The sequence below is a fragment of the Streptomyces sp. NPDC051172 genome, assembly GCF_040682555.1.
Classification (GTDB): Bacteria; Actinomycetota; Actinomycetes; order Streptomycetales; family Streptomycetaceae; genus Streptomyces.
Window position 1 is genome coordinate 59,221 of the sequence record NZ_JBFBBE010000010.1, and the last position, 52,486, is coordinate 111,706.

61 protein-coding genes and 1 pseudogene are annotated in these 52,486 nt (G+C 69.8%); 18 read left to right on the top strand and 44 right to left on the bottom strand.

Features of this window, described 5'->3' with window-relative positions; translation table 11 throughout:
* The 6 genes and pseudogenes from AB0N07_RS08250 to AB0N07_RS08275 form a co-directional block, all read right to left on the bottom strand.
* Positions 1–96: pseudogene (locus AB0N07_RS08250) on the bottom strand (TrmH family RNA methyltransferase); the annotation flags it as partial.
* A gap of 92 nt (positions 97–188) precedes the next feature.
* Positions 189–1,130, bottom strand: a complete 942-nt coding sequence (gene rlmB, locus AB0N07_RS08255) for a 23S rRNA (guanosine(2251)-2'-O)-methyltransferase RlmB (RefSeq protein ID WP_365833359.1) — start codon at positions 1,128–1,130, stop codon at positions 189–191.
* Positions 1,131–1,237: 107 nt separating this feature from the next.
* On the bottom strand, positions 1,238–2,635 hold the full coding sequence (gene cysS, locus AB0N07_RS08260; RefSeq protein WP_365833361.1) for a cysteine--tRNA ligase: 1,398 nt from the start codon (positions 2,633–2,635) through the stop codon (positions 1,238–1,240).
* A 70-nt stretch (positions 2,636–2,705) separates the two neighbouring features.
* Positions 2,706–3,212, bottom strand: coding sequence for a 2-C-methyl-D-erythritol 2,4-cyclodiphosphate synthase (gene ispF / locus AB0N07_RS08265; RefSeq protein ID WP_365833363.1), 507 nt, complete (start codon positions 3,210–3,212; stop codon positions 2,706–2,708).
* Entirely contained in the window at positions 3,202–3,954 is a 753-nt protein-coding gene (ispD, locus tag AB0N07_RS08270; protein ID WP_365833365.1) for a 2-C-methyl-D-erythritol 4-phosphate cytidylyltransferase, read from the bottom strand. Before ispD ends, ispF begins: the two co-directional genes overlap by 11 nt.
* A 276-nt stretch (positions 3,955–4,230) precedes the next feature.
* Entirely contained in the window at positions 4,231–4,713 is a 483-nt protein-coding gene (locus tag AB0N07_RS08275; protein WP_003953493.1) for a CarD family transcriptional regulator, read from the bottom strand.
* A 612-nt stretch (positions 4,714–5,325) separates the two neighbouring features.
* On the opposite strand from AB0N07_RS08275, the gene AB0N07_RS08280 reads away from it, so the two are divergent.
* Positions 5,326–5,997, top strand: coding sequence for a DUF461 domain-containing protein (locus tag AB0N07_RS08280; protein WP_365833367.1), 672 nt, complete (start codon positions 5,326–5,328; stop codon positions 5,995–5,997).
* A gap of 241 nt (positions 5,998–6,238) precedes the next feature.
* Here the strand turns inward: AB0N07_RS08280 and AB0N07_RS08285 are convergent, their stop codons facing one another.
* Both AB0N07_RS08285 and AB0N07_RS08290 read right to left on the bottom strand, forming a co-directional pair.
* Positions 6,239–6,919 (bottom strand): response regulator transcription factor, encoded by a 681-nt coding sequence (locus AB0N07_RS08285; RefSeq protein ID WP_015659563.1) that lies wholly within the window; start codon positions 6,917–6,919, stop codon positions 6,239–6,241.
* Positions 6,916–8,184, bottom strand: a complete 1,269-nt coding sequence (locus tag AB0N07_RS08290; RefSeq protein ID WP_365833369.1) for an ATP-binding protein — start codon at positions 8,182–8,184, stop codon at positions 6,916–6,918. The genes AB0N07_RS08285 and AB0N07_RS08290 overlap by 4 nt, the downstream gene beginning before the upstream one ends.
* A 248-nt stretch (positions 8,185–8,432) precedes the next feature.
* Here AB0N07_RS08290 and phoU point away from each other — a divergent pair, with 248 nt between their 5' ends.
* Entirely contained in the window at positions 8,433–9,134 is a 702-nt protein-coding gene (gene phoU / locus AB0N07_RS08295) for a phosphate signaling complex protein PhoU (RefSeq protein ID WP_365833371.1), read from the top strand.
* A gap of 547 nt (positions 9,135–9,681) precedes the next feature.
* Here phoU and AB0N07_RS08300 read toward each other — a convergent pair.
* Positions 9,682–10,809, bottom strand: coding sequence for an NAD(P)/FAD-dependent oxidoreductase (locus AB0N07_RS08300; protein ID WP_365833373.1), 1,128 nt, complete (start codon positions 10,807–10,809; stop codon positions 9,682–9,684).
* Between the two features lie 179 nt (positions 10,810–10,988).
* Here AB0N07_RS08300 and AB0N07_RS08305 point away from each other — a divergent pair, with 179 nt between their 5' ends.
* Positions 10,989–11,222 carry a hypothetical protein gene (locus AB0N07_RS08305; RefSeq protein ID WP_365833375.1) on the top strand — a complete coding sequence of 78 codons (234 nt, stop codon included), beginning with the start codon at positions 10,989–10,991 and terminating at the stop codon, positions 11,220–11,222.
* A gap of 44 nt (positions 11,223–11,266) precedes the next feature.
* Entirely contained in the window at positions 11,267–11,485 is a 219-nt protein-coding gene (locus AB0N07_RS08310) for a hypothetical protein (RefSeq protein WP_365833377.1), read from the top strand.
* A gap of 49 nt (positions 11,486–11,534) precedes the next feature.
* Here the strand turns inward: AB0N07_RS08310 and AB0N07_RS08315 are convergent, their stop codons facing one another.
* Positions 11,535–12,239, bottom strand: a complete 705-nt coding sequence (locus AB0N07_RS08315; protein ID WP_365833379.1) for a DUF4232 domain-containing protein — start codon at positions 12,237–12,239, stop codon at positions 11,535–11,537.
* Between the two features lie 213 nt (positions 12,240–12,452).
* Positions 12,453–13,214 (bottom strand): phosphoglyceromutase, encoded by a 762-nt coding sequence (locus AB0N07_RS08320; protein ID WP_365833381.1) that lies wholly within the window; start codon positions 13,212–13,214, stop codon positions 12,453–12,455.
* A 151-nt stretch (positions 13,215–13,365) separates the two neighbouring features.
* Between AB0N07_RS08320 and AB0N07_RS08325 the strand changes: the two genes are divergently transcribed.
* Positions 13,366–14,622 (top strand): MFS transporter, encoded by a 1,257-nt coding sequence (locus AB0N07_RS08325; protein WP_365833383.1) that lies wholly within the window; start codon positions 13,366–13,368, stop codon positions 14,620–14,622.
* A gap of 22 nt (positions 14,623–14,644) precedes the next feature.
* Here the strand turns inward: AB0N07_RS08325 and AB0N07_RS08330 are convergent, their stop codons facing one another.
* Together AB0N07_RS08330 and AB0N07_RS08335 are read right to left on the bottom strand one after the other, a co-directional pair.
* Positions 14,645–14,851 (bottom strand): DUF397 domain-containing protein, encoded by a 207-nt coding sequence (locus AB0N07_RS08330; RefSeq protein ID WP_365833385.1) that lies wholly within the window; start codon positions 14,849–14,851, stop codon positions 14,645–14,647.
* Positions 14,848–15,723 carry a helix-turn-helix transcriptional regulator gene (locus AB0N07_RS08335; protein ID WP_365833387.1) on the bottom strand — a complete coding sequence of 292 codons (876 nt, stop codon included), beginning with the start codon at positions 15,721–15,723 and terminating at the stop codon, positions 14,848–14,850. Before AB0N07_RS08335 ends, AB0N07_RS08330 begins: the two co-directional genes overlap by 4 nt.
* A 154-nt stretch (positions 15,724–15,877) precedes the next feature.
* Here AB0N07_RS08335 and AB0N07_RS08340 point away from each other — a divergent pair, with 154 nt between their 5' ends.
* Both AB0N07_RS08340 and AB0N07_RS08345 read left to right on the top strand, forming a co-directional pair.
* Entirely contained in the window at positions 15,878–16,390 is a 513-nt protein-coding gene (locus AB0N07_RS08340; RefSeq protein ID WP_365833389.1) for an ATP-binding protein, read from the top strand.
* Complete coding sequence (locus AB0N07_RS08345) at positions 16,381–16,791, top strand: hypothetical protein (RefSeq protein ID WP_365833391.1); 411 nt, start codon at positions 16,381–16,383, stop codon at positions 16,789–16,791. Before AB0N07_RS08340 ends, AB0N07_RS08345 begins: the two co-directional genes overlap by 10 nt.
* A gap of 102 nt (positions 16,792–16,893) precedes the next feature.
* Here AB0N07_RS08345 and AB0N07_RS08350 read toward each other — a convergent pair whose 3' ends face one another.
* The 3 genes from AB0N07_RS08350 to AB0N07_RS08360 all read right to left on the bottom strand — a co-directional run bounded on the left by AB0N07_RS08350 (position 16,894) and on the right by AB0N07_RS08360 (position 18,230).
* The gene (locus AB0N07_RS08350; protein WP_365833393.1) at positions 16,894–17,058 is read right to left on the bottom strand and encodes a hypothetical protein; all 165 of its coding nucleotides are present in this window, start codon (positions 17,056–17,058) and stop codon (positions 16,894–16,896) included.
* Positions 17,059–17,259: 201 nt separating this feature from the next.
* Positions 17,260–17,484 (bottom strand): hypothetical protein, encoded by a 225-nt coding sequence (locus AB0N07_RS08355; RefSeq protein WP_365833395.1) that lies wholly within the window; start codon positions 17,482–17,484, stop codon positions 17,260–17,262.
* A 320-nt stretch (positions 17,485–17,804) separates the two neighbouring features.
* The gene (locus tag AB0N07_RS08360) at positions 17,805–18,230 is read right to left on the bottom strand and encodes a DUF2000 domain-containing protein (RefSeq protein ID WP_365833397.1); all 426 of its coding nucleotides are present in this window, start codon (positions 18,228–18,230) and stop codon (positions 17,805–17,807) included.
* A gap of 49 nt (positions 18,231–18,279) precedes the next feature.
* On the opposite strand from AB0N07_RS08360, the gene AB0N07_RS08365 reads away from it, so the two are divergent.
* Both AB0N07_RS08365 and AB0N07_RS08370 read left to right on the top strand, forming a co-directional pair.
* A complete protein-coding gene (locus AB0N07_RS08365; protein WP_365833399.1) occupies positions 18,280–19,083 on the top strand; it encodes an AraC family transcriptional regulator in 804 nt (267 codons plus the stop codon).
* A 42-nt stretch (positions 19,084–19,125) separates the two neighbouring features.
* Entirely contained in the window at positions 19,126–19,866 is a 741-nt protein-coding gene (locus tag AB0N07_RS08370; RefSeq protein ID WP_365833401.1) for a class I SAM-dependent methyltransferase, read from the top strand.
* Here the strand turns inward: AB0N07_RS08370 and AB0N07_RS08375 are convergent.
* The 3 genes from AB0N07_RS08375 to mshA form a co-directional block, all read right to left on the bottom strand.
* Entirely contained in the window at positions 19,775–21,439 is a 1,665-nt protein-coding gene (locus AB0N07_RS08375; RefSeq protein ID WP_365833403.1) for a glycosyl hydrolase family 28-related protein, read from the bottom strand. The two genes, AB0N07_RS08370 and AB0N07_RS08375, sit on opposite strands and share 92 nt — an antisense overlap.
* A gap of 110 nt (positions 21,440–21,549) precedes the next feature.
* Positions 21,550–22,050, bottom strand: coding sequence for a YbjN domain-containing protein (locus AB0N07_RS08380; protein ID WP_365833405.1), 501 nt, complete (start codon positions 22,048–22,050; stop codon positions 21,550–21,552).
* Complete coding sequence (mshA, locus tag AB0N07_RS08385; RefSeq protein ID WP_365833407.1) at positions 22,043–23,380, bottom strand: D-inositol-3-phosphate glycosyltransferase; 1,338 nt, start codon at positions 23,378–23,380, stop codon at positions 22,043–22,045. Before mshA ends, AB0N07_RS08380 begins: the two co-directional genes overlap by 8 nt.
* Positions 23,381–23,566: 186 nt before the next feature.
* Here mshA and AB0N07_RS08390 point away from each other — a divergent pair, with 186 nt between their 5' ends.
* From AB0N07_RS08390 to AB0N07_RS08400, 3 genes are all read left to right on the top strand, one after another.
* Positions 23,567–24,379 (top strand): class I SAM-dependent methyltransferase, encoded by an 813-nt coding sequence (locus tag AB0N07_RS08390; RefSeq protein WP_365833409.1) that lies wholly within the window; start codon positions 23,567–23,569, stop codon positions 24,377–24,379.
* Positions 24,380–24,570: 191 nt separating this feature from the next.
* The gene (locus tag AB0N07_RS08395) at positions 24,571–25,668 is read left to right on the top strand and encodes an NlpC/P60 family protein (RefSeq protein WP_365833411.1); all 1,098 of its coding nucleotides are present in this window, start codon (positions 24,571–24,573) and stop codon (positions 25,666–25,668) included.
* Positions 25,669–26,044: 376 nt separating this feature from the next.
* Complete coding sequence (locus tag AB0N07_RS08400) at positions 26,045–27,355, top strand: SpoIIE family protein phosphatase (RefSeq protein ID WP_365833413.1); 1,311 nt, start codon at positions 26,045–26,047, stop codon at positions 27,353–27,355.
* 117 nt (positions 27,356–27,472) lie between these two features.
* Here the strand turns inward: AB0N07_RS08400 and AB0N07_RS08405 are convergent, their stop codons facing one another.
* The 5 genes from AB0N07_RS08405 to AB0N07_RS08425 all read right to left on the bottom strand — a co-directional run bounded on the left by AB0N07_RS08405 (position 27,473) and on the right by AB0N07_RS08425 (position 30,518).
* Entirely contained in the window at positions 27,473–27,805 is a 333-nt protein-coding gene (locus AB0N07_RS08405) for a DUF2516 family protein (protein ID WP_365833415.1), read from the bottom strand.
* 131 nt (positions 27,806–27,936) lie between these two features.
* Positions 27,937–28,587, bottom strand: a complete 651-nt coding sequence (locus AB0N07_RS08410; RefSeq protein ID WP_365833417.1) for a hypothetical protein — start codon at positions 28,585–28,587, stop codon at positions 27,937–27,939.
* 68 nt (positions 28,588–28,655) lie between these two features.
* Positions 28,656–29,282 (bottom strand): helix-turn-helix transcriptional regulator, encoded by a 627-nt coding sequence (locus AB0N07_RS08415; RefSeq protein WP_365833419.1) that lies wholly within the window; start codon positions 29,280–29,282, stop codon positions 28,656–28,658.
* A gap of 115 nt (positions 29,283–29,397) precedes the next feature.
* Complete coding sequence (locus AB0N07_RS08420) at positions 29,398–29,895, bottom strand: HAD domain-containing protein (RefSeq protein WP_365833421.1); 498 nt, start codon at positions 29,893–29,895, stop codon at positions 29,398–29,400.
* Positions 29,895–30,518 carry an RraA family protein gene (locus AB0N07_RS08425; RefSeq protein WP_365833423.1) on the bottom strand — a complete coding sequence of 208 codons (624 nt, stop codon included), beginning with the start codon at positions 30,516–30,518 and terminating at the stop codon, positions 29,895–29,897. The genes AB0N07_RS08420 and AB0N07_RS08425 overlap by 1 nt, the downstream gene beginning before the upstream one ends.
* A gap of 165 nt (positions 30,519–30,683) precedes the next feature.
* Between AB0N07_RS08425 and AB0N07_RS08430 the strand changes: the two genes are divergently transcribed.
* Positions 30,684–31,541: a nitroreductase/quinone reductase family protein gene (locus AB0N07_RS08430; RefSeq protein ID WP_365833425.1), complete on the top strand. Its 858-nt coding sequence runs from the start codon at positions 30,684–30,686 to the stop codon at positions 31,539–31,541.
* A 36-nt stretch (positions 31,542–31,577) separates the two neighbouring features.
* Here AB0N07_RS08430 and AB0N07_RS08435 read toward each other — a convergent pair whose 3' ends face one another.
* From AB0N07_RS08435 to AB0N07_RS08455, 5 genes are all read right to left on the bottom strand, one after another.
* A complete protein-coding gene (locus AB0N07_RS08435; protein WP_365833427.1) occupies positions 31,578–33,599 on the bottom strand; it encodes an AAA family ATPase in 2,022 nt (673 codons plus the stop codon).
* Between the two features lie 55 nt (positions 33,600–33,654).
* Entirely contained in the window at positions 33,655–34,260 is a 606-nt protein-coding gene (locus AB0N07_RS08440) for a TetR/AcrR family transcriptional regulator (RefSeq protein ID WP_365833429.1), read from the bottom strand.
* A 93-nt stretch (positions 34,261–34,353) separates the two neighbouring features.
* Entirely contained in the window at positions 34,354–35,034 is a 681-nt protein-coding gene (locus AB0N07_RS08445; protein ID WP_365833431.1) for a hypothetical protein, read from the bottom strand.
* A gap of 200 nt (positions 35,035–35,234) precedes the next feature.
* A complete protein-coding gene (locus tag AB0N07_RS08450) occupies positions 35,235–37,358 on the bottom strand; it encodes an aminoglycoside phosphotransferase family protein (protein ID WP_365833525.1) in 2,124 nt (707 codons plus the stop codon).
* Between the two features lie 287 nt (positions 37,359–37,645).
* Positions 37,646–38,617: a GntR family transcriptional regulator gene (locus AB0N07_RS08455; protein WP_365833433.1), complete on the bottom strand. Its 972-nt coding sequence runs from the start codon at positions 38,615–38,617 to the stop codon at positions 37,646–37,648.
* A gap of 110 nt (positions 38,618–38,727) precedes the next feature.
* Between AB0N07_RS08455 and AB0N07_RS08460 the strand changes: the two genes are divergently transcribed.
* Positions 38,728–38,961 carry a hypothetical protein gene (locus AB0N07_RS08460; RefSeq protein ID WP_365833435.1) on the top strand — a complete coding sequence of 78 codons (234 nt, stop codon included), beginning with the start codon at positions 38,728–38,730 and terminating at the stop codon, positions 38,959–38,961.
* Here AB0N07_RS08460 and AB0N07_RS08465 read toward each other — a convergent pair.
* Together AB0N07_RS08465 and AB0N07_RS08470 are read right to left on the bottom strand one after the other, a co-directional pair.
* Positions 38,952–39,689, bottom strand: coding sequence for an HAD family hydrolase (locus tag AB0N07_RS08465; protein WP_365833437.1), 738 nt, complete (start codon positions 39,687–39,689; stop codon positions 38,952–38,954). The genes AB0N07_RS08460 and AB0N07_RS08465 overlap by 10 nt on opposite strands.
* Positions 39,689–40,570: a winged helix-turn-helix domain-containing protein gene (locus AB0N07_RS08470; RefSeq protein ID WP_365833439.1), complete on the bottom strand. Its 882-nt coding sequence runs from the start codon at positions 40,568–40,570 to the stop codon at positions 39,689–39,691. Before AB0N07_RS08470 ends, AB0N07_RS08465 begins: the two co-directional genes overlap by 1 nt.
* A gap of 184 nt (positions 40,571–40,754) precedes the next feature.
* Here AB0N07_RS08470 and AB0N07_RS08475 point away from each other — a divergent pair, with 184 nt between their 5' ends.
* Complete coding sequence (locus AB0N07_RS08475) at positions 40,755–40,943, top strand: hypothetical protein (protein ID WP_030941504.1); 189 nt, start codon at positions 40,755–40,757, stop codon at positions 40,941–40,943.
* Positions 40,944–40,997: 54 nt separating this feature from the next.
* Here AB0N07_RS08475 and AB0N07_RS08480 read toward each other — a convergent pair whose 3' ends face one another.
* A complete protein-coding gene (locus AB0N07_RS08480) occupies positions 40,998–41,903 on the bottom strand; it encodes a GntR family transcriptional regulator (RefSeq protein ID WP_365833442.1) in 906 nt (301 codons plus the stop codon).
* A gap of 171 nt (positions 41,904–42,074) precedes the next feature.
* Here AB0N07_RS08480 and AB0N07_RS08485 point away from each other — a divergent pair, with 171 nt between their 5' ends.
* Positions 42,075–42,260, top strand: coding sequence for a hypothetical protein (locus AB0N07_RS08485; protein WP_365833444.1), 186 nt, complete (start codon positions 42,075–42,077; stop codon positions 42,258–42,260).
* 228 nt (positions 42,261–42,488) lie between these two features.
* On the opposite strand, the gene AB0N07_RS08490 is transcribed toward AB0N07_RS08485, so the two are convergent.
* Both AB0N07_RS08490 and AB0N07_RS08495 read right to left on the bottom strand, forming a co-directional pair.
* Positions 42,489–43,745 carry a GNAT family N-acetyltransferase gene (locus AB0N07_RS08490; protein WP_365833446.1) on the bottom strand — a complete coding sequence of 419 codons (1,257 nt, stop codon included), beginning with the start codon at positions 43,743–43,745 and terminating at the stop codon, positions 42,489–42,491.
* Between the two features lie 139 nt (positions 43,746–43,884).
* On the bottom strand, positions 43,885–44,532 hold the full coding sequence (locus AB0N07_RS08495; RefSeq protein ID WP_365833448.1) for an aerial mycelium formation protein: 648 nt from the start codon (positions 44,530–44,532) through the stop codon (positions 43,885–43,887).
* Positions 44,533–44,700: 168 nt separating this feature from the next.
* Here AB0N07_RS08495 and dtd point away from each other — a divergent pair, with 168 nt between their 5' ends.
* Positions 44,701–45,126, top strand: coding sequence for a D-aminoacyl-tRNA deacylase (gene dtd / locus AB0N07_RS08500; protein WP_365833450.1), 426 nt, complete (start codon positions 44,701–44,703; stop codon positions 45,124–45,126).
* 15 nt (positions 45,127–45,141) lie between these two features.
* Here dtd and AB0N07_RS08505 read toward each other — a convergent pair whose 3' ends face one another.
* The 3 genes from AB0N07_RS08505 to AB0N07_RS08515 are packed head-to-tail and all read right to left on the bottom strand — an operon-like array spanning position 45,142 to position 47,166.
* Entirely contained in the window at positions 45,142–46,107 is a 966-nt protein-coding gene (locus tag AB0N07_RS08505) for a folate-binding protein (protein WP_365833452.1), read from the bottom strand.
* Positions 46,108–46,117: 10 nt separating this feature from the next.
* Positions 46,118–46,555 carry a transcriptional repressor gene (locus tag AB0N07_RS08510; RefSeq protein WP_099929821.1) on the bottom strand — a complete coding sequence of 146 codons (438 nt, stop codon included), beginning with the start codon at positions 46,553–46,555 and terminating at the stop codon, positions 46,118–46,120.
* A gap of 35 nt (positions 46,556–46,590) precedes the next feature.
* A complete protein-coding gene (locus AB0N07_RS08515; protein ID WP_365833454.1) occupies positions 46,591–47,166 on the bottom strand; it encodes an FABP family protein in 576 nt (191 codons plus the stop codon).
* A 749-nt stretch (positions 47,167–47,915) separates the two neighbouring features.
* Here AB0N07_RS08515 and AB0N07_RS08520 point away from each other — a divergent pair.
* Positions 47,916–48,278 (top strand): DsrE family protein, encoded by a 363-nt coding sequence (locus AB0N07_RS08520; protein ID WP_365833456.1) that lies wholly within the window; start codon positions 47,916–47,918, stop codon positions 48,276–48,278.
* 30 nt (positions 48,279–48,308) lie between these two features.
* Here the strand turns inward: AB0N07_RS08520 and AB0N07_RS08525 are convergent, their stop codons facing one another.
* From AB0N07_RS08525 to AB0N07_RS08555, 7 genes are all read right to left on the bottom strand, one after another.
* Positions 48,309–48,572: a DUF3099 domain-containing protein gene (locus AB0N07_RS08525; RefSeq protein ID WP_115907338.1), complete on the bottom strand. Its 264-nt coding sequence runs from the start codon at positions 48,570–48,572 to the stop codon at positions 48,309–48,311.
* A gap of 70 nt (positions 48,573–48,642) precedes the next feature.
* The gene (locus AB0N07_RS08530) at positions 48,643–48,930 is read right to left on the bottom strand and encodes a DUF1416 domain-containing protein (protein WP_003991226.1); all 288 of its coding nucleotides are present in this window, start codon (positions 48,928–48,930) and stop codon (positions 48,643–48,645) included.
* 59 nt (positions 48,931–48,989) lie between these two features.
* Positions 48,990–49,829 (bottom strand): sulfurtransferase, encoded by an 840-nt coding sequence (locus tag AB0N07_RS08535; RefSeq protein WP_365833459.1) that lies wholly within the window; start codon positions 49,827–49,829, stop codon positions 48,990–48,992.
* A 132-nt stretch (positions 49,830–49,961) separates the two neighbouring features.
* Positions 49,962–50,042: an Ms5788A family Cys-rich leader peptide gene (locus tag AB0N07_RS08540; RefSeq protein ID WP_365833526.1), complete on the bottom strand. Its 81-nt coding sequence runs from the start codon at positions 50,040–50,042 to the stop codon at positions 49,962–49,964.
* Positions 50,043–50,240: 198 nt separating this feature from the next.
* Positions 50,241–50,987 carry a DUF2993 domain-containing protein gene (locus AB0N07_RS08545; RefSeq protein WP_365833461.1) on the bottom strand — a complete coding sequence of 249 codons (747 nt, stop codon included), beginning with the start codon at positions 50,985–50,987 and terminating at the stop codon, positions 50,241–50,243.
* A gap of 171 nt (positions 50,988–51,158) precedes the next feature.
* Complete coding sequence (locus tag AB0N07_RS08550) at positions 51,159–52,223, bottom strand: hypothetical protein (protein ID WP_365833463.1); 1,065 nt, start codon at positions 52,221–52,223, stop codon at positions 51,159–51,161.
* A 2-nt stretch (positions 52,224–52,225) separates the two neighbouring features.
* A complete protein-coding gene (locus AB0N07_RS08555; protein ID WP_344399495.1) occupies positions 52,226–52,480 on the bottom strand; it encodes a MoaD/ThiS family protein in 255 nt (84 codons plus the stop codon).
* Positions 52,481–52,486 lie beyond the last annotated feature (6 nt).

A 52,486-nucleotide genomic window follows, 5' to 3' on the forward strand; every position in this document is an offset into this window, starting at 1 on the left:
CCGAGCCGCCTCATACAAGACGACCCCCGCAGCCACCCCGGCGTTCAGCGACTCCGCACCACCCGGCATCGGAATCCGCACCCGGAAGTCGCAGGACCCCTCTCGACCGCCACCCTCGCACGCTGCGCGGCTTCGAGCGGCCGCGCCGGCCTCCGACCGGCGAGCTCCGCCCACCACGCCGACCGCGGTCAGGCCCTCCGCCGAGCCGCCTCATACAAGACGACCCCCGCAGCCACCCCGGCGTTCAGCGACTCCGCACCACCCGGCATCGGAATCCGCACCCGGAAGTCGCAGGTCTCGCCGACGAGCCGGGACAGGCCCTTGCCCTCGCTGCCGACCACGATCACGAGGGGGCCCCCCAGGGCCGCCAGCTCACCGATCTCGTGCTCACCGTCGGCGGCGAGGCCGACGACCACGATGCCCTGCTTCTTGTACGCCTCCAGGGCGCGCGTCAGGTTGGTGGCGCGGGCGACGGGCGTACGGGCGGCGGTGCCGGCGGACGTCTTCCAGGCGCCGGCGGTCATGCCGGCCGCGCGCCGCTCGGGCACGACGACGCCGTGGCCGCCGAAGGCGGAGACGGAGCGTACGACGGCGCCGAGGTTGCGCGGGTCGGTCACGCCGTCGAGGGCGACGATCAGCGGGTCCTCGCCGTCGTCGTAGGCGGCGCTCGCCAGGTCCTCGGGGTGGGCGTACTCGTACGGCGGGACCTGGAGGACGAGCCCCTGGTGGTTGAGGCCGTTGGTCATGCGGTCGAGCTCGGGGCGGGGGGCCTCCATGAGGTTGATCCCGCCGCGCTCGGCGGCCAGTTGGAGGGCCTCGCGGACACGCTCGTCGTTGTCGATGAACTGCTGGACGTAGAGCGTGGAGGCGGGAACGCCCTCGCGCAGCGCCTCGACGACCGGGTTGCGGCCCACGACCAGTTCGGACGACGACCTGCCGCCGCGGCCGCGCGGCACGGGACGGCGCTGCGCCTGCTTGGCCTGGGCGGTCGCGATGCGGTTCTTCTTGTGCCCCTTGCGCATCTCGGCGGGCGGGGTCGGGCCCTTGCCCTCCAGGCCCTTGCGCCGCTGGCCGCCACTGCCGACCTGCGCGCCCTTCTTGCCGGACATGCGGCGGTTGTTGGCTGCCATGACCTACCTGTCTGCTCTCAAAAGGGTGAAGCGTGCGTTCGTACGTCTATGAAGTGTGCCGCCCGGACGGCCGGGCGGCACAATCGATCTTCTGATCAGCTGCGCGCTCAGCGCGGGCCGAGGCTCCAGCGGGGACCCTGCGGGCCGTCCTCGATGGCCAGACCCGACTGGTTGAGCTGGTCGCGGATGGCGTCCGCGGTGGCCCAGTCCTTGCGGCCGCGAGCCGCCTCGCGCTGGTCGAGGACCAGGCGTACGAGGCTGTCGACGACGCCGTGCAGATCGTCGCCGCGGTCGGTCTCACCGGCCCACTGCTCATCGAGCGGGTCGAGCCCCAGGACGCCGAGCATGGCGCGCACCTCGGCGAGGCGGGCCACGGCGGCTTCCTTGTCGTCGGCGGCGAGGGCGGAGTTCCCCTGCCGGACCGTGGTGTGCACGACGGCGAGGGCCTGCGGCACGCCCAGGTCGTCGTCCATCGCCTCGGCGAAGGCGGGCGGCACCTCGGCGGACGGCTCGACGGGACCGGCCTTCTCCACCACGCGCTGCACGAAGCCCTCGATCCGCGCGAACGCCGACTCGGCCTCGCGCAGCGACTCCTCGCTGTACTCGATCATCGAGCGGTAGTGCGGGGTGCCGAGGTAGTAGCGCAGCACGATCGGGCGCCAGGTCTTGACCATCTCGGAGACGAGGACGCTGTTGCCCAGCGACTTCGACATCTTGTCGCCCGCCATGGTCACCCAGGCGTTGTGCACCCAGTACTGCGCGAAGTCGTCGCCGTAGGCCTTGGCCTGGGCGATCTCGTTCTCGTGGTGCGGGAAGATCAGGTCGAGGCCGCCGCCGTGGATGTCGAAGGCGGTGCCCAGGTACTTGTGCGCCATGGCCGAGCACTCCAGGTGCCAGCCGGGACGGCCGCGGCCCCACGGCGTCGCCCAGGTCGGCTCTCCCGGCTTGGCCGACTTCCACATGGCGAAGTCGCGCGCGTCGCGCTTGCCGGTCTCGCCGGTGCCCGAGGGCTGCTGGAGGTTGTCGAGTTCCTGCCGCGACAGCTCCAGGTAGCCCGGGAAGGAGCGCACGTCGAAGTAGACGTTGCCGTCGGCCTCGTACGCGTGTCCGCGCTCGATGAGGCCCTGCATCATCTCGACCATCTCGGTGACATGGCCGGTCGCCCGCGGTTCGTACGTCGGCGGGAGGCAGCCGAGCGCGGTGTAACCGTCGTTGAACGCGCGCTCGTTCTCGTAACCGATCGACCACCAGGGGCGGTTCTGCTCGGCCGCCTTCGCGATGATCTTGTCGTCGATGTCCGTGACGTTCCTGATGAACGTCACGTCATAGCCGCGGTATTCGAACCAGCGGCGCATGATGTCGAAGTTGAGGCCCGACCGGATGTGCCCGATGTGCGGGGCCGCCTGCACGGTGGCACCACAGAGGTAGATCGAGACACAACCCGGTGTGAGCGGGGCGAAGTCACGGATCTGCCGGGCGTTGGTGTCGTACAGGCGAATGGTCACCACTCCAGGGTAGTGGGCGCAGGGCAGTGCCTTGCGCCCCTTCCGCTCAAGGGGGACGGTTTCGTGACGTTCACCCCCGGTCGGCCCGCACCACCAGTGCCGTCGCGATCGCCATCAGGCCCTCATCGCGGCCCGGGAAGCCGAGCCCGTCCGTCGTGGCGCCCGATACCGACACCGGTGCTCCGGCCGCCTCGGACAGCAGCTTCTGCGCCTCGTCGCGGCGCTTGCCGATCTTCGGGCGGGGGCCGACCACCTGTACGGCGATGTTGCCGATGCGGAAGCCCGCCTCGCGGACGATGCGCGCGGCCTCCGTGAGGAGGGTGGTGCCGGAGGCGCCCGACCACTCGGGGCGTCCGGTGCCGAAGTGCTGTCCCAGGTCACCGAGGCCGGCGGCGGAGAAGAGCGCGTTGCACGCGGCGTGCGCGACGACGTCCGCGTCGGAGTGGCCGGCCAGCCCGGGGCCCTCGCCCTCCCACTTCAGGCCCGCACACCACAGCTCGCGGCCCTCCTCGAAGGCGTGGATGTCGGTGCCGATGCCGACCTGGGGCAGCGGCCCTTCGAAGGAGTCAGAAGCCATCGTTCAGCCTCCGGCGGGCCAGGACCGCCTCTGCCAGCACCAGGTCCAGCGGACGCGTGACCTTGAAGGCCTCCTCGTGGCCGGGTACGGCCACTACCTGCAGGCCCAGCTGCTCGATCATGCCGGCGTCGTCGGTGACGTTGTCGGTCACGGTCTCGTGGGCGTGGACGAGCGCGGCCCGTTCGAAGCCCTGGGGGGTCTGCACGGCGCGGAGGCGGGAGCGCTCCGGGGTGGCCACCACCGGCTCCGGCTCACCCGGTGCCGCCGCCGGCTCGACCTCCTTGACGGTGTCGGCGAGGGGCAGCGCGGGCACGACGGCCGGCGCACCTTCCCGTACGGCCTCGATCACCGCGTCCACCGTGTCCACCGGAACCAGCGGCCGTGCCGCGTCGTGCACCAGCACGATGTCGTAGTCGGGCGGCAGGGCGTCGAGGCCGAGTTTCACGGACTCCTGGCGCGAGTCGCCGCCCGGGACGACGAGGAAGTCGGTCCGCTCCGGCAGCGCATGGGCGTCGAGAAGCGACTTGACCTCGGGCGCGCCGTCGGGCGGCGCCACGACGACGACCAGGGAGACCGCGCGGGATGCGGCCATGGCGCGCACGGCATGGATGAGCATGGGGGTGCCGCCCAGCGCACGGAGCGCCTTGGGGGCGCCCGGACCGAGGCGTACGCCCCGTCCGGCGGCCGGAATCACCGCAGCTGTACGGGTTCCGGCGGGCGAAGGACGCGAATCGTCAGACATCGGTTCCTGTCAGGTTTGTGTGCTGGCCTTGCGTGGGTATGGCCTGGGAAGTGCCGGGCGCGACACCTTGACCGGACCCTTCCGTGACACCGGTCGAGCCAGCTGCCCGGGCCCGGCACGCCAAGTATCGCGGGGGAACCTCCCCGGCAGTGACGAGGTACGCAAGGCGCCTGGATATGAACATGCCGCAGCGCCCGGCGACAGGAAATACGTCATCGGGCACCGCGGCATTTCAATGTACTGAGTGCTGAAGCGGGCTTGCGCCTGCTGTCAGGTTCAGGACGCGAGAACCTCGTCGAGCAGAGCCTCGGCCTTGTCCTCGTTCGTGTTCTCCGCGAGGGCGAGCTCGCTCACCAGGATCTGGCGGGCCTTGGCGAGCATCCGCTTCTCACCCGCGGACAGTCCGCGCTCGCGCTCACGACGCCACAGGTCACGCACCACTTCCGCGACCTTGATGACATCGCCGGAGGCGAGCTTCTCCAGGTTTGCCTTGTAACGACGGGACCAGTTCGTGGGCTCCTCGGCATACGGCGCGCGCAGCACCTCGAAGACCCGGTCCAGCCCGTCCTGACCGACCACATCACGTACGCCGACGAACTCCGCATTGTCCGCTGGCACACGCACCGTCAGGTCACCCTGGGCGACCTTCAGCACCAAGTAGGTCTTGTCCACGCCTTTGATCTGGCGAGTTTCGATGGCCTCGATCAGCGCGGCCCCGTGATGGGGATAGACCACGGTGTCGCCAACCTTGAACGTCATGTGACAGGTACCCCTTCCGTGGCTATCCAGAGTAACACGGAAACCGCGGGTTCTGAATGGCGTTTTCGCAGGTCAGGGCATATCTCGGGGCTTGACAACAGCAACAGGAACGTGCTGCGCGGGCCCGGCGGAAGAAGGTATTCGCAGGTCGGAGCGGCTCTCCGGGGGAGGTGAAACCCGTGCGTTACACACATCCGGAGGCCCCTCCAAGGGGATGAACGTCCGCATATGTCCGGTTCCAAGTGTGCGACTTCCGCTACTCCGTTCGGTGTCATGAGTCGCTTCCGCGTCGATTCCGGAATTGATCACGGGCACTCGACTACGTGGCCTGTTGTTCCGTGGCTTGTTCCGTGTCGTGATCAATTCCGGGGGCGGCCGCGCATTCCTTCACGGAAATTTTGCGCCCCGCCGGACGGGGTATGCCGGAGGGACTTATGTGAATGTCGGACGGGCGTGGCTACCCCCTGTGGACTACTCCCTGGTGAGCCATGCCGGGCCAGAGGGAGGGTCGGGTGCGGCGACTCGGGGACGGCTCGGTAACCTAAGGCCGCTGACAGACACTTAGGGCGGCTTTACCGGTCGCCACGCTCGAGTCAAGGAGTTGCCGCCGCCGTGAGCAGCAGCCTTCGACGCGGCGCCCTCGCCGCCGCCGCCATTGCGTTCTCGATCGCCTCGCTCGCCGCGTGCGGCGCGGGCGGCGACGCCCAGACGCTGCAGGTCAAGCCGGACAACGCGGCAGCCAAGGTCGGGTACCTCAAGGTCCAGAACGTCAACATCATCACCCAGCCCGACCTCCAGTCGACGGGCCCCGCCGTGATCACCGCGACCCTCTTCAACAACGGCAGCACCGCGCAGACGCTGGACTCGATCACGCTGCCCGGCACCGGCAAGACCGCCGAGCTCAAGCCCGCCAAGGGCAAGGGCCCGCTGACCGTCCCGGCCCACGGGTCCCTGGTGATCGGTGGCAAGGGCAACGCCGCTGCCTCCCTGCCCAGCAGCCGCGAGGCCGTGCAGGACGGCAACGCGCAGGAGGTCACCTTCACCTTCAGCCAGACCGGCGCGGTGAGCCTGCGGGCCTTCGTGGTGCCGTCCGAGAGCTACTTCACCAAGTGGGGTCCGAGCGAGGTCCCGACGGGCACCCCCGCCACCAGCCCCACCCCGTCCAAGAGCACGACGGCGTCGCCGAACCCGTCCGCCTCGGCGTCGAAGCCGGCCACCTCGGCCACTCCGACCGACGCGGCCTCCGCGAGCGTCTCGCCGTCGAAGCCGGCCGCCAGGCACTGAGCACCGGTACGACGAAGGGCGGGACCTCCTGGAGAGGTCCCGCCCTTCGTCGTAAGGCCCGGTGGACGGCCCACGGCTCGAACTTGCACTCGAGGCCACGAACCGTCACCAGGTACCGCGGCGCCCGGATCAGGCTCGATCTTGGATCCGGCTCACGCGGCAGCAGCATGTCGGACACGGCGAGATACCGCGCCGGACTCCGTCCGGCCCGCATGGAACCGCCCCTCGACGCACGCGCCTGTCAGGGCTCGAACTTGTAACCCAGGCCACGAACCGTCACCAGGTACCGCGGCGCGCCCGGATCCGGCTCGATCTTCGCGCGCAGGCGCTTGACGTGGACGTCGAGGGTCTTGGTGTCGCCGACGTAGTCGGCGCCCCAGACGCGGTCGATGAGCTGCATGCGGGTCAGGACGCGGCCGGCGTTGCGCAGGAGCATTTCCAGGAGGTCGAACTCCTTGAGGGGGAGGTCGACCTTGGAGCCGGAGACCGTGACCACATGGCGGTCCACGTCCATACGGACCGGGCCGGCCTCCAGGGCGGCCGGGGTGACCTCCTCGGGCTCGCCGCGGCGGCGCAGGACGGCCCGGATGCGGGCGACCAGCTCACGCGAGGAGAACGGCTTGGTGACATAGTCGTCGGCTCCTATCTCCAGGCCGACCACCTTGTCGATCTCGCTGTCCTTGGCGGTCACCATGATGACGGGGACATTGGAGCGGCCGCGCAGCTGACGGCACACCTCGGTGCCCGGCAGCCCGGGCAGCATCAGGTCGAGGAGGACGAGGTCGGCGCCGTTGCGCTCGAACTCGTCGAGTCCGTCGGGGCCCGTGGTCGCCACTGCGACCTCGAAGCCCTCCTTGCGGAGCATGTACGACAGGGCGTCGGAGAAGGACTCCTCGTCCTCGACGACAAGCACTCGGGTCACGGAAGGACCTCCGGGGCGGGAAGCGGTTCGTACGGGGATGACTGGGGGGTGTTTCGGTCGGCCTCGTCGTCGAGATCGTCCGGGTCGGGGTGGTGGTGCGCGCGGTCGCGGGCAACCCCCGCCTCCGGCAGCCTCAGGGTGAACGTGGAGCCCTGACCCTCGGAGCTCCACACCGTGACCTCCCCGCCGTGCGAGGCGGCCACGTGCTTGACGATCGCGAGTCCCAGACCCGTGCCGCCGGTGGCACGGGAGCGGGCGGGGTCCACGCGGTAGAAGCGCTCGAAGATGCGCTCCTTGTCCTTGTCGGAGATGCCGATGCCCTGATCGGTCACGGCGACCTCGATGTGGTCACCGCCGGGTGCGGTCACCCGACGGGCGGCTATGCCCACGCGGGTGCGGGCGGGCGAGTAGTTGACGGCGTTCTCGACAAGGTTGCCCAGGGCGGCGGCCAGTTGACCCCTGTTGCCCCAGACGTGCAGGTCGGCGGTGCCGCCGGCGGCCATGGTGATCTGCTTGGTGCCGGCCTGGTGGCGGCAGCGGTCGATGGCCTCGGCGACCAGTTCGTCCACCCGGACGGGTTCGGCGTCCTCAAGAGGGTCGTCGTTCTGCACCCGGGAGAGGTCGATGAGTTCCTGCACCAGGCTGGTGAGCCGGGTGGCCTCGATCTGCATCCGGCCGGCGAAGCGCTCCACCGCCTCCGGGTCGTCCGAGGCGTCCATGACGGCCTCGGAGAGCAGGGAGAGAGCGCCGACCGGGGTCTTCAGCTCGTGGCTCACGTTGGCGACGAAGTCGCGTCGGACCGCCTCGATGCGGCGGGCCTCGGTGAGGTCCTCGACCAGCAGGAGCACCAGCCGGGAGCCGAGCGGGGCCACGCGCGCGGAGACGGCGAGCGCCTCGCCGCCCCGCCCTGTGCCCCGCCGCGGCAGGTCCAGTTCGACCTGGCGTATCTCCCCGTCCCGCCGGGTGTCCCGGGCCATCTGCAGCATCGGTTCCACGGAGAGCCTGCCGCCGCGGACCAGGCCCAGGGCGTACGCCGCGGAGCTGGCCTTGACGACCGCGTCGGCCTCGTCGAGGACGACGGCCGAGGAGCGGAGCACGGACAGGACGGTGTCCACGCCCGGCGGAAGCACCGGGTCCGTGTGCAGGGATGTGCGGGTGGGGCGGTTCTGCTCCCGCTCGCTCCAGCGGAACGCCAGCACGGCGATCACGCCGGTGAGCACCCCGGCGATCGCTGCCGCTGCGGCGACCGCCGCGTTCACGTCCATGCAAACAGGTTAGGCATGGGGTACGACATCCCCACAGCCGTCGAGGTGCGAGCTCGAACACTCGTCGCCCAGAGTTCACCTTGGAGCCAGTGATGGTTCATTTGGGATGACGGAAACGGACGCGTGCGGGCCGGAACGTGGGAGCGTGGGGTGCGAAGCGCCGTTTTTGAACGGTCGGTTTTCGGCCGTCGGACGCACGAGCCCCTGCCCCCGGCAGCCCCGAAGGACACGTAAGAGAGGGATCCCTGATGCGGGACGCGTACCACGAGGAACTGGATTCGATCGGCGACGGTCTGGTGGAGATGGCCCGGCTGGTCGGGTCGGCGATCGGGCGCGCCACGACCGCCATCCTCGACTCCGACCTCAAGCTGGCCGAGAACGTCATCGAGGCCGACAAGAAGGTCGACGAGCTCCAGCACGACCTCGAGGCCCGGGCCATAGCCCTGCTGGCCCGCCAGCAGCCGGTGGCCACGGATCTCCGTATCGTCGTCACCTCGCTCCGTATGTCGGCCGACCTGGAGCGTTCGGGCGACCTGGCGCAGCATGTCGCGAAGCTCGCCCGCCTCCGCTTCCCGGAGCGAGCGATCCCGCACGACCTGCACGCGACCATCCTGGAGATGGGCCAGCTCGCGCAGCGCCTGATGGCGAAGGCGGCCGAGGTGATCATCACCAAGGACGTCGACCTGGCGCTCCAGCTGGAGCAGGACGACGACGAGATGGACCTGCTGCACCGCACCCTCTTCCAGCACCTGCTGGACGACCGCTGGCAGCACGGCATCGAGACGGCGGTGGACGTCACCCTCCTCGGCCGCTACTACGAGCGGTACGCCGACCACGCGGTGGCCGTCGCCAAGCGCGTGGTGTTCCTGGTGACGGGTGAGCACGCGGACGAGCTGCAGGCCGACGTCCAGCCGGAGATCAAGCCGGTGGGCGGGGGCGACGGGGCGTAAAGCCAAGGGATCCCGGGGGGCGTGAACCCCGGCGGCGGGGCGTATGGACGCCACAGTGCGCCGTTGATGCGCCCAGCACAGCGGGCATGCAATGGGCACAGGCACCAGCCTCTAGGCCTCCAGGAGGACCCATGGCCGAAGCCCCGACCACGCCCGACCCGACGCAGGAGCGCGAGACGGACCAGCCCGCCGAGATCAAGAGCCTCCCGCTCTTCGGCGCGTGCGGCTGCGGCTCGGGCTGCGGCTGCGGGTGCCAGTCGGGTAATCCCTGTCAGTGCGGCTGACCGCTCCGGTTGATTTCCTACGACTCGTACGACGGTGAAGGGCCCCGGTGACTGTGCCGGGGCCCTTCGTCATGGGCGCCGAGGTCGCCCCGGGCTTCCTGCGAGCGCAGCGGGAGCAGACGGGTCACACGGCGGACGAGGTGCATGCGGTGCCGCTGTCGGTCTGACGACACGCACGCGGTCTGCGAACGGCCCCCTGCCTGCGCCGAGTACGCGGGCAGGGGGCCGGGACCGCAGGGGGCGCACCCGGTGGAAGGAGCGGCTCATTCGCCCTTCTGGGTGAACAGGGCGACCAGGTCGGCGATGTCGGCCTCGGAATCGATTCCGGGTATCTCGCCGCCTTCGAAGGTGGCGGCCTCGGCGCTGCGGGGGAACATGGCCTGCTCGTACTCGGCGAGCGCGACCTCGGTGTCGTCCGGGTGCGCGGCCAGGGCCTTGCCGAGTTCGGCGCCGTCGAGCATGGCGAGGTTGGCGCCCTCGCCGTTGGGGGTCGCGAGATGCGCTGCGTCGCCGAGAAGGGTCACGCCCGGCACCCGGTCCCAGCGGTGCCCGGTCGGCAGGGCGTACAGAGAACGCAGGACCGGCGCGGTGTCGCTGTCGGTGATCAGCCCGGTGAGCTCCGGTGCCCAGCCCTCGAACTCCGCCGCGATCCGTGCCGTCGCCGCGGCGGCGTCGGTGAAGTCGATCGCGGCGAACCAGTCCAGCGGCTTCGACAGCGCCACGTATATGTGCAGGGTGCCGCCGCTCTCCCGGTGGGCGAAGATGTCCCTGCCCGGCGAGGGCGCGATCATCATCCCGCCGCCGACCGCCTTCGCGGCGGCGGGATGCCGGGTGTCGGCCTCGTGCAGACAGGTCTCGACGAACGACGTGCCGGTGTACGTGGGCGTGGCGTCGGAGAGCAACGGCCGGACCCGCGACCATGCGCCGTCCGCGCCGACCAACAGGCCGGTGACGAGGGTGGTGCCGTCGGCGAAGGTCACCTCGTGGCGCCCCTCGCCGAGGACACGCGTGCTGCTGACCTTGTGGCCCCACCGGATGGTGCCCGCCGGGAGCGAGTCGATCAGCATCTGCCGCAGCTCGCCACGCATCGCCTCGGGGCGTCCGCCGTTGCCGTCGTCGTCCTTGTCGAGCAGGACGGTCCCGTCCGGGTCGAGGATCCGTATCGCCTCGCGGCCCTCCAGGACGATGGCGCGGAACTCGTCCATCAGACCGGCGGCCTGGAGGGCGAGCTGCCCGTTGTGGTCGTGGATGTCGAGCATCCCGCCCTGTGCGCGGGCCGACGGGGAGGCCTCCGCCTCGTGGACGGTGGCCGGGATGCCGTGGACGTGCAGAACGCGGGCGAGCGTGAGTCCGCCGAGTCCGGCGCCGATGATCGTGACAGGTGTGTGCATGGTGGCTCCTCAGGGATTCGGGCCGCCCGGCGAACTCCGGCCGGCCCCCGTCCCTGGAAGGTGTCAGTCCCCGCCGACGAGCCGCCTACATCGACCCGACAGCCACCGGCGACTCGCCTACATCCACCCGACAGCGACCGGACTGGCCCAGAAAATCGAACACGTGCTTGAATTCGGCCATGCGACCGTTCCCCGACGACCTCGCCCAGGCGCAGCAGGACTGGAGCGCCACCTACCGCCGGCTCGCGGAGCACCCCGGCCGCACCGAGCTGCGCCGACGCCTGCACCAGCTGTCGGCCCAGCTGTACTTCCATCCCTACTGGCAGCGCCGGCGCCCGAGCCCCGCAGCCTGGTGGGAACTGCGTGACCTGGGACGGTCACACGGAAACCCCAGTGAGCGGCTTCCTCGATGACACGCTGGAATGCAGGCCCGGACGTCCCGGATGATCCTGAAGGCATGGCCGGACCGATTCGCGTCATCGTGCATCCCCCGTCGCCCACGGGAGGCCGCCGCGTGCGCGTGGACGGCGAGATCCTCGGGCTGGCGTACAACGTGAGGGATGTCGCGGAGTTCCTCCGCCGGGCCGGTCTGGAGATCGATCCGGCGGACGTGGCTCAGACGCCGTGGATCGACTGGCGAGGGGTGGGGCCGGAGCGCTGGGGTCCGGAGACGTGACGGAAGCGCGACGGGATCTTGTGCACCGCCCTTGTCCCGCCGACGGCCGTCAGAAGTCGTACGGCTTCTTGGTGCTCCAGTTCAGCACGTCGGCCTCGTTCCAGCTGAACTGCGGCTTCTGGCCCTTCATGACGACGGAGTAGTAGGGGCCGTCGTGACCGTCCGCGCCCCGCAGCGCGATGGCGAGCGACTGCGCCGTGTGGTTCTTCGAGCCGTAGTCGAAGAGGTTGACCGCGCTGTACGCCTTGGCTCCGGGCTGGAGCGTGATGTGCTTGTCGCCGCCCGGGTTGTCCTTCTTCGAGTGCGGCAATGCGATGTTGTGGACGTTCCAGTCGAGCACCACGGCCGGGTACGAGGTGACCCAGCAGGGCTTGCTGCCCTCGTTCACCGCGGTGATCAGCAGGTGGTCGCCCTGCTGACCCGCGAACCGGTGCACGGCGGTGATCAGCATCTCGTCTCCACGGCAGGGCCGGGCGCCGGCCGTCGCGCCCTTGCTCGCGGCCTCGCCGGTACCGCCGGAGACGGTCGCCGGGCGTGCGCCCTTCTTGGTGTCACTGCTGCTGGCCTGCTCCGCGCTGCCCTTGCCGTCCGTGTTGGACGCGGACAGGTTCTGCGCGGCACCAGCGGCGTGGTCGCCGCCCGCCGCCTTCGAGCCGTCGGCGCCACCACAGGCGGTCAGGCCCAACGCCAGCGCGCCGGTGACGGCGGCCAGGGCGGCGGAACGGGCGATACGGCGCGTACGGTGCGTGGTCATGATGAAAGCTCCCCCATGGTCTGCTGTTTCGTTGCACCCCATGAGATGACGCCCCCACAGGCGTCGTTCAGTCGGTTCTGTCCGCATTCGGTAACAGCAACTGCGCCCAGCCACAAAGGAGTTCAGAACCGGCTGACGGCCCAGCGGCCCCGGCACAGCAACAAGCCCCCTACCCGCAGCGCAACCGCAGGCAGGGGGCTCGATCAGTACGGCTTACTTCTTCTTGCCCTGGTTCTTGACCGCCTCGATGGCCGCCGCGGCCGCCTCCGGGTCGAGGTACTTGCCGCCGGCGGTGACCGGCTTGAAGTCGGCGTCGAGCTCGTAGTAGAGCGGGATGCCGGTCGGGATGTTCAGGCCCGCGATGTCCGCGTCCGAGATGCCGTCCAGGTGCTTGACCAGGGCGCGCAGGCTGTTGCCGTGGGCGGCGACGAGGACCGTGCGGCCGGCCAGGAGGTCCGGGACGATGCCGTCGTACCAGTACGGGAGCATGCGGACGACGACGTCCTTCAGGCACTCCGTGCGGGGGCGCAGCTCCGGCGGGATCGACGCGTAGCGCGGGTCGTCCGACTGGGAGAACTCCGTGCCGTCCTCAAGGGGCGGAGGCGGGGTGTCGTAGGAGCGGCGCCACAGCATGAACTGCTCCTCGCCGAACTCCGCGAGGGTCTGCGCCTTGTCCTTGCCCTGGAGGGCGCCGTAGTGGCGCTCGTTCAGGCGCCAGCTGCGGTGGACCGGGATCCAGTGGCGGTCCGCGGACTCCAGCGCGAGCTGCGCCGTGCGGATCGCGCGCTTCTGGAGGGACGTGTGGACCACGTCGGGGAGAAGGTCGGCGTCCTTCAGGAGCTCGCCACCGCGGACTGCCTCCTTCTCGCCCTTCTCGTTGAGGTTCACGTCCACCCAGCCGGTGAACAGGTTCTTCGCGTTCCACTCGCTCTCGCCGTGGCGGAGGAGGATCAGCTTGTACGGTGCGTCGGCCATGTCCCAGAGCGTAATCCACGCATTCGGGCCACAGGAGGCCCGCCCAGCAAGCGGACAGTTGACGGCATCTGTTAATTGAGTGGCCCGGCCCCTCGGCTCGTGCGTAAGTTGTGCCTGCTGTCCGCGCCACTTACGTCCATGGGGGATCTCGATGTCAGTCGCCGGTCTGAGACGCGCCGCCCGGGAGACCGTCTCCGGTCTGCCCCGCGAGTTCTGGTGGTTGTGGACCAGCACCCTCGTCAACCGGCTCGGGGCCTTCGTCGCCACCTTCATGGCTCTGTACCTGACGATCGACCGCGGCTACTCCGCCTCCTACGCCGGTCTGGTCGCGTCCCTGCACGGGCTCGGCGGGGTCGTCTCCTCGCTCGCGGGCGGAGTCATGGCCGACCGGCTCGGGCGGCGGCCCACCCTGCTGATCGCCCAGTCGTCGACCGCCGTCTCCGTCGCGCTCCTCGGGTTCGTGCACGATCCCGTCGCCATCGCCGCCGTCGCGTTCCTGGTCGGCATGGCGTCCAACGCCTCCCGGCCCGCCGTCCAGGCGATGATGGCCGACATCGTGCGGCCCGAGGACCGGGTGCGGGCCTTCTCCCTCAACTACTGGGCCATCAACCTCGGGTTCGCCGTCTCCTCCATGGCCGCCGGGTTCATCGCCGAGTTCAGCTATCTCGCCGGGTTCCTGATCGAGGCCGGGATGACGGCCGTCTGCGCGGTCGTGGTCTTCCTGAAGCTGCCCGAGTCACGGCCGGTCGCCGGCGTCGCCAAGGGGGCCCGGGAGGACGCCGTCGGTCTCGGTACCGTCGTCCGCGACAAGCGGTACATGGGGGTCGTCGGGCTGTCGTTCCTGGTCGCGCTCGTCTTTCAGCAGGGGTCAGTCGGGTTGCCCGTCGCGATGGGAGAGGCCGGGTTCACGCCCGCCGACTACGGCATGGCCATCGCCGTCAACGGCGTGCTGATCGTCGCGCTGCAGATCCCCGTCACCCGGTTCATCGAGCGCCGGGACCCCCGGCGGCTGCTCGTCGTCTCGTCCCTGCTGGCCGGGTGCGGCTTCGGGCTCACCGCCTTCGCCGGGTCGGTCGGCGTCTTCGCGCTGACTGTGTGCGTGTGGACTCTGGGCGAGATGGTCAACGCGCCGACGCAGACCGGGTTGGTCGTCCGGCTGTCGCCTGTGCACGGGCGGGGGCGCTACCAGGGCGTGTACACGCTGTCGTGGTCCCTCGCCGCGCTGGTCGCTCCGCTGATGTCCGGGGTTGTGATCGACCGGTTCGGCGCGGAGTGGTTGTGGGGCCTGTGCGCCGTCGTCGGCACGGCGGCCGCCGTTGGGTACGGCGCTCTTATGCGGCGGATTCCGGCGGCGGAGCCGACGGCAAAGGTTCCGGCCGCCGCCGGGGCGGAAGTCCCGGCGGGGTAGGCGCCTGCCACGCGGGCTCGGGTCAGACTTCGGAGGCGTACGTCACGAAGTCGGCCCAGGCCTGCGGGGCCAGGGCGAGCTGGGGGCCCGCGCCTGGGGTGTGCTTGGAGTCGCGGACGTGGATGGTGCGGGGCGCTACCGCGATCTCGACGCAGGAGTCGCCTTCACTGCTGCTGCTGTAGCTGCTCTTGAACCAGGCCAGCTCGGAGGCCGAGGTGGTGCGGATCATGTTTCCCCCAGCAGTTGCTCGATGAAGGCCGTCGACTCACGTGGTGTGAGCGCCTGAGCCCGGATGATGCCATACCGCAGTTCAAGGATACGGAGGTGCTTGGGTTCGGAGACCGGGCGACCGTTGGCCACTGCGGGCGAACGCCCCACGGCCGAGCCGTCCTCGAACTTCAGCACCTCAATACCACCGGCCAGTCCAGCGTGCTCCTCGTGGTCCATTGGCATCACTTGAAGCTCGACTTTCCGCAACTTCCCTGTCTCCAACAGGTGTTCAAGCTGGTTGTGCAGCGCCGCCCTCCCGCCGAGCGGACGACGCAGCGTCCACTCCTCCAGGACGAAGCTGACCTCGGGCGCCGGGTCCCGCTCGAAGAGCGCCTTCCGCGCCACGCGCGCGGCGATGAACCGCTCCACCTCGTCCACGGTGTACGCAGGGCGCCGCATGAGGAGCAGCCCGCGTGCGTACTCCGGCGTCTGCAACAGCCCGTGGATGTTGAGCGGGTCGTAGAGCTGAAGCTCGACCGCCTTGGCCTCCATGGCGGCCAAGTCCCGCACCTTCTTCGGGTACCGGACCTTCTTCACGTCCTCCCAGGTGGCGGAAATCAGCCCACCCGCCCCCAGCACCTCGTCCGCCGTGTCCAGATACTGCTGGCGCGGAATCCGCCTCCCTGCCTCGATCTTGTAGACCATGTCGTCGCCGTACCCGACCGCCGCCCCGAACTCGGGCACCCGCAGCCCCACCGCCTCCCGCCGCAGCCTCAACTGCCGTCCCACGGTGGCGATGACGGCCACGCCCCACTCGTCGTCCGGGTCCACCTCCCAACCCGGCTCGTCCGCCTCGGTCCTGAGCCGTACCGCCTCGCCGTCCACCGACATCCCGCACCCCTCCGTCGTACGACCGTGCCGCGACGCCCCTACCCGTACGCACCGCCCCGACAGCTTGGGACACCCTGGACAAGCCGTGGACAGTCGCTCTACGCAACCGCGTCGTCACTGTTCACGGTAAACAGATGCGGCCACGCTGAGTGATGTGAATCAAGAAACCGCCGCCTCCATCCGCAACTTCAGCGTCCTGCTGTCCCCGACGCCCCGCGGAGCTCGCCTCGCCCGCCTTCTGGCCACCGAGCAACTCCGCTCCTGGGAGCTGCCGTTGGACCCGGCGGTGCACATCGTGGCCGAGCTGGCGGCGAACGCGGCGACACACGGCCGCGTACCGGGACGGGACTTCCGGCTCACGCTCTACGTGGTCGGCGGCACCCTGCGCATCGAGGTCACCGACACGCGCGGTGACCGGCCCCCGTGCGCCCAACTCCCCTCCGCGGACGCCGAGTCGGGCCGAGGGCTCGTGCTCGTCGACGCGCTGGCCGACCGTTGGGGCGCCGCACCGGGGCCGTACCCGCGCAAGACCGTCTGGGCCGAAGTCGCCCTCCCGGAACCGGTATCGGCACCGGAACCCGGCCGCCCGTGCTGCGGTGCGACGGGCGCTCTTCTTCTGTGCTCACCCTGCAACCACTGGTCGCGGGTCCGCACAACATGCCCGTGATCACCGACCCGGCCGAGGTCGACAAGGACCTCGCACCCGCCACACTGTCCGCGATCACTCACGGCAAGAACCCCATCATCGAACTCATCTCACGGGGGCTGGGCGAGCTGCCCTCCGCCGCGCTTTGGAGGAAACTCGTGGCTGTGGACCTCTCCTTCTACAAGTCGCCCCTCTTCGAAGAAGTCCGGGAAGAAGCCAGGGCCCAAGGCATGGCCCAAGGCATGGCCGAGAGCCGGGCCAAGGACATCCTGCGGCTCCTGGACCGTCGCGGCATCGACGTCACGGATACCGACCGTGAGCGCATCAGGGGCTGTGACGACCTGGATGTCCTGGGCCGTTGGTTCGACCGCGCCATCACCGCCACGTCCGCCGAAGCGATCTTCACGGAGGGAGACGTCTGAGACCTGGTGAAGTGAGCTGGGAGGATCCCCCCGCCCCGCAACGAGAACATCAAGGCGCGGGGCAGGGAATCAAGCAACACCCGGCACTCAGGGCGCGGAAGCCTAGTTGAAAGTCCCCTCGAACTTGCCGAAGTCGGGGTCGCCCTTGACGTGGCCCACGTCGCTGGTCGACCAGTCGTCGGGGCCGTCGGCGAGGGCCTGGGCCGCGCCTGAGAGCAGGACTGTCCCGGCGAGCGCGATGGCGGCCAGCAGGGCACGTGCACGCATGAGCGTCTCCTTCGGTAGGTGTGTGCTTGCCGGAGGTATGCCGCCCAGCCGCCGTGCGGGAAGCGCCACGTGCGCACAAGGCACCCGCATGGGCGTACGAGAAGACATGACAAAGCCCCCCACCTGCGGTTGTCCGCCGATGGAGGGCTTGTCGCCGTGGCTGTCGACCGGTGCCGGCGCTGTCAGGTCGCCGGCCGGTGGTCAGAAGCTGGCGCTCAGGCCGACCTGGTGCGGGAGGGCGCCGAGGGTGCCGCCGAGGCTGCCGAGGGCCGTCGCCTTGAGCGAGTCGAGCTCGGCCAGGGCGTCGGCGCTGCTGAGCGTCGTGGAGCCGGCGGTGAGGGAGACCTGCGGCGCCAGACCGCCGGAGACGGCGTCGAGGTCGGCGTCGGAGATCTCGGCGGTCTGAACCTGGGGAGCGGAGTTCATGGTGAAACTGCCCTTCGCATGGGTGTGCCAGAGGGGGGAGCGGCCCCGCGGGGGACAGAAGACGGGGCTCGGTTCGCAGGATCAAACCACGGAGCGTGCCCGGCATCCAGTGCGAAGGCCCCCGGAGCTGGGCAGTTGAAACGGCCTGCGGCCGAAGCGTGTGGGGATGCACACGAATTGGGGGCAGCTTCTCTACACCGAGCGCCGGACACGAAGCCGACAGGCGTTGCCCCGGCTGCCGCGAACAGGACAACTCCACATCAACAGAACTCCTTCGCGTCGAGTATGCGCACGGTTGCGCATTCACTGTGCAGATTCGGTCACGGATGCATCCGCGCACCTTTCAGCACCTTGTCCACAGCGTTCTTCGGGCCGTGGACCGCCATCCCCACCAGGTCCAGATCGCCGGTTCCCACGGCTCGTACCGCCGCCCGGTTGTCGCGGTCGTTGCCCGTGGCGAACAGGTCGGACGTGAACAGCGACCGTGGCAGGGCCCGGGACAGCGCCCGCGCGTGGGCCGCCGTCAGCGTCTCCTTCGTACCCTCGAAGACCAGTACCGGCTGGCGGAACATCGGCAGGTACCGGACGCCGTCCGCGTCCTCGTACGGCTCGCCGATCACCTCGGGAACCGCCGTCCCCAGGCCGCTGACCAGGAACGCGGTCACGTTCAGCCGCTGCCAGGGCTCCAGGTCCTCCCGCAGCAGAACGGCGATCTTGGTGTCGAAGCGCATCGGTTCAGTGCTCATGCACCGAGACTGCCGACCGTCGTACGACCCCGTCTTGTACGTTCTTTGCATGGCCGCTCAGCGCCCCCGGCAGGAGGTCTCCGCCTGGCGCCCCCGGATTCCCGGCGTCGTGGAGGTCTTCCACGCGCACTTCACCGAGTACGCCTACCCGATGCACGTGCACGAGGCGTGGACGCTGCTCATCGTGGACGACGGCGCCGTACGGTACGACCTCGACCGGCATGAGCACGGCACCCCGCACGACACGGTCACCCTCCTCCCGCCGCACGTGCCGCACAACGGCTCCCCCGCCACCCCGCACGGCTTCCGCAAGCGTGTCCTCTATCTCGACGGCACGCATCTGCGCGACGACCTGATCGGGGCCGCCGTCGACCGGCCGGATCTGCGCGACCCCGTGCTGCGGCAGCGCGTCGGGCAGTTGCACACCGCGCTCGCGCACGCCGGGGACGAGCTGGAGGCCGAGAGCAGGCTGACGTTCATCGGGGAGCGGCTGCGCTCCCGGCTGCGGCCGAGCGCCGGCGCCGAGACCCCTCGGCCCGACCCCGCCCTCGCCCGCCGCCTGCGCGAACTCCTCGACGAGCGTGTCGTCGACGGCCTCACCCTCGGCGAGGCCGCGGGGCTCGTGCACGCCCATCCCGCGCATCTCGTGCGGGCGTTCAGCACCGCCTACGGCATCGCACCGCACCAGTACCTGAACTCCCGCCGCGTCGACCGCGCGCGCCGGCTCCTGCTCGACGGCAGGTCGCCGGGGGAGGTCGCGACCGCCACCGGGTTCTTCGACCAGTCCCATCTCACCCGGCATTTCCGGAAGTTGGTGGGGGTGACCCCGGGGCGTTATGCGAAGAACATGTGATAAGGACCTCCTTGCCAGGCCCGCGGCCATATCGTCCGGCTCATGGACTGGCATGAGTGGCACGATGCGTACGACTCACCCGACTCCTATCTCGGCCGGCGCCTGGCCCTCGTTCAGGAACGCATCCGGCTCGCCCTCGACGAGGCCCCGCCCGGCCCGCTCACCGCAGTGAGCCTCTGCGCCGGCCAGGGCCGCGACCTGATCGGCGTGCTCCACGAGCACCCCCGACGGGCCGACGTCCGGGCCCGGCTGGTCGAGCTGGACGAACGCAACGTCACGGTGGCACGGGCCGCGGCGCACGCCGCAGGGCTGCCGGGCGTCGAAGTCCTCGCCGGGGACGCCTCGCTGACCGACCACTACGCCCAGCTCGTGCCCGCCGACCTGGTCCTCGTCTGCGGGGTGCTGGGCAACCTGGTCGACGCCGACGTCGAGCGGACGATCGACCACCTCACGCAGCTCTGCCGGCCCGGCGGCACGGTCGTCTGGACCCGCACCCGGCACTTCGAGCCCGACCTGGTGCCCCAGATCTGCGCCTGGCTGGAGGAGCGGGACTTCGAGCGGCTGTGGGTGTCCGACCCCAGCCTCGGCTACGGCGTCGCAGCCCACCGATTCGTCGGTGAACCCCGACCGCTGAACCCCGGGCAGCGCATGTTCGACTTCGTCGGCTACGACGCGCTGCGCCGCGCCTTGGTCACAGCTCCCGTTGCGCCTCGTACAGGTTCCACGGCCGGACCTCGTCCGTCGTGGGATAAAGCTCCAGCCGCGCATGCAGGTCCCCGGTGAAGTCCGGCACGTCGATCTGGTCGAACTCCGTGACCTCGTTGACGCCGACGGTCGCGGAGTACGGCGCGAGTCCGTCGATCTTCACCAGACCCGCCCTGCCGTTCGTCACGCGGACGTTCCAGTGGGTGAAGCGGGCGCCGTAGAGAGGGCCTGCGTTCGCGTCGCCACCGTGGCGGCCGTTGTTGTCGACGGTGATGTCGGTGCGGACGTTCGCGAACGGCAGGCCCCGGTGCGAGTCGAAGGTGCCCATCTGCAGGTCGCCGCGGGACCAGACGTTGGAGGAGGACAGGCCCTCGACGTTGATGCCGTGCAACTGCGTCCCCTCCGGGACCGGGACCGTGCGCTGTTCGATCGTGAAGTCCTCGATCAGGTTGTCGTGCGAGCCCTCGCGGCAGAAGTAGGGGTGGTGCTCGCCGCGGCCACCGACCCTGGTGCGGCGCAGGGTGCAGGAGGACGCGGCGACCAGGCCGAAACCGTTGTCGACGTTGCGTACGGTCACGTCGTCCACCCAGCAGTCGTACGCGCACTGCAGCGCGACACCGTTGTAGCCCTTGTCGAGAAGGTGCGGCGACTGAGGGGTCTCCATGACGTCGAGGGTGAGGCCTTCGACGCCTGCTCCGGTCAACTCCCTTACGTTTGTGGTGAATTGGGGGTTCCATTCGGGGCGCAGGTCGAGCGGGAGCGGGCGCTCCAGCGTGACCCTGCGGCCGCGGACGCGGGCCACCCGGACCGGCCACTCGTAGGGGACGTACGACAGCAGCTTGGTCTTGTCCTGCCAGTAGTACGCCGCCGGGCCGGGGCCGCCGCCCGACATGTGCTGGAGGAGGGTGTGGCCGGCGTCGTCGGCGATACGCAGGAGGACCAGGCGGCCGGGGCGCAGGCGTGACGGGTCGGCGACCGTCACCGTCCAGTCCCCTTGCCGCGCGGGCTCCACGGCCGTCAGGGGCTCCCACTCGTCCCGCTTGTTGCCGGTCCAGCCCTCGAAGGGCCAGGTCTGAGCCCTGATGGCGGCGACCAGCGATTCCCAGCGGGCCTTCGGGGCCAGCCAGATCAGACCGCCCGCCCAGGACCAGGCCGACTTGGTGCCGCCGTATCGGGAGCCGTAGACACCGATCAGCTCGGTGAGGCTTTTCGTCGCGTACAGCGTCGTACGGCCGCTTCCGGCACCGCGCAGCACGACGTTGTCGTGTCCGATGTGGATGAGGCCGTCGATGCGGAAGGTTCCCGGCGGGATGGCGACCGTGCCGCCGCCGGCCCTCCCGGCGGCGGCGAGGGCACGGTTGATCGCGGGGGCGCAGTCGGTCGAACCGCCCGCCTCGGCGCCGTAGTCGCGTACGTCGGCCACGGCGGGGCGGCGGGGGAAGCGCGCCGCCCCGCGCAGGCAGCCGGCCCGGCCGACGTACGGGATCTGCGGGTGGGCGAAGGGCGTGCGCGTGAACTCCCGCCAGATGGCGGGGACCTGACTGCCGGTGGGGGCGGCGGAGGCGGGTGTGCCGGTCGCCGCGGCGGCGGCCACAGCGGTGGCGCCGGCGAGGAGGCTCCGTCTGGTCATGCCCTGGTGCGCCGTGCTCATTCCGTACGTCCTTTCCATGCAGCTTTTCATGGATGTGAACGACGTTCAGATCTGCGTCGGTCGCGAGCATGCCACGACGGGTCGGTGGCCGGAAAGGGGGCGTGCGGGAGTTATTCAGCAGAGCGCTGGGTCAGGTGCGTGAACGCATCCAGGTTCCGCGTCGACTCGCCCCGCGCCACCCGCCAGGCGTACTCCTTGCGGATCGCGGAGGCGAAGCCGAGTTCCAGGAGGGTGTTGAAGCTGCCGTCCGCTGCCTCCAGTACCTGGCCGAGAAGTCGGTCGATCTCGTCCGGGGTGACGGCGGACAGGGGGAGCTTGCCCGCGACGTAGATGTCGCCCAGCTGGTCGACGGCGTAACTCACGCCGTACAGCTTGAGGTTGCGTTCGAGGAGCCAGCGGTGGACGCCGGGCTCGTTCTCGTCGGGGTGGCGGATGACGAATGCGTTGAGGGACAGGGAGTGGCGGCCGACCAGGAGGGAGACGGTCGTCTTCAGCTTCCGGGTGCCGGGGAGCTGTACGACGTAGTTGCCGGGGGCTGGGCTCTCCCATTCGAGCTCGGCGTCCTTCAGGACGCCCTCGATCACCTGGGCCGCTTTCTCTGCATCAGCCATGGTGGGAGCGTACGCGACGCCGGTACGACTGCATCGCGGCCGTGTAGACGTCCGCCGTCGTGGCGGCCGCGGTGTCCCAGCCGAAGGACTGCGCGTGCTCGGCGGCGGCCGCGCCCATGCGGGTCGGGAGCGTCGGGTCGTCGGCGAAATCGGAGAGCACGCGCGCGTAGTCGGCCGGATTGTGGCCGCGTACGAGGAAGCCGGTCTCCCTGTCGCTCACGGCCACCGGAAGTCCGCCGACCGAAGCCGCGAGCACCGGTGTACCCGCCGCCTGGGCCTCGATGGCGACCAGGCCGAAGGACTCGCTGTAGGACGGCATGACCAGGACGGACGCGGCCCGGAACCAGTCCGCGAGCTGGTCCTGGCCGACCGGCGGGCGGAAGCGCACCACGTCCGCGACACCCAGGCGGGCGGCGAGTTTCTGCAGGCCCTCGGGCTTGGCGAGACCGCTGCCGCTCGGGCCGCCGACGATCGGGACGACGATGCGGGAGCGCAGCTCGGGGCGCTCGTCGAGGAGGACGGCGACCGCGCGCAGCAGCACGTCCGGCGCCTTCAGGGGCTGGATGCGGCCCGCGAAGAGGGGGATCAGGGCGTCCTGCGGGAGGTCGAGGCGGGCGCGGGCGGCGGCGCGGCCGTCGGCCGGCCGGAAGCGGTCCAGATTGACGCCCGGGTGGACCACGGCGACCTTGCCGGGGTCGGCCGAGTAGTGCCGTACGAGCTCGTCGGCTTCCTCGGCGGTGTTCGCGATGAGCCGGTCGGCCGCCTCGACGATCTGGGTCTCGCCGATCACGCGGGCGACGGGCTCGGGGGTGTCGCCGTCGGCCAGGTTGGCGTTCTTGACCTTGGCCATGGTGTGCATGGCGTGGACCAGGGGGGCGCCCCAGCGCTGGGCGGCGAGCCAGCCGACGTGGCCGGAGAGCCAGTAGTGGGAGTGCACGAGGTCGTAGTAGCCGGGGCGGTGGCCCGCCCAGGCCTGCATCACCCCGTGCGTGAAAGCGCACAGCTGGGCCGGCAGCTCCTCCTTGGCCAGCCCCTCGTACGGGCCCGCGTCGACGTGGCGGACGAGGACGCCGGGGGCCAGCTCGACGCTCGGGGGGAGGGCGGCCGTGGTCGCGCGCGTGAAGATCTCGACCTCGATGTTGATCGCGGCGAGGCGCTGCGCGAGCTCCACGATGTAGACGTTCATGCCGCCGGCGTCGCCCGTGCCGGGCTGGTGGAGCGGTGAGGTGTGCACGGAGAGCATGGCGACGCGGCGCGGGCGGCGGTGCAGCCTGAGCCGCGGGGGCGTTGCCTGGGAGCGTCGCCCGAGCCTGCTGACGTACTGGCTCACGTGGCGTTCCTCCTTGTCCGGGCATGCCTGGGGGAGGGTGTGGGGCGCCCTCCAAGGGAGGCAACATCGCGGGGTGGGGTTCCCATCCCTGGCGGAGGCGATTTTACCGAGGTATTACCGGATATCGCTCAACCGTTCGACGCTCGGGTGCGTAGGGCCGCGCACCGTCCGCATACCCTCGTAGGCATGACTTCCCGCGCCGCCTCCCGCCCTGTGGGAACCGTGACGCGCGGAACGACCAACCCCAACCGGCTGCGCCGCATGGACCGCTGGATCGCCGCCACGCACGGCGCCGAGCTGCGCCGCGCCGCCGATCCCGTCGCCGTCGACCTCGGCTACGGCGCCGCCCCCTGGACGGCCGTCGAACTCCTCACCCGGCTCCGCACGGCGGCGCCCCGCACCCGTGTGGTCGGCGTCGAGATCGAACCGGCCCGGGTGACGGCGGCGAAGCCGTACGAGCGCGACGGGCTCGCCTTCCGGCACGGCGGGTTCGAGATCCCCCTCCCCCAGCGGCCGCATCTCGTCCGCGCGGCCAACGTGCTGCGCCAGTACGACGAGGCCGAGGTCGCCGCGGTGTGGCAGCGGCTGTGCGCCCGACTGGCCCCGTCGACCGCGCACTCCCGCGGCGGCCTGCTGGTCGAGGGGACCTGTGACGAGATCGGGCGCCGGCACGTGTGGGTCGCCCTCGGACCCGAGGGGCCGCGGACGGTCACCTTCGCGACCCGGCTCGGCTCCCTGGACCGGCCCTCGGACCTCGCCGAACGCCTCCCCAAGGCGCTCATCCACCGCAACGTCCCCGGCGAACCCGTGCACGCCTTCCTGCGCGACTTCGACCGCGCCTGGTCCGCCGCCGCGCCCTACGCCTCCTACGGCGCCCGCCAGCGCTGGATGCGTGCGGTGCGGGACCTGACGGCCGACTGGCCGGTGACGGACGGGGCCGGGCGGTGGCGGCAGGGCGAAGTGACGGTGGCCTGGGAGGCGTTGGCGCCCCGCGGCTGACCGGCCGGCACCGCTGACCTGCGGGGAACGATCTCCATGAGTCGTTCGTCACAAAAGCGGGGAGATCGCGTACGCCGCTCGGGAGGGGGAAATCCGACTTGCGTGCAGCTCTGTCGCTTTGCGCGTCGGCGTGGCACGATCCCCCAGGCATCGTAAGTTACTGACGGTAAATCAGGTTTGGGGGTAGCGGTATGGGTACGGGCAAGCGCGGCCTCATCGCGATGGCCGTGACCGTGGTCTGCGCGGTCACCGTGCTGGCGGCGCCGGGGACGGCGTTCGCGAATGCCGGCCGGACGCCCTCCCCCAGCACGTCTCCCTCCCCGGACCCGTCCGCCTCCGCGACTCCCGTGCCGAGCAAGGACCTTGAGGCGATCCGCGAGAAGCTCGACCATCTCTACCACGACGCCGCCGTCGCCACGGACGCGTACAACGCGGCCGAGGAGAAGGCAAAGCAGCAGTCCGCCGCGATCGTCGACCTGGCGCAGAAGATCGTCAAGGGGCAGCAGAAGCTGGACGAGTTGAGGCAGCGGGCCGGCGCCGCGGCCGCCGCCCAGTACCGCACCGGCGGACTGCCCGACGAGGCCCAGCTGCTGCTCAGCGACAACCCGCAGCAGTTCCTCGACGGTGCGGGCCGGGTACTGGAGGGCGAGCGCGCCACCAAGGACCTGATCGTGGAAATGACCCGCACCCAGCAGGACTTGAAGCAGTACGCCGCGGACGCCGCCGACCAGTGGAACAAGCTGGAGGCGGGCCGCAAGTCGAAGGAAGCCGCCCGGAAGAAGATCAAGCAGCAGATCGCGGCCGCCGAGAAGCTCGAGAGCCGGCTGGAGAAGAAGGAGAAGGAGCGCCTCGCCGAGCTGGAGCAGGAGGCCGCCCTCCAGGCGCAGACCGCCTGGCTCGACTCCGGGATCCTCGACGAGATCAACGGCAAGGCGTCCGAGCTGGGCAAGAAGGCGGTCGCATACGCCACGGCGCAGATCGGAAAGCCGTACGAATGGGGCGCCGAGGGCCCGAAGACGTACGACTGCTCCGGGCTGACCTCACAGGCCTGGGCGGCTGCGGGGCACGGCATTCCGCGCACCTCGCAGGAGCAGTGGAAGCAGCTGCAGCACGTCGACATCAAGGACATGCGGCCCGGCGACCTCATCATCTACTTCGACGACGCCAGCCACGTCGGGATGTACATCGGCGACGGCGCGATCGTGCACGCCCCGCGGCCCGGGCGGACGGTGACGATCACGGGGGCCGGGTCGATGCCGATCCTCGGGGTGGTGCGGCCTGACGCGTGAGCAGCGCTCCGCGGGCTGTGCGGCCATGGGTCGTCTTTTGTCTGCCGCGTCATTGTGGCTTGTCGCGCCCACGCGGCGGAGCCGCACATTGATACAGACCCACGCCCCTGACGGGGCGCGTACGTGAACCCCGTCACGTGACCCACTGCACGCCGAACGCCCCGGCAAACCCGTGGTGGACGTGACGTTCGTCATTCCTGGTCCCTGCCCCTCCTGTCCAACTGCGGTAGGGATCGCGGCATATGACAGTGGCGCCTCGCCAAGCAGCGTGTCTCACGCCATTCCTTTACCGCCCGGCCACCCGCTATGGTCCCCGTCGGTGGATCGAGATCTCTCGCTCCACCTGCCCTCGGGGGGAGGGAAGGAACTCAACAAGATGCCCGTACCCATACCGCGGCAGAGAGCGATCCCGGCCGCGGAGAGTGGTCAGGCGCAGGCCGCGCAACAAGGCGGCACCTCCACGGACCAGACCCCGCGCAAGGAAGCCACGGTCGACAAGAACGCCGCCACCACCACAAACCTGACGCTGCTGCTGATCGAGGACGATCCCGGCGGCTCCACCGTCATACCCGAGCTGCAGGACGCGGCCGGCCGTCCGATCCGCGTCCGCACCGCCCGCAATCTCACCGAGGCCGCGCGGCTGCTGACCGACGACGTCCACTGCATCCTGCTGGACCTCGCGCTGCCGGCCCCCGGCCGCAGCGATGACGACGACGAGCTCGCCGTGCTCAAGCACGTACTGGAGCTCGCGCCCCGGCACGCCGTCCTCGCGCTCACCGCGTCCGGCGACGCCGAGCGCGCCGCCGCGGCGGTACGGGTCGGCGCCCAGGACTACCTCTTCCGGGACGAACTGGACGGCCGGCTCCTGAGCCGGGCGATCCGCTATGCCGTGGAGCGGAAACGTTCCGACACGGCCGAGCGGCGGCTCGCCGAGGGCCGGGTGCGGGCGCAGGAGAACCGGCGCCTGGAGCGGGGGCTGCTCCCTACGCCGTTGTTGGAGGGGTCGTCGCTGCGGTTCGCCGCGCGGTACCGGCCGGGACGGTCGCGGGCGCTGCTCGGGGGCGACTTCTACGACGTCGTTCGGACGCCGGACGGCACCGTGCACGCCATGATCGGCGACGTCTGCGGGCACGGCCCGGACGAGGCGGCGCTCGGCGTGGAGCTGCGGATCGCCTGGCGGGCGCTCACCCTGGCGGGGCTGTGCGGTGACGAGCTGCTCGGGACGCTGCAGCAGGTGCTGGAGCACGAGCGGTCCGACGACGAGATCTTCGCGACGCTCTGCACGGTGGACATTTCGCCGGACGGGCGGCGGGCCGGGCTGTGTCTGGCCGGGCATCCGTCGCCGCTGATCGCGCGGCCGGGGCGGACGGCCGAGCTGCTGCCGTACGACAACAACGGGCCTGCCCTCGGGCTGCTGCCGGGAGCGCGGTGGCCCCGGATGCAGGTCGAGCTGGGGCGGGAGTGGAGTCTGATGCTCTACACCGACGGGCTGATCGAAGGCCGCATCGGGGAGGGGCGCCTTGAGCGGCTGGGGCAGGACGGGATGGTGGAGATGGTCCGGCGGCAGTTGGCTGAGGGGTTGCGGGGCGAGGCGTTGCTGCGGGCTGCCGTGAACGAGGTTCGCGAGCTCAATGGGGGCGAGCTCACGGATGATGTTGCAGTGCTGCTGCTGGACCGGGGGGCTTGAGCGGCAACCCGCCGTCTTGCCTTCTGCCGTATGCCGACTGCGGGTCCGTCGTGGCTGGTCGCGCCCACGCGGCGGAGCCGCACACCGATACAGCCTCGCGCCCCTGAAAGGGCGCTTCTAGCGGCCGCCGTTGTACGGGCCGTAGGGGCCGTCGCTGCTGGAGCCCCTGCGGTTTCGGCCGCCGCCTGCGAGGCCTCGTAGGGCCGGGCGGACGTCGACCATGTAGACGATGCTTGCCACCAGGCCTATGGCAGGCAGGAACGACAGGATCGGGAAGATCAGGTTCATCACGAAGGCGATGGCGAGGATGATCAACCAGAACGGCTTGGTCTGCTTGCCGACTGCGCGGTAGCCGTCCTCGCGACGGATGGCCGCGTCGATCAGCGCGAAGCCGCTGAAAAGGATCAGGGCCATGCTCAGCAGCCACATCAACCCTGCGAATCCCTGCATCAGCACTACGTCCACCACCAGACTCGGCTTGTCCCTACGCGGTCACCGTACCCGTTCCCGAACACCGGCTACCCGCACAACGGGCCGAGCGCTCCAGGAGTGCCCGACCCGTTACCGATCACCCGTCCGTGTTACTTCGCGGGCGGCGTCGTCTTCTTCGCGGTGGTGGTCTTGCGGGCAGGCGCCTTCTTGGCGACGGGCTTCTTCGCCGGAGCGGAGGCGGCCGTGGCCTCGGCCGGCTTGGCGGCGTCTTCCTTGACCCCGACCGGCTCGGCCTTCGGCTCGACGGCGACGGCGAGGTCCTCGATCTCCTCGGCCGCCTCGCCGCGCCAGGTCTTCACGGCCTGCTCGCCGTGCTCGGCGACCTTCTCGTAGGTCTCGCGGGCCTTCACGGCGTACTCGGCGGCGACGCCGACACCGCGCAGCGCGATGTCCTGGGCCGACTCGCCGAGCTTCTTCAGGTCGGCGTCGAGGGTGGAGCCGAGCTTCTTGATGTCACCGTCGAGGGTCGCCAGGAACTCGGTGACCTTGGCCTGGAGGTTCTCCTGGGTCTCCTTGACCTTGGCACCGGCCTCCTTGGCGCGGGCCTGGGCCTTCTCCTGGACGGCCTTCGGGTCGGTGGTGCGGACGGCCTCGAAACGGGCCGGGGCCTCGGCGCGCAGCTGCTCCACGAGGCCGGGCACCTTCCTGGCCTGCTGAAGGGCCAGGTCGGCGGTGCCGGCGGCGAAGTAGAGCGGCGTCGGGTCGCTGAGGGTCTTGCGGAGGTCGTCGGTGATGGCCATGGTGATGGTCCTCCCGGGTCGCTTGCAGCTGAGGGTTTTGGTTCCCGCGGGCAGCGCGGCCGGTCTGCTCAACCGGTGGGCCGCTGCGGGTCGTGCGGTTCGGCATCGTTGCCGTCGGACGTGCGGGTGCGGCGCGTGGCGGACCTGCGTCCGCCGGCCGTGCGGGTCTTGCGGGTACGGCGCTCACCGGTCTGCTCGCCGTCGTCCTCGCGGGGGCGGCGTATCGCAGCGTCGGTGTCCTGAACGTCCCGGGTGTCCGTGGCGCCCTGGCCGGGCTCGGCGGACAGGACCACCGCGCCGGCCTCCGGGGGCTCCTCGGTCACCTCGTCCGCCGCGCCGGCGATCCCGAATCCGTTCTCCTTGCGGAAGGACTCGTAGATCTGGAGCAGCACCTGCTTCTGCCGCTCGTTCAGCGTGGGATCGGCGAGGATGACGGCACGCGTCTCCACCTCGTCCCGCTCCCGCTCGGCGTCGAGGATGCCGGCGCGGACGTACAGCGTCTCGGCGGAGATCCGCAGCGCCTTGGCGACCTGCTGCAACACCTCCGCGCTCGGCTTGCGCAGCCCGCGCTCGATCTGGCTCAGATACGGATTGGACACCCCGGCGGCGTCGGCGAGCTGCCTGAGCGACAGCTGCGCGGTGCGCCGCTGCTCGCGCAGGTATTCGCCGAGATTGCCGACGTTGAGCGATGCCATGCCTCCACCTTGCACCATCCTCGCTAACTATTGCAAGCAGCCGCTTGCAATAGTGCGCCACGCCACTCGGGAGGGTGCACCGGCCCGGGCGCTCTCGCGCCAGGCGCCCCGGGTGTCAGCGCCCCGCGCGACGGTCCCTGAGCCACTCCTCCAGTGCGGCGAAGTCCGCGTCGGTGAGGCCGTACCGGTGATCGACCCGGTGCAGCAGGGCGGGTGCCGGATGGTGTGCGGCGACCCAGGCGCGGTCGGCGGGGGTGATCTCGTCGTCGACCCAGACGAAGGGCCGGCCGTCCGCCCGGGCCACCAGGGGCCGGGTCTTCCAGTGCAGCGGCGTCGACGGCTCGTCCTCGTCCGGCCAGTCCACCGACGGCAGCGGGGGCAGGCCGAGCCAGGGCGCGACGCACACGTTCGCGTCGTCCAGCCAGGTCGTCGCCCACACCAGCTCGCAGCCCAGCGCGACGAGTCGCGCGCCGAGCGCGGGGTCGATGCGCTTCAGCAGCGGCTGCCCGACGACCGCCGCCCGCGGCAACGAAAACCGCGGCTCGTACGACGGGTACGGGTGCGCCGAGCCGAACGGGATCAGCGTTCCGTCGATGTCGAGGAAGAGCAGCATCAGCCTTCGAAACCCCGCTCCGCCAGGATCTTGCCGATGCGCGCCCGGTGGGCCGCCTCCCAAGCGTCGAGCGACTCACCGGCCTCCTTCGCGAGCTTGGCCCGTGCCGCCGTGAGCACCTCGTCGCCTCGCGCGGCGGGCACGGCGACGACGCCTTCCTCGTCGGCCACGACGATGTCGCGGGCCTCGATGCGTACGCCACCGCACATCACCGGCTCGCCCAGCGGCCGTACGGCCGACTTGGCGCCCGGGATCGGGATGACACCCCGGGCGAACACCGGGAACCGTGCCTGACGCACCTCGCCGAGGTCGCGGATCAGCCCGTCCAGCACGAAGGCGGCGACGCCGCGGCGCTGGGCGACGGCGCAGACGTTGCCGCCCGCGAGCGCCCAGTCCAGGTCGCCGGACTCCACGACAACCACCGATCCGGCCTCGGCGCGGTAGATGGCGGCGTGCAGCATCAGGTTGTCGCCGGGCGGGCAGCTGACGGTGAAGGCCGGTCCGGCCACCCGCCCGTGCGGCCCCCACAGGGGACGGATCCCGATGTCCATGACCTGTCCGCGGCCCAGGAGGTCGGCGAGGGTGGTGGTGGGAATGGCCCGGAACTCGGTGGCGTCAGTCATACGTCGGACGTTATCGTCCGGTGTATGACTGCCGGGTCGGCCTTGTGCCGTGAGCGAGTTGGGTGCCCGGCCTCTGAGTGAGGCCAGGGCGGGCGCGAAGCCCGCCTCTTTCTCTGCGCCGCCTTCGCATCCTTCGGAAGACACCAGCTGCAGAGAAAGAAGAGAATGCCCAACGACGACAACAAGAAGTTCATCGGCTTCAACCAGCAGGTCATCGACGAGTTCCGCGCCCACCACGGCCGCGTCGGCGGCCCCTTCGAGGGCGGCCGGCTGCTCCTGCTGACCACCACCGGCGCCCGCACCGGCACCCCGCACACCACTCCCGTCGGCTACTTCCCCGACGGCGGCGAACGCGTCCTGGTCATCGCCTCCGCGGCCGGCTCCCCCAAGCACCCGGACTGGTACCACAACCTCCTCGCCCACCCCCGGGTCACCGTGGAGAGCGGTGTGTTCACGTACGAGGCCGAGGCCGTCGTACTGACCGGCGAGGAGCGGGAACAGGCCTGGGCGCGGGCGGTGGACGCCGACCCCGGCTGGGCGGAGTACCAGAGGAAGACCGACCGGATCATCCCGGTGGTCGCCCTGCACGCGATCACGGACGGCGGCCCCGGGAAGATCAACGCCTCCTCGCCGGGGGAGGCGATCAAGGTGGTGCACGACGCCTTCCGCCGTGAACTCGCCCTGATCCGCAAGGAGATGGCGGCGGGCAACGGAACCCTCGGCGCCCAACTGCGCGTCAACTGCCTGACCTTCTGCCAGGGGCTGCACAACCACCACACCGGCGAGGACACGATGATGTTCCCGTTCCTCGCCGACCGGCGCCCCGAAGCGAACCCCGTTCTCAAGCGCCTGAGCGAGGAGCACGAGCAGATCGCCGTCCTGGTGGCGGAACTGCGCCGCGCGGTGGCCGACGAGGACCCGGCCGCGGCCCGTGCCGAGGTCGAGCGCCTCACCCTCGACCTCGAAGCCCATCTGACGTACGAGGAGCAGGAGTTGATCCCCCTCCTCGACTCCCCCGCCTGATCTGCGGGCGGCCGCTGCCGGCCTCGGCCCTCCGGGCTAGAACGGCAGCGGCCGCCCGTGCACCACCTCCAGCCGCGAGACCGCCCGCGTCAGCACGACATACAGCCGGTGCATCCCACGCGCCTCCGCCTCCGCGATCGCCGCGGGCTCGACGGCGACGACATGGTCGTACTCCAACCCCTTGACGAGGGCCGCCGGTACGACGGTCACGCGGGCGCCCAGCTCGTCCGGTCCCGCGGCTCTGATCCCGGCCGCGCCGAGCGCCTGCGTCACCCGTTCCACATCGGCGTCGGCGGCGACGACCCCGACCGATCCCTCATGACCGAGCGCACCGCGTACGGCGTCCACGACCGCACCCGGCAGATCGGCCCCCGCCTCCCGCACCCTCAACTCTCCGTCCCTGCGCAGGGACCGCCCCGCCGGAACGTCGACGTCCAGCCGTTCCAGCAGCCGGTTGGCGAGTGCGACGACGGCCCGGGGCACCCGGAACCCGGTCGTCAGCGGCACCACGGCCGCGTCCGGTTTCCCCAGGTGCCGCAGAACCGTGTCCCAGGAACGCGCCGCCCAGGGCGTGGTCCCCTGCGCCAGATCGCCGAGCACGGTGAGCGACCCGAAGCGTGCGCGCCGTGCGATGGCCCGGCACTCCATCGGGGAGAGGTCCTGCGCCTCGTCGACGACGACATGGCCGTACCCCTCGGGATGCGCGACGAGCCCGGCGACCTCGTCGAGAAGCACCAGGTCGGCGGCCGACCAGCGGGCCGACTTCCACGACCGCGGAGGCTTGGCCCACAGCAGTGCCCGCTGCTCGTCGTCGTCGAGCAGCCCGTCGGCGGCGGCAGCCAGCATCCGTGCGTCCACGAGCAGGCGGGCAACGACCTCCTCGGGCCGCACCCGCGGCCACACCGCGTCGACATACGCCCCGACCGCCCGCGCCCGCGAGATCCTCTGCACCCAGGCGTTCGACTGCGGCCCGGCCCGCCGCTCGGCCTGCGCCTGAATGCACCGCACGACCCGCATCCGCACCCGCTCGCGCCCGATCCCGTACGGCGGCTCCTCACGCCGTACGCCCTCGACGATCCGCACGAGTTCGCCGGCCCCGACCCGCCACCGGTACGAACCGTCGTCCACGGAAAGCGGCTCGACCCCGTCACTGGAGACATGCGCGTACAGCGCCCGGTGCAGCACCTGTGCCATCCGGGCGTCGTGCTTGACGACGGCGGCCCGCTCGCTGTCGGTCCCCCTGACCGGGTGGGCGGCGATCTCCTCCTGGAGGGTCGACTGCCGTACGCCGGTCTCGCCGAGGGCCGGAAGCACCTGGGAGATGTAGGAGAGGAAGGTCCGGTTGGGTCCGAGGATGAGCAGTCCGCCGCGCTTCATGCGCTGCGGATGGGTGTAGAGGAGGTAGGCGGCCCGGTGCAGCCCGACGGCGGTCTTGCCGGTGCCGGGAGCGCCCTGCACGCACACGGAAACACCCAGCTCCCCTCGTACCAGATCGTCCTGCTCGGGCTGGATGGTCGCCGCGATGTCCCGCATGGGGCCGACGCGGGGCCGTTCGATCTCCCGGGCGACGATGTCGCTCGCCCGGGACTCGCCCCGGTCGAGGTGCTCGTCCTCAAGACCGGTGAGGTCGGCGGAGTCGCCGCGGCTGCCGGGGGCCCAGCCGAACCGGCGGCGGACCGCGACGCCCTGCGGGTCGCCGGCGCTCGCCTGGTAGAAGGCGCGGGAGACGGGCGCCCGCCAGTCGACCACCAGCGGCGGGGCGGCTACGTCCTCGCTGATCCGCAGCCGCCCGATGTGCAGCGACTGCTCGGCGCTGTCCAGCCGCCCGAAGAACAACGGCCCTTCGGGCATCTCCCGCATCTCCTTCGCCCGGCTGCGCAGCCGGTACCCGAGCACCTCGGCGTCGGCACCGGAGGCGGAGACGTCCTCGCCGGTGACGACCTGCTCCTGGGCGCCGTCGACCATGGCGGCGAGGGCGCTGCGGCAGCGGTCGTGGTGGGCGCGTTCGCAGTGGAGGGCGTCTTTGAGGGTGGGCGGGGCGGGGTCGGCTGACGTCATGGAGAGGAGACTACCCAACTAACGTAACCGAGTTAAATTTTTTACTCAGTCCCACCTATGCGAGATGCGGCATACCTGCCGCCAGCACCCCGAACGCCCGCTCCGCCGCGGCCACGGCATCCGCCCGTACGTCCTCCACCCGCTCCCCCTCGGAGATACGCCGCCAGTTCTCCATCGCGAGGATCCGCTGCACGGCAATGATCTGCCCGGCGGCGAGCCGCGCCTCCAGCCCACCACCGAGGGCCTCGGCGAGCGCGGCCTCGGAACGCTGCTGGTAGGCGTAGACGCGGGCGACGAGGGCGGGGGTCCCGTAGAGGAGGGAGTGAAAGGCGAGAACCTGCGGATGGTCGTTCAGCCCGGTGACCGGATCGCCCCGCTCCAGCCCGTCGAGAAAATGCCGCCGCAGCGCGGCGAGCGGCGTGGGCCCCCCGGTCACCACCCGGGCCGCCTCCCCCTCGTGATCCGCGATCCGGTGCAGGACGAGATCCTCCTTCGCCGGGAAGTACCGGAAGAGGGTCGGCTTGGAGATCTCGGCAGCGGCGGCGATCTCGGCGACGGACACGGCGTCGAAGCCGCGCTCCAGGAACAGCCGGACGGCGGTCTCGGAGATCTCTTGGTACATCCGCTGCTTTTTGCGTTCACGCAGGCCGGGCTCGGTCATGGCGGTGAGCCTACGCGCCGACCACTGCTCGACCCCGAGTCCGGTTGACGCCAAGGACCAGGGGGCCGCACGGCGGTGCTGACAGCTGGGCGCTCAGGCCGCCGCACCGCGGTGCCACGGCGGCCGGTCGGCCAGGCCCCACAGGTCGTCGAAGTGCTTGTTCCAGGTCGCGACGGCGGCCTTGGCGTCGTCGCTGTCCTCGCGCGACCAGACATTGAGGTCGGTCCGGTACCCCTTGGGGTCGTAGTACTCGGGTTCCGATCCGTATCCCATGGTTCGGGCGACAAGGTCATAGAGGCCGTGCAGAACCAGTTCGCGGTTGAAGATGCAGACCTTGTCCCGCGGTATGCCGGGATGGAAGCGGTACTCGCACTCAGCCGTCACCCGGCCGGCCAGGGTCAACCGCTGTGCGATCGCCGACAGCGTCAGGTCGTACTCCCGGCACTTCAACTCCACTCGCCTGCGAAACTCCTCGTCGTCCTCGGGAGTCCCGTCCGGACCCACCCGGGACGGGACGCTCATGCTCTGCCGGAAGTCCGGGACCAGGAACCTGATGGACACCCGCCTCGTCGGGCCGGGGTCGTCGAGAAAGCCCTCCAGGCGGTGGTACAGGGCGTTGTAGAGCGTCTCGCCCGTGTAGCCGAGGAAGCTGATCTCCACGTTCCGCACCTGGAACGCCTCCGTCACGAAGGTGCCCAGATCCCGCGACTTCACCTGCGCGCGAGTCGGTGTCCGGAGGGAGGCGGCCAGGTCCTTCACCGTGTCGTACAGCACGTAAGGGCGTCACCCACGGGCTTCACAAACTGTGCGACCAGTCCCGTCACGAAGATGCCGAGAAGCAGCAGGCGCGTGGCGACAGGCTCGTAGCGCGTCTGGAAACGCTTCAGGCGCTCGCCCACCGTCTCCTCGGGCAGCCTGCGCCAACCACCGGGCATGCGCGTCCCCCTCCCCCGTGCGAGACCTCCGGAACGGCGTCAGACGACTTCGGGGTCCCCCTGTGCCGACGGATTCCCATGGTCTCCGTGCGGCAGGGCGCGGGCAAGATAGGGGTTGGCGGTGGATCTGACCTGGAGGCCCAAGGTCGCGGTCGCCTCGTTCAAGGTCATGGCATACCGCTCCACCGCGCGGCGGACGTTGGGGGCTTCCAGGCTGTCCCCCGTCACAAGCCGATCGAGGTCCACATAGGCCGAGCGGACGGTCTCGATCCAGCGGTACACGCGCCAGTCCCTCTTCCAGCCCTCCGTGCAGTCCTCCGGCAGCAGGGTGGACCAGCGTGCGAACAGACGCTCGCGGATCTCCGGCCGGGTCGGCGTCAGGTGCATGTGCCGGACGAGGTCGTAGAGCGGGTCGCCCACCATCGCCATTTCCCAGTCGATGAGGGTCAGCCCGCTGCCGTCCTCGCGCCGCACGAGATTCCACGGGTTGAGGTCGCCGTGCAGGAGGACGGGCCGGCGTGCCGTCACTATGTGCCGGCCGAGGAGTTCCCTGAGCCGGTTGCCGGGGGGCAGGCCGAGCTCGCGCACCAGACCGGTCGTCATCTTGGGGAGGTCCGAGACCATGCGGATCAGGTCGTCGCAGAGACGACCGTAGAAGTCGTCCACGTACGGGACGTGCTCCGTCCCTTTGCCACCGTCATCCACCTTCTCGCAGTCGACGTACGTCAACGCGTTGAGCTGGGCGACGAGGTCGTCCGCCTCGTGCGGCAACAGACCGTCGGCCGGATGCTCGGGGTGGCGGACCCCTCCCTTCGGGCCCTCGTAGGAGTGGATGGTGAACTGGTCTCCCAGCCCGCTGCTGCCCAGTGCCAGCACCTTCGGTGCCCGCACCATCACCCCCGATGCCTCAATGGCCCCGAGGACGGCATGCTCGTAGAGATACCGCCGCTCCCTGGGGGCGGCCGTACCCACCTTCCGCCGTACCATGACCAGATCCGGATAGCCCCCCACCCGCACCGCCGTGCTCAGGTGGGCCGTCCCCTTGAACACCCGGTCCGCCGAGGCCGCGCCCTCCTGGAACAGAGCCTCCTGCACCGTCGCCGGAGGAAAGAGCGGGTGCTGCACCTTGTCGTCGGGCACCCACACGATCGACGAGGCTGTCCGGTCGCGGCTGTGCCGCTTCCCGTGGGACTGGTTCCAGCGATACAGGATGTGTTCGATCGCCTTCTCGTCCGGCACGCTCTGGAGCTGCAGCGGCTTCTCGGCCGCCTGCAGGGCCCGATGGACCTCGCGGGTGGCCTGGTCCAGGTCTCGCTGGTCGTAGTTGTCACCGAGCGAGGTCGCGGCACGCATCACGTCCGGGTAGACGGACTGGGCACGTTCGAAGGCCACGTAGTGCTTCAGATCGCGCTCGAGACCGGCGACCGCCTTGCTCCGCCGTCTCCCCATGCTCTCGCGCCAGGCGTGCTCCACCTCCAGCCACTGGTAGCTCGGGTACTGCATGCGCACCAGGTGCGTGGCGAGGTCGTGCAACGGGTCGCCATAACTCGCCAGCTCCCAGTCGACGCAGATCAGCGGCGGTTCGCCGTGATACGACACGATCACGTTGTCGCGGTGCAGGTCCGTGTGGAGCAGGCTGAAGGGACGCGTGCTCATGGCCGGCACCCTCTCGGCGAACCGCACCATCGCGTCCTCGGGAATGCCCAGCATCGCGAACAGCCCGCCGAACCTTCCCCAGTTGCGCTGCCGGATCTGCTCCTCCGCCCCATGGGCAAGGGTCCGCAGGAAGGCCCGGCTGTCCCGGCTGGAGCGGGGCCAGGAGGGAGGCAGCTGAGGAAGATCCTTTCTGCCCACCTGGGTCATGTCGGCGAGCAGCCCTGCCAGGGCGGAGATCAGGCCGGAGTCGACCGGCTTTCCGTTCGGACAGATGCTGGAAAGGGGCACGCCCTCGACGTAGCTCAGGATGTTCACGTCGCGGAGCTGGACCAGACAGCGCGGCACATGGGGCAGGACCTTGCTGATGGCATGGAGGATCTCGGCCTCGTTCTGCCAGGTTCTGATCACCACGGGCAAGGCGGAGCGGATCCGCTCCCGCACCGTGACCAGCTCCCCGTCCTCACAGGCGACGAGCCAACGGTCCACGTCCGTCAGCGGCCGCGCCATGTAGTTGAGGTTGTGATGTCCTCGGCCGAACTCCCCCACAGCCCTGGCGTAACGGACGAAGTCGTCGTACGCCGTCCGTCGGGCAACGGACACTGTTGGACCACCCAAGGGGTACTCCTGAATAACTATGAGGGACCGCCGATCTTCATTCGCGATGAAGAGTGGGGACACTCTAGTGCCCTGCACACGCCCCCATGGCCAACGTCTCCAAAGAGTGGCGCACTTGGCGACGTCGCATCCGAGGTCGGTTTCGCGCTGATCGAATTCCGGCAGGCGGCCGCGGGACTTCAGGACGGCCTGGCGAGCAGGTTCCACCAGGAATCGAACGCAGTCTGCCAACTCTCGATGAACACGGATCCGGTGGCATTGGCGTCACCCATGTCGTTGACGTGCCGCGTCAGCGTCGAGCCAAGGCCCAGGACGTCCACGGCATCGATCTCCGTGTCGTCGTCGAGCAGGATGGAGCGTTCGATCACTTCGTACGGCCCGAGCAACGCCTCCGTGTCGCGCAGGAGATAGAGCTTGAACGGCGGGACCAGCGATATCGTCCGGACCTGCACCTCCACGGACGGCACCAGCCCCTCTGTCTGCAGGTCGCGCAGAGCGGCACGCAGCGAGGAGGTGTGCCGCCTGGTGATCAAATGCAGCCGTTCCTGGAGTCGCCGATCCAGATCCGCCTTGTCGTTCCCGCCTTCGGCCGGCCGATTCGCCTGAGGGTACGGCGACTGCACCGACTCGCCGGGCAGGAGCAGCCGCATTTCGATGCTCTCGGGGCGGACTTCCCCGAGGCGGATCCGCTCGGCCTGCAGCCGGATGTGGGCGTCCAGACTCTCGGAAGTGAGGGTGAAGACGTCCAATTGGACAGACTGTTGGGCGAAGGCCCTGGCAATGAAGGGCCCCAGCGTTGCCCGCAGTCGCGGCGCCTCCGACGGCCGGGTCGTCGAATGTATCAGCGCCCTCAGCACCCGCGACCCGCTGCCCTGGCGGGATTCGATCCACCCCTCGCTCTTCAGTTCGCGCATGACTCGCTGCACGGTGTCGCGCGACACCTTGAGCTCTTCGGCGAGTTCACGCTGCGGGGGCAGCAGGGATCCGACCGCGTATGTGCCGTCCGTTATGCGGGTGCGCAGCGCTTCCAGGACACGCTCGAACTCCGTGCCGCCTCCGTCACTGCGCTCTTCACTCACAGAGCGACCGTACCGCGCAGTGGAAGCCGACAAACCGCTTCCAGCCATATTGGTGGCCGATTTGACGGTCAAGGCGTCCGGCAATACACGGACCGTTAAGGGATCAAGCAGGCAGGGCACACACCAATCAAGGCAACCAGTCCAATTGGACGGATACTTGTCGGTTCACTGAAGTGGACGGGGTGGGCAACGTGATCTTTTTTCAACTGACGGGGGCGATCCTCCAGTTCGGGATCAGCCGGCTGGCGCAGACACGGCTGGGGCTCGTCGGCCTGGGAGGGGCGCTCGTGCTGACCCTTGCCCCGGTGCTCATACGAAGGGTGGTGGTGTGGCTGCGGCGCACGATCCACAGCCACCCGCAGTGGTGGGCGTTCGGCCTGCTGGTCACCCTTCTCGCGTTGTGCGTTCACGGCTGATCCCGCAGCAGCCGCAGCACCGGCAGCAGCGAACCGACGACGGTCCGGGCTCCCGCATCCCTCAGCAGCTTGTACTTGTACTCGTTACGCGCGTAGCCCAGGAACGGCACACCGGCACTCTCCGCGGCCTGTAGATCCGTGGGAGCGTCACCGATCATCAGGGCCGCGGAGGGGGCGGAACCCACGGCGTTCAACGCCTGCCTGAGGCAGTGCGGGTTCGGCTTCAGCAGATCGAGTTCGCTGGTCCGGCCATAGACATGCGGGGCGAAACAGCTGGCCAGGCCGCGGCTGGAGAGGTAGTCGAAGACCGTGCGGGGCGAGTTGTTGCTGGTGACCGCCAGCCGACCGCCCACGGCGCTCCAGGTGCGTATCAGCGGGTCCGCGTAGGCCGTCGGCATGGCAGTGGGGACCGCCTTGCGCTCCTGCTGGGTCAGCCGTTCCTCAAGTTCCAGGACGAGGTCGCTGCGCGGGTGCTCTCTGTTGACGGCGTAGAGCACGACCATCGGGTCCGGGTGGACCTGTTCCTCCTCGGTCAGCAAGCCACGCAGTCCCTGTCGCTCCAGCCAGGCGACGAGTTCGCTCGCCACCCGCTCCGCCGAATGTCCCGCGAACAGCCGACAAATCGGTCCGTCGAAGTCGAAGAGCACGAGGCGGGCGTTGGTGATCAGCTCTCGCAGGTTCCCTGTCTCTACTGTCACCGGTTCAGTCTGCGTCGTATCAGTAGTCACTAGGAGAGTGTCAGGTCCGTCGTGATGGTTTCCCAGAGGGCGTCGAACCACTTCTGGGATTCCGCCACGAACGCGGCGTCGCGGCGGCCGGCCCGCTTCTCGAAGGAGAAGAGCAGGGACTGGGAGCCCAGCGCGTCATACATCTCCAGGGTCTGGCTCTGCCACTCCTCCTCCCGCTTGGTGGGGATGTAGTACCCGAGCAGCGCTTCCTCCCCATTGAGCAGGTACAGCTTCACCGGCGGCGTGAAGGGCAGCGCACGGAAGACGACTTGTACGTCGATGCCGTGCGTGGACCGGATGGCATGGAGGTTGTGCTGGAGCACCCGCGCCTGTGCGTCGCGCATCTGCAACCACCGTTGATGGACGGTGTTGTCGTCGACACTGCCCTCGACCAGCACCGGGAACGCGAGGTTGATCTCGCGGCTCGGCAGCAGGACGCGGAAGACTATCGATTCGGGACGGATACTGCCGTCGTGAATCCGGCGGAGCGGATCTCCGAGGGCGAGCATCAGCGTCTCGGACGTGTGGCACACGACGTCGACGCGCACCTGTGGCACCGAGAACGCCTCCGTCAGGCGCGGCGCCAACCCCACTGTCGTCGGCTGCGGCTCACCCCAGCCGGGCGCCGGCGGCTCCGCGATCCGTGGTGGGCTTCCCTTGCTGACGTTGGTGAGCAACCCGTCTTGCTGGAGGGCGCGCAGGGCCTGGCGAACCGCGCCGCGTTCCACGCCGAACTCGTCGGCCAGCTCGGCCTGGGTGGGCAGGCGGTCTCCGGCCTTGAGGTCACCGTTGCTGATTCGTTCCCGCAGGATGTCGGCGATCTCCTGGGGCGAGAGCCTTCTGCTGCCGTTCACTGCCACGTTCTCCTGGGTCACGACCAAACGCTACAACTCTGATCCATCTATCGGGAGTTGTTTGTGACTTGTTTATGAGTAGGTACCAAGTGGGGATAACTTAGTTGGAGTTGGTTGCCAACTTTGTTCAGTTGGCGGAAGTTTTGCTTCCTTGGATCCGTCTCGCCCCCCACGCACCGTCCCGCCCGCGAAGCCCGAAGGGGGAACCACCATGCCCGTCCTCGCTCTCCTCTCCGCCGTCTTCGTCGTCGGCATCGAGCAGACCGTTCAGTGGAAGTACGGCGTCACCGGCATCATCGGTCTGCTGCTGCTCACCATAGGTATCAAGGCGAAGAACCCGGCCGTCAGCTCCATCGGGGCCGTCGTGCTCGCCCTGCTGGTCGCGGGGCCCGCTCTATGAGCGTAAGGCGACCTGCGGCCCGGTCGGCCGCTGTCCCAGCCGCTGTGGGAGACGTCAGCTCGTGAGCACAAGCTCCGAACTGATCGTCTCCCACAGTGCGTTGAACCACAGGTGCGACTGCTCGACGAAGGTGGTGTCGCGCAGGCCGGCGCCCTGTTCGAAGGCGAACAGCATGGACTGGGTGCCTTCGGCGTCGTACATCTCCAGGTGTTCGTGGTCGATCTCCTCCTCGCGTCGCGTGAGCGTGTAGTACGCGAAGAGCGCCTCCATGCCGTTGAGCAGGTACAGCTTCACGGGCGGGGTGAAGGGCAGGGCGCGGAAGGTGACGTTCACGTCGATGCCGTGTGTGGCGCGCAGGGCCAGCAGGTTGTGCTGGAGCACCTGGCCCTGGGCGTTGCGCTGGGCCAGCCAGCGGCGCTGCAGCCGGCCGTCGACGGACGGGTCCACCGGGGTCGGGAAGGCGAGGTCGATGTCGCGGCTGGGCAGCAGTACGCGGAGGTCGATCTTGGCCGGTTTCAGTTCCCCGGCATGGATTCCGCGCAGCGGTTCGCCCATGGCGAGTGTGAGGGATATCGACGTGAGGCAGAGAGCGTCGATCTCGACATGAGGCTCCGCGAACGCGGTCGCTATGCGAGGGGCCAGCGCCACCATGGTGGGCAGCGGCGGAGCGCCGGGACCGCCGAAAGCCCTGCCCAGACCCGGGTCGGGGGCCACGGTCGCCGGGCTGCCCTTGGAGACGTTGGTCAGCAGATGCTCGGACTGCAGGATGCGCAGTGCCTGACGTACCGCACCGCGCTCGACGCCGAACTCGTCCGCCAGCCTGGCCTGCGTGGGCATGCGCTCTCCGGGCCGCAGCTCTCCGTTCCTGATCCGGGCACGCAGTGCGTCGGCCACTTCGCGGTGTGTTCTTCGTGGTCTCTTCCGCCCGTTGACGGATGTGGTATCCGGGTCCACGACCAAACACTACAACTTCCCGCCATCTTATGGCAGTTCTGTGGAAGGTGGTTATAAGACGCTTCCAAGAGGAGATAAGTACAGAGAAGTTGGTCACCAACTTCAACAACATGGTCAAACTTCAGGAGGGTTGGCCGCAACCAGGGGTCCGTCCCCTGTCCCGAAGGAGGGACCGCCATGCCGCTCGTCGCCCTCGCCGTCGCAGCTCTCGCCATCGGATTCGAGAACCTCGTCCAGTGGAAGTACGGGCCGATGGGCATCATCGCCTTCGCCGCGCTGTCCATCGGACTCAAGGCCAGGAACACCACGATCAGCGGCCTCGGAGCGGTCATCCTCGTGATGCTGCTCGCCCAGTCCGGCTGAGCCCCGGCGGGCCCGACGGGTTCGCCGACCCAGGATCCGGCTGACCGGGCTCCCTTCCGGAGGGGAGCCGGGAGCCCGGCCAGTCTGCACCAAGCGCACAGCCACAACTGAACACCGACAACTGAACAGCTCCACCAGTACAGCCACAACTGAACAGCTCCATCAGCACGGTCACAACTGAAGAGCACAGCTACGGATGAGTCATCAACTGTCGTCCGAAGGAAGGGGTCAGAACATGTCCGGGCACCAAGGCCGCCTGGACGTACGCAGCAGGGCGTCGGCCAATCGGGCGGCGCCCGCTCGTTCTTCCTGCACCCTGCCCAGCGCCGCGAGCCGCACGACCGACTCGTCGCCCAGCCACAGCTGCCCCAACTCGGCGATTCCAAGGGTGAGTTCGGCGCTCTCCGTGGTCGGCGTGCAGGACGCGCCCTGCGCCGATGCCTCCAGCCGGTAGCGGCCGCCCGCCAGGCCGGAACGGTCGGCGACCTCCAGCACCAGGGAGCCCGGCCCCTCGTACGTCCGCGACTCCAGCGCCCGTACGACATCCAGGATCCGCACCCACAGCCAGTCGGCCTGCGAAGTGATACGGGCGGCCCTCGGGTCCGGAAAGAGGAGGGGGAGCAGGTCGTCGGGGGCCCGCTGGCCGCTCTTGACCCGGGTGACCCAGTCGATGGAGCACAGATAGCTCCACAGGGCGCGCTGGGCGGCCGGGGTCGCCGCGATCAGGCTCCGCACCGTCGCCGTGTCCAGCGGCTGCTTGGCGTCGCCCCACTTGTCGTCGACCTCGTAGGCGACGACGCCCTCGACCTCGCCGTCCGCTGCTCGGTACACGGCGAAGAACGGCTCGGTCCACTTCGGGTCGACCCGCACCTCGCCCGTGTGCTGCTGCCACCAGCGGTCGCCGCGGGTGACGGCGCCGGGGGTGGCGCGGCGGACGCGGTCATGGAGCTCGGGGCCGAGTTTGCGTACGTCCCCGGGGTCCACGATGTCGATACGGCCGCCGTCGGCCGGGCCGGACCAGCGGGGGTCGAGGCCCGTGCGCGGGACGTCCACGGTCCACTCGGTGGCCGTGGTGGCGGGGCCGAAGCCGTAGCGGCCGTAGATCGGGTACTCGGCGGCGATGAGCGTGGCCACGAGGTCGCCGCGCTCCTTCGCGGCCGCGAGGTCCCGGTTCATCATGCGGGTGAGGAGGCCGCGGCGGCGGTGGGTGGCGGTGACGGTGACGGCGGAGACGGCGTTGGCGGGGACGGGGGTGCCGCCTACTGCGGTGACCTGCTGCTCGAAGGAGCGGAAGGTGGCTACGCAGCGGGTGCCGTCGAAGGCGCCGAGGTATCGGTTCGGCTCGAACTGGGGGCGGCGGGCTTCGAGTTCGGATTCTGCGACCTGTGGCTGCTGTACGAAACCGACTTTCACGGCGCGGAGCCACTCGGGGAACTCGGGCTCGGTGATCGGGCGGACGTCGATGTCGGGGGGCGCCTGGGTCATGGGATCACGGTAGGTGCAGCGTGGGGTGGTGTCGCGTGGATTTTCCTCGCCCCCGCCGCCCCTACCCGTCCCGTCCCCAGGGGCGGCCGCGCTGCCGCCGCCCCGCGGGCGGATGGAGGATCGGGACGGCGGTCCCGGCTCAGGTGAGCAGGTCGTCGACCTGTGCCTCGCCCTCGCGGTAGCGGCGGGTGATTTCGCCGCTGCAGTCGTCCGTTGTGCGTTGGAGGCGTTGGCGCCTGAGGGACACCTGTTGCTCGTAGCGGACGAGTCGGCCCATTGCCGTGTTCAGTTCCAGGTCCGTGCGGGCGGCCAGGTCGGAGAGTTCGACCTCGGCGAGCATGTCCGCGGCCAGTCGGCCGTACTCCTCGTTGTACGGCGTCCCCAGCGTCACATGACGGGCGGAGGAGCGGTGGCGGGCCGGGGCGTCCGTGAGGATCTCCGGGAGCCGTTCGACCACGGAGCCCGCACCTGCCGGGGAGCGGCGGGCCAGTTCCGCCCGCAGGATGTCGATACGGCCCTGCAGCAGCCGCCGTACATAGCTGAGGTCGGCCTCCTCGCGCTGGGCGTCCCGGCGCAGGGTGCGCAGTTCGGGCAGGCTCAGCACGGCCAGATCGCGCACGGGCGGCCCCGCGGGCAACTGCGGACCGCCCGGGCCCTCACCGCTGTCACCGCCGGTCGCGCTGTCCGGGCTGTCCGTGCGCTGAGTGGGCGGACGCATCGGGGTTCGCTCCCCCGTACGAATCAGCGAGACTGCCCCAGGAGGCTGCCCAATACTCGGTGTGCTCATGTGCCTCAACCGTCCCCTCGACCGGCGTGTGGAAAGCATCGTGCCACCCCAAGTGGCCGCTATGTGACCGAGTGCCCCCGATCAGCCCCAGATGGGGGGTTAAGGATCAATAAGAAGCCCTCCGGAACCCCCTCGGACCTGGTTCCGGGCGCACGGCATGATGGGTTCATGCGTGCAGTGGTGCAGAGAGTGGACGGCGCGAGCGTCGTCGTCGACGGCGAGACGGTCGGGGAGATCATCGGCGAGGGGCTGTGCGTCCTCGTCGGGGTGACGCACGAGGACACCAAGGAGAAGGCCGCCCAACTCGCGCGCAAACTCTGGTCGATCCGCATGCTGCAGGACGAGAGGTCCTGCAGTGACGTCGATGCGCCGTTGCTGGTCATCAGTCAGTTCACGCTGTACGGGGATGCCCGCAAGGGGCGTCGGCCCACCTGGAACGCCGCCGCCCCCGGCGATGTCGCCGAACCCCTCGTCGACGAGGTCGTCGCCCAGCTGCGAGCCCTCGGCGCGACGGTGGCGACGGGCCGCTTCGGCGCGCAGATGCGGGTGTCGCTCACCAACGACGGACCGTTCACCGTGCTCCTGGAGATCTAGTCCCGGCCACGGCGCCTACGGTTCCACGACCGTCTCCTGCGCCGCCGCCGTGTCCCCCGCCACCAGCCTCGCGTCCACCGGCACGTTCCGCTTCACCAGGGCGAGCGCGACCGGGCCCAGCTCGTGGTGGCGTACGGAGGTCGTGATGAAGCCGATCTTGCGGCCGTCGGGGTCCTCGTCCGCAAGGCGGATCTCCGTGCCGGGCGTGGGGAGGTGCACCTCGCTGCCGTCCAGGTGCAGGAAGACCAGGCGGCGCGGCGGCTTCCCCAGGTTCTGCACCCGCGCCACCGTCTCCTGGCCCCGGTAGCAGCCCTTCTGGAGGTGCACCGCCGTACCGATCCAGCCCAGCTCGTGCGGGATGGTGCGGTGGTCGGTCTCGAAGCCCAGGCGCGGGCGGTGTTGTTCGACGCGCAGGGCCTCGTAGGCCAGGATCCCGGCCGGAGGGCCCGCCTTCTCCGCGTACGACTCGAGGTCGGTGCGCGGGAGGAACAGGTCGCGGCCGTACGGCGTCTCGCGTACGGCGACGCCTTCCGGCACCTCCGCGATCGAACCGGCCGGCAGGTGCACGACCGCGAACTCGGCGGTCCGGTCGGCGACTTCGACCTGGTAGAAGAACTTCATCGACTCCAGGTACGCGATCAGCGCGTCCTGGGTCCCCGGCTCGACATGCGCCCAGACCGTCTCGCCGTCGTCGACCAGATACAGCGCGTGCTCGATGTGTCCGTGCGCGGAGAGGATCAGCGCCTCGGTGGCCTGGCCGGCCGGGAGGTCGCTGACGTGCTGGGTGAGGAGCAGGTGCAGCCAGCTCAGACGGTCCTCGCCGGTGACGGTGACGACCCCGCGGTGCGAGAGGTCGACGAAGCCGGTGCCGTCGGCGAGGGCGCGCTGCTCGCGGAACAGTTCGCCGTAGTGGGCGGCGACGCCTTCGTCCACGCCCTCGGCGGGGACGGCGCCGGGCAGGGACAGGAGGGGGCTCTTCATATGCACAAGCCTACGACTCGGTAGTTGAACTCTTCAGTGAACAGTCCCGGCATCTGCCGAAGATCGCGAAGTGCTTCATGTCCGTCTCGAAGCCGAACTCCCGCCGCAGCTTCGCGGTGAACTCGGCGGCCACCGACACATCGGCCTCGATCACGTTCTGGCAGTCCCGGCAGACCAGGTGGATGTGGTGGTGACGGTCCGCGAGGTGGTACGTCGGTGCGCCGTGCCCGAGGTGGGCATGGCTGACAAGACCCAGCTCCTCCAGCAGCTCCAGCGTCCGGTAGACGGTGGAAATGTTGACCCCCGACGCCGTCTTCTTCACTTCCGTGAGGATGTCGTCGGGGGTCGCGTGCTCCAGGGCGTCCACGGCTTCGAGCACGAGTTGCCGCTGCGGCGTCAGCCGGTAGCCGCGCTGCCTGAGGTCGCTCTTCCAGTCGGTGCTCACCACACCGAAGAGTCTAGAACTACTTGTACTTGTCAGAACTACTTGAAAAACGCGATGCCGTCGTCCGGCATGTCGTCCGGCAGGGCCTTGGCCCAGCGCTCGACGTCCTCCGGGGTGACGACCTTCTTCAGGTGCGCCGACATGTAGGGGCGCAGCTCGACCTCGGGGGTCTGCTTCTCGCCGACCCACATGAGGTCGCTCTTGACGTAGCCGTACAGGCGCTTGCCGCCGCTGTACGGGCCGGAGGCGGCCGTCCGGGCCACCGCGTCCGTGACCAGGTCGATCTGCGGCTTCTTGTCGGCCATCTCGCCGTACCAGATCTCGACGACGCCGTCGTCGCGGACCATCGTCACCTCGACCTTGCGGTCGGCGTCGATGCGCCAGAAGCCGTGCTCGGACTCCAGCGGGCGGACCTTGTTGCCGTCGTTGTCGAGCACCCAGGTACGGGACTGGTACTCCAGGAAGTCCCGGCCGTCATGGCTGAAGGTCACCTCCTGTCCGAAGTTGCACTTCTCGGCACCGGGGAAGTCGTGCACGCCCGCGCCCGCCCAGTTGCCGAGCAGGAAGGCGAGGGGGACGAGGTCCTTGTGGAGGTCGGACGGGATCTCGATCATGGGGTCGGCAGTTCCTTGATGGGGGTCAGCGCTGGCCCTGGTACAGCTTCTTCACGGTCAGCCCGGCGAAGGCGAGGACGCCGACGCAGACCAGGATCAGCAGGGCTTCGAAGAATGCCTCAAGCACGGGGTGCTCCTTGATGGGCTGAGGGATGGGCGGTACACAAAAGGCCGGGCCCCAGCTTACGCGGCCGGGGCCCGGCACTCCTTGCGAGGTACGCCCAAGCGGGACTCGGGCGGACGTCAGCCGAGCAGCTCGCTCTGCAGGGCCACCGTCTGCCGGAACGGTACGGCCTTCGCCGCGCCCTTCCTGGACTGCACGATCACCGCGAGAACGTCGCCGGCGGAGGGGCGCCGCGCAGCTGCAGGCGGGGGCCGGCGGCCGGGGCGACGTCCTGGTGGAACAGCTCAGGTCGGCGTAGTGGGCGCCGGCCGTGTTGTCCTCGGCGAAGGGCTCCGGACTGCCGGAGGGCAGCGGCGGCCTGACGAGCGTCGGATAGTCCCAGCGCCCGTCCGACTGCGTCGCCAGTCCCGGTACGTCCGCCCGCTTCGTCGCCGTGATGCCGTACGCCGTCCCCGCACCGGCCGCCGCGAACACCCCGACGGCGGCGGTCCAGCGGAGGGCTGCGTGCAGGGCGCGGCGGTTCTTCTGCACCGGGGCCGGTGTCAAGCGCGCATTCCGTACGCGCGCTCACAGGAGACCCATGGCCGGGACTGCTGGTTGCAGGGGCGTTGACTACGATTCGGGAATGGCGAAGAAGCTCGTGATCAAGGTGACGGCGGGGGCCGATGCGCCCGAGCGGTGCTCGCAGGCGTTCACGGTGGCGGCGGTGGCCGTGGCCAGCGGTGTGGACGTCTCCCTGTGGCTGACCGGCGAGTCCGCATGGTTCGCCCTGCCGGGCCGCGCCGCCGAGTTCGCACTCCCGCACGCGGCCCCGCTGCCCGACCTGCTCGACGCGATCCTGGCCGCCGGCCACGTCACCCTGTGCACCCAGTGCGCGGCCCGCCGGGACATCACGGAGAAGGACGTCATCGAGGGCGTACGGATCGCGGGGGCGCAGGTGTTCGTGCAGGAGGCCCTGGGGGACGAGACGCAGGCTCTCGTCTACTGAGACGGCCCACGGAGCCGGCCCACCGAGCCGCTAGGACCTCGGGCGCTTCTTGCCGTCCAGCTCGTCCCACCACTCGTCGGACTTCGGGTCGCCGGACGGATCGTCCCACCAGCGGTCGTCCGGACCCCGGCGATTGGCGACCATGGCGGCGACCGGGGGGATGACCATCGCCACCACGCACATCCCGACCGCCACCGGGACCGACCAGATGCGTACGACTCCCCAGGCCAGGACGAACAGCGTGATGCAGGTGCCCATCATGGCGAAATAAACGTGACGCCGACGTGCCAGCATGCTTCCAGCGTAGGGCCGGGCACGCCGAAGGGCCGCATCCCGGAGGTGCGGCCCTTGGGTGGTCAGCGGGTCAGACCGCGATGGCGACCTCCGCGAGGCCGCCCTGCTGGGCGACGACCGTGCGGTCCGCGGTGGCGCCGGGGACGAGAGCGCGGACGGTCCAGGTGCCCTCGGCGGCGTAGAAGCGGAACTGCCCGGTCGCGGAGGTCGGGACCTCCGCGGTGAACTCACCGGTCGAGTCCAGCAGGCGGACGTAGCCGACGACGGGCTCGCCGTCCTTCGTCACCTGGCCCTGGATGGTGGTCTCACCGGGCTTGATCGTCGAGGCGTCCGGGCCGCCGGCCTTCGCTCCACACATGTCTTTCTCCAAGAGGGGTCTGACCGGAGGAAGGCCGGTCGGGATTTGCGGGTGGGGTCTTACTTGTTGGCGCCGAGCTCGATCGGGACGCCCACGAGGCTGCCGTACTCGGTCCACGAGCCGTCGTAGTTCTTGACGTTCTCGACACCGAGCAGCTCGTGCAGGACGAACCAGGTCAGGGCCGAGCGCTCACCGATGCGGCAGTAGGCGATCGTGTCCTTGGCGAGGTCGACCTGCTCCTCGGCGTAGAGCTCCTTGAGCTCGTCGTCCGACTTGAAGGTGCCGTCGTCGTTGGCGTTCTTCGACCACGGGATGTTGCGCGCGGACGGGACGTGGCCCGGACGCTGCGACTGCTCCTGCGGCAGGTGCGCGGGAGCGAGCAGCTTGCCGGAGAACTCGTCGGGCGAACGGACGTCGACCAGGTTGTGCGAGCCGATCGCGGCGACGACGTCGTCACGGAAGGCACGGATGGCCGTGTTCTGGGGCTTGGCCTTGTAGGTGGTCTCGGGGCGCTCCGGGACCTCCTCGACCAGCTCGCGGGCGTCCAGCTCCCACTTCTTGCGGCCGCCGTCGAGCAGCTTGACGTTCTCGTGGCCGTAGAGCTTGAAGTACCAGTAGGCGTAGGACGCGAACCAGTTGTTGTTGCCGCCGTAGAGGATCACCAGCGTGTCGTTGGCGATGCCCTTGGCGGACAGGAGCTTCTCGAAGCCCTCCTGGTCGATGAAGTCGCGGCGGACCGGGTCCTGAAGGTCCTTGGTCCAGTCGATGCGGATCGCGTTCTTGATGTGGTTCTTCTCGTAGGCGGACGTGTCTTCGTCCACCTCCACGATCGCGATGTTCGGGTTGTCGAGGTTGGCCTCGACCCAGTCGGCGTCGACCAGGACGTCGCTGCGGCTCATGCTCTTTCTCCTCCGGGGCAGTTGCGGCGGGGCGTGCGAGTGCAAGGGGGTGCGGGGTGCATCCGGCGGTGGCCGGGGCGCGCACGGGTGCCCTGAACAGGGCGGGGGGATGCGGAGGTCTGCGCCTACCGCTCAGAAGGGGCGACAGAGCATGGCGGCGACGCGGCACAGGTCGACTGCCCGCCGCTTCGTGAGATCCGCATGTCGCTTCATGGGGTCGATCGTAGGGACGGACAGCCGGACGTGTCACCGGGGTGTCGTATCTTGAGACGCGATCGTCCGCGATATGGGATGCGATCAGCTCCCGCGCCGTGTCCGCACGACTTCCGGGCGCACGTATCGGCCGTCACAGCTGCGGTGCGGACGATGCCGTCTCACCTTTCGGACTCCGTCGTTCCATCGCCCGTCGTACTACCCCGCGAGCCTGACGTTCGAACCCTTCACCGTGATCTCCACGCCGTTCTTCGCGGCCTGCACACTGTCCAGCTTCACTCCGCCCGGGAGCTGGTGGATGGTCTGCTGGAAGTCGGTGATGGCCCGGATGCGGGAGTCGGCGAGGTCGACGACCAGCTTGGGCAGGTTGTCCGCGTGCACCTTGACGGTGTCGCCGTTCACGGTCACCGAGCTGAGCACGGGGTACGTCTGCGAGGCGCCCGCGACGGTGACCTTGACGTCCACCTTGATCTTGCCGTTGCCGCCGTCGGAGAGGCCGACGACCTGGGCGTTGATGCCGGGGAAGATCCGCGTCGGCTCGGACTTGGCCGCCTTGAGGAGTTCGTCGTAGGCGATGGTGGCGGTGCCGGTCGCGGTGGTCGCGGTGGCGGAGCTGTAGTCGCCGGAGAACTTGACGCCCTTCATGTCGGCCTTCAGGTCGTCGATACGGATCGCCTTCGGGCCGCCGTTGCCGGCGGCACCCGTGCCGGTGTCGGCCTCGTAGTCCTTGATGCCGATCTCGACGTCGTCCAGCTCGCCGGAGGCGGCCTGGGTGAGGAAGGGGAAGCCCTTGATGGACACGTCCGGTGTGGAGGCGAGGTTCTCCGTGGTCTTCACCTTGTCCGCCGCCTGGTTCTCGGCGAAGTGGACCGCGACACGGTCCGCGATCACGAAGAGGCCGCCCAGGACCACGACGACGATCAGAAGTATTCGCAGGGCGCGCATGCGGTGTTTCCCTCACCTGGCCGGACGACGACGGTTGTGACGACCGAGTGGCCGTTCAGCGCGAGCGTAACCCTGCACCTGGGTTTGATCGGGGAGTTGTCGATCAGCTGTGACAGAGGTTGCCGAAGTTGGTCCGACCGTGAGCTGGGGGCTGCCGCCCCCAGTCCGGCCCTACGCCAGCGCCCGGCCCAGTACGAACACCACCGGTGCCGCTGCCGTCAGGGGCAGGGCCACGCCTGCTGTGAAGTGGACGAATCTTGACGGGTAGTCGTAGCTCGCCACGCGGTGGCCGATCAGGGCGCAGGCTGCCGCGCCCGCGCCGAGGAGTGCGCCCTTCGCGCCGAAGCCGGTCATCCCACCGACCGCGATGCCCGCGCCCGCCGCGGCGAGCAGCGAGACGACGATCGACGCGGGGGTGGGCAGCGGCAGGACGCGGGCCAGGACCGCCACCGCCACGGCCGCCGCGCCGACGGTCACCGCGTCCGGCTCGGCCGCGAGGTACCCGGCCGCGACGATGGACAGCGCCGCCGAGGCGACGGTCGCCATCAGGCCGTACATCCGCTCGTCCGGGTCCGCGTGCGAGCGCAGCTGCAGGACCAGGGAGAGCAGCACCCAGACGCCGAGGGTGCCCAGGATCGCCGCGGGGGCGTTCTCCCGGCCCGCCACCAGCAGTGCGACATCCGCGGCCAGCGCGCCCAGGAAGGCCAGCGCGATGCCCTGCCGGGCCGGCCACATGCCGTTCAGCCGGAACCAGCCCGCCGCGGTGACCGCCTGCAGGGCGACGAGCGGGACGAGCAGGGCGTACGAGTCGACCGCCGCCGCACCGGACACGAGCAGAGCCAGCAGCGCCGTGAGCCCGGCCGGCTGCATGCCCGGCTCGATGATCGGGGAACGTCCCTCCTCACGGGCACGCTGGGCGTCCGTGATCCGGGAGTTGCCGGTGAGCGTCGCGGGACCGCAGTCGGAGTCCTCGTCGGGCTCCTCGAGGCCACCACCGCCGGGCGTCTCGTATCCGGGCTCGACTGCGGCGCCGGCATACCCCTGCTGCGCCGCCTCCCAGGTCTGCCCTTGCCACTGCTGCGTGTACTGCGGGTATTGCTGGTACTGCTGAGCCTGGGCGCCAGGCGGGTCGTCGTACCCCTGATACCCCTGGTACTGCTGGTACGACTGCTGCTGATACGGCTGCTGATACGGGTCGTACGCGTCGTACGAACCCTCGTACGGCTGGTCGGTCATCGTCACCCTCCTGCGAACGGCGGGAGCACCTCGACCGTGCCGCCGTCGGCCAGCCGTACCGTCTCATGCCCGCGGGTGCCCACGGGGTCACCGTCGATGAGGAACGAGCATCGCTGCAGGACGCGCGTGAGCTCTCCGGGGTGTCGCGCGCGCACGGCGTCGAGCGCCTCGGCGAGGGTGGCCGCGTCGTACGGCTCCTCGGCGACCCCGGCCGCGGCCTTCGCGGCGGCCCAGTAGCGCACCGTGACCTTTGACATCCGGTT

Excerpts from the sequence above, each read along its gene's own strand:
- rlmB (WP_365833359.1), bottom strand. The coding sequence starts at position 1,130 with ATGGCAGCCAACAACCGCCGCATGTCCGGCAAGAAGGGCGCGCAGGTC.
- ispF (WP_365833363.1), bottom strand. The coding sequence starts at position 3,212 with ATGGCTTCTGACTCCTTCGAAGGGCCGCTGCCCCAGGTCGGCATCGGC.
- ispD (WP_365833365.1), bottom strand. The coding sequence starts at position 3,954 with ATGTCTGACGATTCGCGTCCTTCGCCCGCCGGAACCCGTACAGCTGCG.
- AB0N07_RS08275 (WP_003953493.1), bottom strand. The coding sequence starts at position 4,713 with ATGACGTTCAAGGTTGGCGACACCGTGGTCTATCCCCATCACGGGGCC.
- AB0N07_RS08290 (WP_365833369.1), bottom strand. The coding sequence starts at position 8,184 with ATGGACGTGAACGCGGCGGTCGCCGCAGCGGCAGCGATCGCCGGGGTG.
- phoU (WP_365833371.1), top strand. The coding sequence starts at position 8,433 with ATGCGGGACGCGTACCACGAGGAACTGGATTCGATCGGCGACGGTCTG.
- AB0N07_RS08300 (WP_365833373.1), bottom strand. The coding sequence starts at position 10,809 with ATGCACACACCTGTCACGATCATCGGCGCCGGACTCGGCGGACTCACG.
- AB0N07_RS08305 (WP_365833375.1), top strand. The coding sequence starts at position 10,989 with ATGCGACCGTTCCCCGACGACCTCGCCCAGGCGCAGCAGGACTGGAGC.
- AB0N07_RS08310 (WP_365833377.1), top strand. The coding sequence starts at position 11,267 with ATGGCCGGACCGATTCGCGTCATCGTGCATCCCCCGTCGCCCACGGGA.
- AB0N07_RS08315 (WP_365833379.1), bottom strand. The coding sequence starts at position 12,239 with ATGACCACGCACCGTACGCGCCGTATCGCCCGTTCCGCCGCCCTGGCC.
- AB0N07_RS08320 (WP_365833381.1), bottom strand. The coding sequence starts at position 13,214 with ATGGCCGACGCACCGTACAAGCTGATCCTCCTCCGCCACGGCGAGAGC.
- AB0N07_RS08325 (WP_365833383.1), top strand. The coding sequence starts at position 13,366 with ATGTCAGTCGCCGGTCTGAGACGCGCCGCCCGGGAGACCGTCTCCGGT.
- AB0N07_RS08330 (WP_365833385.1), bottom strand. The coding sequence starts at position 14,851 with ATGATCCGCACCACCTCGGCCTCCGAGCTGGCCTGGTTCAAGAGCAGC.
- AB0N07_RS08335 (WP_365833387.1), bottom strand. The coding sequence starts at position 15,723 with ATGTCGGTGGACGGCGAGGCGGTACGGCTCAGGACCGAGGCGGACGAG.
- AB0N07_RS08345 (WP_365833391.1), top strand. The coding sequence starts at position 16,381 with ATGCCCGTGATCACCGACCCGGCCGAGGTCGACAAGGACCTCGCACCC.
- AB0N07_RS08350 (WP_365833393.1), bottom strand. The coding sequence starts at position 17,058 with ATGCGTGCACGTGCCCTGCTGGCCGCCATCGCGCTCGCCGGGACAGTC.
- AB0N07_RS08355 (WP_365833395.1), bottom strand. The coding sequence starts at position 17,484 with ATGAACTCCGCTCCCCAGGTTCAGACCGCCGAGATCTCCGACGCCGAC.
- AB0N07_RS08360 (WP_365833397.1), bottom strand. The coding sequence starts at position 18,230 with ATGAGCACTGAACCGATGCGCTTCGACACCAAGATCGCCGTTCTGCTG.
- AB0N07_RS08365 (WP_365833399.1), top strand. The coding sequence starts at position 18,280 with ATGGCCGCTCAGCGCCCCCGGCAGGAGGTCTCCGCCTGGCGCCCCCGG.
- AB0N07_RS08370 (WP_365833401.1), top strand. The coding sequence starts at position 19,126 with ATGGACTGGCATGAGTGGCACGATGCGTACGACTCACCCGACTCCTAT.
- AB0N07_RS08375 (WP_365833403.1), bottom strand. The coding sequence starts at position 21,439 with ATGAGCACGGCGCACCAGGGCATGACCAGACGGAGCCTCCTCGCCGGC.
- AB0N07_RS08380 (WP_365833405.1), bottom strand. The coding sequence starts at position 22,050 with ATGGCTGATGCAGAGAAAGCGGCCCAGGTGATCGAGGGCGTCCTGAAG.
- AB0N07_RS08390 (WP_365833409.1), top strand. The coding sequence starts at position 23,567 with ATGACTTCCCGCGCCGCCTCCCGCCCTGTGGGAACCGTGACGCGCGGA.
- AB0N07_RS08395 (WP_365833411.1), top strand. The coding sequence starts at position 24,571 with ATGGGTACGGGCAAGCGCGGCCTCATCGCGATGGCCGTGACCGTGGTC.
- AB0N07_RS08400 (WP_365833413.1), top strand. The coding sequence starts at position 26,045 with ATGCCCGTACCCATACCGCGGCAGAGAGCGATCCCGGCCGCGGAGAGT.
- AB0N07_RS08405 (WP_365833415.1), bottom strand. The coding sequence starts at position 27,805 with ATGCAGGGATTCGCAGGGTTGATGTGGCTGCTGAGCATGGCCCTGATC.
- AB0N07_RS08410 (WP_365833417.1), bottom strand. The coding sequence starts at position 28,587 with ATGGCCATCACCGACGACCTCCGCAAGACCCTCAGCGACCCGACGCCG.
- AB0N07_RS08415 (WP_365833419.1), bottom strand. The coding sequence starts at position 29,282 with ATGGCATCGCTCAACGTCGGCAATCTCGGCGAATACCTGCGCGAGCAG.
- AB0N07_RS08420 (WP_365833421.1), bottom strand. The coding sequence starts at position 29,895 with ATGCTGCTCTTCCTCGACATCGACGGAACGCTGATCCCGTTCGGCTCG.
- AB0N07_RS08425 (WP_365833423.1), bottom strand. The coding sequence starts at position 30,518 with ATGACTGACGCCACCGAGTTCCGGGCCATTCCCACCACCACCCTCGCC.
- AB0N07_RS08430 (WP_365833425.1), top strand. The coding sequence starts at position 30,684 with ATGCCCAACGACGACAACAAGAAGTTCATCGGCTTCAACCAGCAGGTC.
- AB0N07_RS08435 (WP_365833427.1), bottom strand. The coding sequence starts at position 33,599 with ATGACGTCAGCCGACCCCGCCCCGCCCACCCTCAAAGACGCCCTCCAC.
- AB0N07_RS08440 (WP_365833429.1), bottom strand. The coding sequence starts at position 34,260 with ATGACCGAGCCCGGCCTGCGTGAACGCAAAAAGCAGCGGATGTACCAA.
- AB0N07_RS08450 (WP_365833525.1), bottom strand. The coding sequence starts at position 37,358 with ATGGCGCGGCCGCTGACGGACGTGGACCGTTGGCTCGTCGCCTGTGAG.
- AB0N07_RS08475 (WP_030941504.1), top strand. The coding sequence starts at position 40,755 with ATGCCCGTCCTCGCTCTCCTCTCCGCCGTCTTCGTCGTCGGCATCGAG.
- AB0N07_RS08485 (WP_365833444.1), top strand. The coding sequence starts at position 42,075 with ATGCCGCTCGTCGCCCTCGCCGTCGCAGCTCTCGCCATCGGATTCGAG.
- AB0N07_RS08490 (WP_365833446.1), bottom strand. The coding sequence starts at position 43,745 with ATGACCCAGGCGCCCCCCGACATCGACGTCCGCCCGATCACCGAGCCC.
- AB0N07_RS08495 (WP_365833448.1), bottom strand. The coding sequence starts at position 44,532 with ATGAGCACACCGAGTATTGGGCAGCCTCCTGGGGCAGTCTCGCTGATT.
- dtd (WP_365833450.1), top strand. The coding sequence starts at position 44,701 with ATGCGTGCAGTGGTGCAGAGAGTGGACGGCGCGAGCGTCGTCGTCGAC.
- AB0N07_RS08505 (WP_365833452.1), bottom strand. The coding sequence starts at position 46,107 with ATGAAGAGCCCCCTCCTGTCCCTGCCCGGCGCCGTCCCCGCCGAGGGC.
- AB0N07_RS08515 (WP_365833454.1), bottom strand. The coding sequence starts at position 47,166 with ATGATCGAGATCCCGTCCGACCTCCACAAGGACCTCGTCCCCCTCGCC.
- AB0N07_RS08520 (WP_365833456.1), top strand. The coding sequence starts at position 47,916 with ATGGCGAAGAAGCTCGTGATCAAGGTGACGGCGGGGGCCGATGCGCCC.
- AB0N07_RS08525 (WP_115907338.1), bottom strand. The coding sequence starts at position 48,572 with ATGCTGGCACGTCGGCGTCACGTTTATTTCGCCATGATGGGCACCTGC.
- AB0N07_RS08530 (WP_003991226.1), bottom strand. The coding sequence starts at position 48,930 with ATGTGTGGAGCGAAGGCCGGCGGCCCGGACGCCTCGACGATCAAGCCC.
- AB0N07_RS08535 (WP_365833459.1), bottom strand. The coding sequence starts at position 49,829 with ATGAGCCGCAGCGACGTCCTGGTCGACGCCGACTGGGTCGAGGCCAAC.
- AB0N07_RS08540 (WP_365833526.1), bottom strand. The coding sequence starts at position 50,042 with ATGAAGCGACATGCGGATCTCACGAAGCGGCGGGCAGTCGACCTGTGC.
- AB0N07_RS08545 (WP_365833461.1), bottom strand. The coding sequence starts at position 50,987 with ATGCGCGCCCTGCGAATACTTCTGATCGTCGTCGTGGTCCTGGGCGGC.
- AB0N07_RS08550 (WP_365833463.1), bottom strand. The coding sequence starts at position 52,223 with ATGACCGACCAGCCGTACGAGGGTTCGTACGACGCGTACGACCCGTAT.
- AB0N07_RS08555 (WP_344399495.1), bottom strand. The coding sequence starts at position 52,480 with ATGTCAAAGGTCACGGTGCGCTACTGGGCCGCCGCGAAGGCCGCGGCC.